The following is a 43,945-nucleotide window of genomic DNA, read 5'->3' as shown; positions in this document are numbered from 1 at the left end:
GGTTTGAAAGGTGCCTACATTCCTTCACCAATCTGTTTTGTATTGAAAGCGCTGTGATAGCTCTGAAACATGCATCTTGAGGTGGCACGGGTATAGCTATTGATTCAGTAAAGAAAATAAAATTTGTTTTACCATTTGAGGCTCAAATGGTTTATCGCAAATCGCATTAACCCCTGCCTGCTCAATATTAGCTAAGTGGGTATCATTAGCTTCTGAGCTAACCATTAAAACAGGAATATGCGACTGCTGACTTTGCTGACGGATAAATTCAGTCAGCTCACGTCCATCGACCTCAGGCATATTATAATCGGTCACGACAAGGTCAAACATCTGATCCGCTAAAATAGCTTTAGCCTGCGCACCATCTTGCGCTTCAGTAATTCGCTGTACGCCCAAATTAGTTAACACCCGTTTTATATGGTTACGCGCCAAACGGCTATCATCAACCACCAATACTCTAACATCCTGCACATCAAATAAATCCAAGTTGAGTTCATCTGCTGAGAGCAAATCTATAGTTGAATTAATTGCGGTCGCTAAATGATCTGAATCAAACGGTTTAGGTAAAATAGCGACCACTCCAGCTTGTTTAAATTCTTCAAGCTGGGTTTTGCGCCACTCGCTAGATACCAGCATAAAAGGCACATCGGCATAAGGCTCGGAGTAACGAATATGATGCAGTAAATCTAACCCTGTACCATCAGAAAAATGCAGAGCCGACACCACTAAATCAGGAATATGCTGTAAAATTTTAGCTCTGGCTGAGCTAATATCTTCTGCCTCTTCGATTTGGGTAATCGACTCTTGTTCTAAGTGTTTAATTATTACTTTACGCTGAACAGCTGATGGTTCTACCAATAAAATGGACAAATCACCGGGGGCTAACTGAGCCATATAACAAGTACCTTTTTTGTTATTATTGTTATACAAATAGGTTATTTATACCTTGCTTGAAATCGTCTTACCACCATTTTAGTGAGATAAATATCAATTTAAATAAAGTTAACTAAATATTATTTATTTCATCATTCACAAATATTTTCTAGCTGCTAAACTCAGATCTGCATTAGTAAACTTTTATATACAGGAAGCGTTTTTATGGGACTAACAAAAAACCTTTCGTCTGATGGCAATACTTTTACTATTCATATAGACGGAAAATTTGATTTTAATTTAGTGCAAGAATTTCGTGCGGCCTATCAGGATATTGGAAATAATAAGCCTAAAGTTGTGGTTGATTTAAGAAATACTGAATATATGGATTCATCAGCTTTGGGTATGTTACTTAATATGCAAAAAAACTTAGGTGATAAGGTATCTTCAATTTCGATTAGTAATTGCCGTCCACAAATCAAAAAAATATTGCAAATATCACGTTTCGATAAAAAATTTGATATTGATTAACCAAAGATTAGCAGGGAGGGCTATATATGCGTATTTTGGTAGTCGATGATCAAGAACTCAACCGAACTATGCTCAAGTACATGCTTGAGCTGGAAGGTTATCAGGTTTTTGAAGCCGAAAATGGTAAAGCAGCATTAGAAAACTTTGAGCAAACCCAACCTGATATCATTCTATTAGATATTATCATGCCAGAAATGGATGGATTTGAAGCCGCTCCAATTCTTAAAAAACTGTCGGGGGATTTACATTTACCAATTGTCTTTATCACTTCACTGGACGACCAAGAGTCTATGCTTAAAGGATTGGAAGTTGGCGGAGATGACTTTTTAACTAAACCTTTTGATAAAGTGCTTTTGTCTGCAAAAATAAAAGCTCATGCGCGTACTCGCGAGCTGTCTCAACGTTTGATAGAACAAAGAAACACATTAAAATACCACCAAAATCAGACCGAAAGAGAACATGCAATTGTTGAGCATATTTTCTCAAACGCCTTTTCCAATAATACTTACTTAAGTGAGATGGTCAGTTACCACCTATCACCAGCATCTATGTTTAACGGTGATTTATTTTTAGTAAATCGTAGTCCGTTAGGCGGAACCTATGTATTTTTAGGGGACTTTACCGGACATGGACTAGCTGCAGCCGTTGGGGCGCTACCGACTGCACAAACTTTTTTTAATGCGACTAATGAAGGGTTAATTGTTGGTGATATTGCCAGAGAAATGAATGCCCAATTGTTAAATTTATTACCTGATGACATGTTTTGTGCTGCAACCATTATTGAATTATCTAGTAGTGGAAAGGCAATCACAGTATGGAGTGGCGGTATGCCTGAGGTATTTATTGTTGACAATAACACTGGCCTACGTCATAAAATCCCTCCTCAACATATGGCACTTGGCATTTTAAACGATGATGAATTTGAATCAGAAATGCTCAATTTTGATGTTACGCCAAACGATAAGTTAGTCATGTATACTGATGGAGTCACTGATACTGAAGCCCCTAATGGTGAAATGTTTGGAGATTCCAGACTTATTGAGTTTTATCAAAAGAACCCAAAAGCAGAGCTAATCGATTTAATTGAACACCTTGAAAACTATCGGGGTGAAACTGCTCAGGCTGATGATATATCATTAGCTCAATTAAAGTGTATACCTGTAAAAGATACCGTTTCTCAAGCTCATGTTGAGATTCCTTTGTTACCTTGGCGAATTCAACTAAAACTTGTACCTGACGATATTAGAAATTCAGATCCAATAGCACAGATTGTAGATATGATTTCTGCATTTCAAGGCATGGAAAAACACAGATCAACACTCTTCTTATTATTAGCAGAAATGTATAATAACTCTGTAGATCATGGCTTACTTAAGTTGGATTCAAAATTAAAAGATGCTGATGATGGCTTTTTTGAATACTACATACAAAGACAAGAAGCATTAGAAAATTTGTCCGTAGGCTACTTAGAGTTAAATATTGCACACCTACCAGATCTTCAAAAGGTTCGTTTATCGATTACCGACAGTGGCGAAGGTTTTTGCACGGAAAAGCTAAATCAGATATTAAATCAAAAAGATCAACATGGTCGAGGGTTAAAGCTAATAGCCGAATTGGGAGAAAAACTTGAATACAAAGACGAAGGTAGAACGATTGAAGTTGACTATTTATTAAGTTGAACCTCTTAAAAATAAAACGGCATCTTGTAATTTAAGATGCCGTTTTTAATAAATTAATTCTATTTGTACTTATTTACCGGTTTTATAAACGTTTTGGTAAACGTAATTAGTTGCCTCAACAAAGCCTTCAACACTGCCACAATCAAAACGAGTACCTTTAAATTTATAACCAATTACTTTACCTTGTTTAGCTTGCGCCAATAAAGCATCAGTTAATTGGATTTCACCGTTTTTACCTGGTGGTGTATTGCGAATAATTTCAAAGATATCCGGCGTTAAAATATAACGACCAATAATTGCTAAATTAGAAGGTGCATCTTCAACCGCTGGTTTTTCAACCATATCACTGACTTGATAGCGACCATTGCCAATTTCTTCACCAGCAATCACACCATACTTTGAAATAGTTTCCTGAGGAACTTCCATTAAAGCAACCACTGAACAGCCAGTTTCTTCATGAATCTTAGCCATTTGAGACATAACACCTTCGCCACCAATTGTTTCAGGTAGACATAAATCATCAGCTAAAATAACCCCAAATGCATTATTACCAATTAGCGTTTCGCCACATAAAATTGCATGGCCCAAACCTTTCATTTCAGGTTGGCGAGTAAATGAAAAAACGCCATTATCCATAACATAACGAATAGACTCTAAAAATTTTTCTTTGCTGGTTCCTGAAATCTCATGCTCTAACTCATAAGAAATATCAAAGTGATCGGCAATTGCACGCTTAGTACGACCAGTTACAAAACCAATATATTTCATCCCAGCTTCTAGAGCTTCTTCAACACCATATTGAATAAGTGGCTTATTAACAATCGGCAGCATTTCTTTTGCTTGTGCTTTGGTTGCAGGTAAAAAGCGAGTGCCGTAACCTGCAGCTGGAAATAAACATTTTTGAACCATAGTTGTGTTCCCTTTTGTAATTAATTAACTGTCTCAGCAAACTACCTGATACTCAACTCAGTATAAACAAATTAAGTTTGTTTAAGCTAAGTATTATATTGCTTAACAAAGATAATGCATTGAGCTAATGTATATCTCAAGTGAGATCTTTCATTTTTTAACACTTTTTTGTTAAAACAAGAAGACAAGCACAAAAACGAACCATTCTAAACAATTTAAATTTAAACAATAAACCGTAAATAAACGATAAACAAAAAACTTATTAACAAAAAGGCAAGCTGCATATTATGAACAAACAAGATAAGCACCCCCCAATAATTCAATTAATACATTGGTTATCTGCCATCCTAATTATTGGTTTATTTGCGCTTGGTATCTGGATGGTTGAATTAAGTTATTATGACGAATGGTATCAACCCGCACCGAATATTCATAAAAGTTTAGGGATCTGTCTGTTTTTTATGACGCTGGTCAGAGTTCTTGCTAAAACCACTCAAGCCAAACCTGAGCCAATTCAAGGTATTGCAAAATGGCAGAATAAAATGGCAGATTTAACCCATCTATTTATGTATTTTTGCACTTTTGTGATTTTAATCAGCGGCTATTTAATCTCAACCGCCAGCGGTAAACCGGTTAGTGTATTTGACTGGTTTTCATTACCGGCAATATTCAGCTATGGTGATACTCAAGCGGATTCTGCCGGATTAATCCATCAGTACGCTGCGTATTTATTAATCGCGATAGTTGTTTTACATATCGCGGCATTTATTCAACATCAGTTTTTTTATAAAGACCAAATTATTAAACGTATTACCCCACTAAAATAAGGAAGCTTAATTATGCGTAATAAATTAACGAAAGTATTATTAGCTGGTTTAACTTACTCAGCGCTATCTGTATCAGCCTGGGCTGCAAACTATGTTATTGATGATGATCAAAAAGGTGCTCATGCATCAATCAACTTTAAAATCCAGCATTTAGGTTATAGCTGGTTAACTGGGCGTTTTAATCAATTTGATGGCTCATTTGAATATGATCCAAAACAAGTTGAGCAAGCCCAAATTACAGTCAATATTGATACAACCAGTGTCGATACAAACCATGCTGAACGAGATAAGCATTTAAGAAGCGACGACTTTTTAAATGTAGCTAAATTCCCTGCGGCAAAATTTGAAAGCACATCAATCAAAGAAGTAGCAGATGGCAAACTAGAAGTTAAAGGTAAGTTTACGTTAAATGGTGTAACCAATGATTTAACCATTATGGCGGAAAAAATCGGTGAAGGTAAAGATCCTTGGGGCGGCTACCGCGCTGGCTTTAGCGGCACAACCAAGTTTGCATTAAAAGATTATGGTATCGAGAAAAACTTAGGTCCGGCATCCACTCAAGTTTATTTAGATCTTCATATTGAAGGCGTCCGTAAATAAGCTACTCAGCAATTCCTAGCCCGGCTCTCTTGTCGGGCTTTTTAAAATCCTTTTTGATTCAAAGCAATATCCTCACCCAGTCAACCAAAGCAAAAATCTGCAATAATTTGTGAGATATCTCTCAATTAAGTGACCGTCATTTTACATTTAAAATAAACTCAACTAGCATTGATTCTCATAATCATTTGTTTTTGTTAAATATATTTTTATATGAACAAAACTCATTCGATTTAAATGACTTTTAATCGGTAGTTCCGATTTTAAAATCAGCTAATATTCATTTTGCAGGACGCACAAAAATAAGGAATTAAGGAAACATCAAGGAAATGGCAAGATGCCATGCTTTTCGGAAAAAAGCACAGGAAATGGACATGCTTGGAGCAAGCTTTAGTCGGAGACTAATTCCATGGATAAAAGCAGGATGCAAACATTAGGATGCAGCTAACCGTTCAAAAAAACGCCTCTTAGGAGGCGTTTTTTCATTTTAGCTATTTAAAAACCAAACTTTGCCCCTATTATATAGCCCATCATTAAATGCATCTATATTCCGCATGGTGGAAATAGTGCACCCGATAAAGTTAAACAAGCAATACAATTGGCGTAATTAACCATTAATAGCTATAAATTAATAATTGTTAATTTTTTAGATTGCTTACTCATAACGTTTTTGATATAGATAGCCGTCTAGCAATAAGCTGGCGAATGATTAGGAGAAGTGAGATGCCCGCTGGCACAAAAAATAAAACAACTGGCATAATAGCTCAAGCAGGTCTACAACCTTACCAGATTGAAGCTGGTGAGGAGTATATGAATGATAAGCAATTAGATCATTTCAAAAAAATACTGACCACATGGCGCAGCCAATTGCGTGCAGAAGTAGATAAAACTATGCACCACATGCAGGACGAAGCGGCTAATTTCCCGGATCCAGTTGACCGAGCGTCACAGGAAGAAGAATTTAGCTTAGAGTTAAGAACTCGTGACCGTGAGCGTAAACTGATTAAAAAAATCGAAAAAACGCTTCAATTAATCGAAAACGAAGATTTTGGTTACTGTGAAGAGTGTGGTGTTGAAATCGGCATTCGCCGTTTAGAAGCAAGACCAACAGCCGATTTATGTATTGACTGTAAAACACTTGCTGAGATTAAAGAAAAGCAAAACGCTGGTTTTTAATTTTACCATCACCAACTAAATGACCTTAAATCAGTTTAAGGTCATTTGGCTTTTTATCCTAAATAATTTTTACCCCAAATAAACTATCAAATGCGTTATATAGGCCGTTTTGCGCCCTCTCCTTCTGGTCCACTTCATTTAGGTTCATTAATTGCGGCGGTTGCCAGCTATTTAGATGCTAAAGCTAACCAAGGTATTTGGCTGGTGAGAATGGAAAACCTAGATCCGCCCAGAGAAATGACCGGAGCCGATCAGCTTATTTTAGAGCAACTGCAAGCATTTGACTTACAGTGGGATGGTTCTGTTTTATTTCAAAGCGAGCGCTTACAAGCTTATCAGCAAGTATTAGATAATTGGCTCACGAATAAAACGGCATACGCTTGCCGTTGTCCACGCAAACAAATCCGAGCATCTGGCGGTATATATAATGGCCATTGTCGACACTTAAACATTCCGGTAAAAGACAGTGCGGTACGATATTTAAACCTATACCCGCAGACTGAGTTTAAAGACAGAATTCATGGCAAAGTGATTATCGAATCGCAGCGTGCCAGCGAAGATTTTATTATTCGCCGACGGGATGGGTTATTTGCGTATCAACTGGCGGTTGTCCTCGATGATATTTATCAAAATGTGACTCATATTGTTCGCGGCCAAGATCTAATAGATACCACAGTTTGGCAAAATGCCTTATATAACAGTTTGCATAAAACACCGCCGCAATACGCTCATATTCCACTGATTATGGGGGAGGATGGCAGAAAACTTAGTAAACAAACAGGTGCGCCAGCGCTCGATTGCTCAAAGTCAACTAGCCTCTTGGTAGAAGTGCTTAACCGCTTAGGACAAAATCCACCTGCCGAGTTAAAGCTGGAAAGCAATAAAACAATTCTCGACTGGGGTATAAAAAACTGGCAACTGAACAAAGTACCAAACCACTAAATCAGCTTAATTATGTATAATTAGTAATAAATTCAGCCGAAAAAATTCTCATTTTTCTCTGGCTGTTATATCATTGCGCCAGTTTTAAAACTTTAAGGGCAAGGCTATTATCAATCGTATAATCGGTTTGTGTAAAAAAATAATGGGTAAAAATCAAGCGGCAACTAAACCAATCGGCCAGTTAAAAATCATCCCACGAAGCGAACACAACATTTCTCGCAAACACATTAGTAAAAATGCGTTAAAAGTGCTGTACCGACTAAAAGACTGTGGCTTTGATGCCTATTTAGTTGGCGGTGGTGTACGTGACATTTTATTAGGTTTGCAACCCAAAGATTTTGATATCGCCACCAATGCCACACCAGAACAAATTAAAAGTTTATTCAGTAATTGTCGGTTAATTGGCCGTCGCTTTCGACTGGCACATATAGTATTTGGCAGAGACATTATTGAGGTTGCGACTTTGCGTGGCCATCATGATGAAGAACAAGAAAACTTAGGCAAACAATCAGAACATGGGCAGTTATTGCGTGACAATGTGTATGGTACGATTGATGAAGACGCTGAGCGCCGTGACTTTTCAGCTAATGCATTATATTACAATATTGCCGACTACAGTATTTTAGATTATTGGGGTGGTGTTGAAGCCATCGCTAATAAACAAATTGATTTAATTGGCGATCCTGAAACTCGCTACCGTGAAGATCCAGTACGAATGTTAAGAGCGATCCGGTTTGCGGTTAAATTAGATATGCAGATAACAGACTCAACTGCCAAACCAATCAAAACACTTGCGCCTTTGCTGCAAAATATTCCCAAAGCTCGTTTGTTTGAAGAGTGTTTAAAATTATTTTTGGCCGGGCAAGGTTTAAACACCTTTAAATTTTTGGTCGAGTATCAATTATTTCAACAAATATTCCCAAATTTAGCCGAACAGGTTGCTGATACAAACAGTAAAACCTATGCATTAATTACACATGCTTTACATAATACAGATGACAGAGTAAACCGTAATTTGCGGATTACGCCAGCTTTTTTATTTGCAGCCTTTTTATGGTATGAAGTAGAGTCAGCTAAAGCGCATTATTTAAGCCAGCAAGTTCCAGAGCATGATGCTTTATTTATGGCGATCCACGCAGTTTTAGACTCAGGCCAATATAATGTTGTGATTCCAAAACGGTTCTCCAGCACTATTCGTGAAATCTGGTTATTACAACCAAGGCTCGAAAAACGCGCCGGAAAACGTAGTTTAAAAGTATTGGAAAATCCAAAATTTAGAGCTGCCTACGACTTTTTATTACTCAGAGCTCAAGTCGAACAAGGTGATTTAGCCGAACTCGCTAACTGGTGGACTGAACTGCAACAAAGCGATGAACTCATCCAAAAAGATTTAATTGCCCAAGTCAGCGATGATAAACCAAGACGTTCACGCCGCCGTAATCCTAAAAGAAGAAAAAAACCACAACAATGATCACTTGTTATATAGGCTTGGGCAGTAATTTAGCTGATCCGCTAAACCAAATCCTTAATGCAGTTGCAGCAATAAAATCACTTAACTTTGTGGCTGATATTAAAGTATCTTCGCTTTATGCCAGCAAACCTATGGGGCCGCAAGATCAGCCTGATTATGTTAACGCAGTTATCCAGCTAAACTGCCATGCTGGCGCGATTGAACTATTAGATTCACTGCAAAAAATAGAGTTAGAACATGGCCGAGAGCGTAAAGATGAACGCTGGGGGCCAAGAACATTAGATTTAGATATCATTTTATTTGGTGAACAAACTTTAAATACAGAGCGCTTAACTGTGCCACATTACGGCATGAAAACCCGCGAGTTTGTACTCTATCCATTAGCTGAGTTAAACCCAGAGTTAATCTTACCCTGTGGCACAACTTTGCAAACCTTACTGGCGAAAGTGCCTAAAAACGGTTTAACTGTTATTAAACCTGCAACTGCTTTTTAAGTTAATTACGTTAAGATCCAAAATGCAAACAATCGAGCAAATCTCAGTTTTAAGACAACAAATTTCTGACTGGAAAAAACAGGGCTATACCATAGGCTTTGTTCCCACAATGGGCAATCTTCACCAGGGCCATTTAAGTTTGGTAGAAGAAGCTAAAAAACATGCTGATAAAATTGTCGTCAGTATTTTTGTTAATCCGATGCAATTTGGCAAAAACGAAGATTTAGATAAATATCCCAGAACACTCGAAGCCGACAGCCAAGCCTTAATAGCTGCGCAAGTGGATTTATTATTTACCCCAACACCTCAGATTATTTACCCAAAAGGGCTAGATAACCAAACATGGGTTGAAGTACCACATTTATCAGAGCTATATTGTGGAGACTCCCGCCCCGGACACTTTAGAGGTGTCACAACCATAGTTAATAAATTATTTAATTTGGTTCAGCCTGACATTGCTTGCTTTGGCGAAAAAGATTTTCAACAACTCGCGTTAATCAAAACCATGGTTGAAGACTTATCCATACCAATCAAAATTATTGGTGTACCAACAGTCAGAGAAACATCCGGTTTAGCTAAATCAAGCAGAAATGGTTATTTAAGCGAAGCAGAAAAGCAGCAAGCCGCAGTTATTTATCAAAATTTAACCCAGTTAAAAAATCAATTGGAACAAGGCGATAAAAACTTCGCTCAGTTAATTGTAAAAACCAAACAAAACATTTATCAAGCCGGTTTAACAACCGATTATGTTTGGATTTTAGACAGCAAAACGTTACAACCTGCTGATAAAAATACCAACTCAATCGTGATTTTAATTGCCGCCTTTTTAGGCTCAACTAGGTTAATTGATAATATACAGGTAAAACTTAAATAAGCTTATTTTTAGCTTCTATCCACTGCGCCATATATTGAGTGCTTTTCATTGTATGGTGCATAAGCATAGCGCCGGTAAAATTGTCGGCTCTATGATGTGCTAAATTTTGTGCTAACTCATTTAGTTTTATCTTAAAACTTTCAAAAAATGGCTGAGTTAAATACTCACGGTTTAAAATATCCAACCCTAACTGCTGATATTGTTTAAAGTTGGCTTCATCTTCATAAACGTCGATTGCTGCCTGAGCCAGTTTTTCAGCCGAATCTTCCACTTTACCCGGCCAATTAAAATCACCACTCATTGCCTCGGCACCAATTGGTGTTGTAATGCTAGGTGTGCCGGCCAACATGGCTTCAAATAGTTTTCCTTTTAAACCCGCACCAAATCTCAATGGCGCTAAACAGACTTTAGCATTTTGCATGACTTGCATTGCATCTTTAGCCCAGCCTTTAACTAAAAAACCTTGTTTTGGATTATTCAATTGTGTGGCTTTTTTGGGTGGATAAGCGCCATAAATATGCAGCTCAGCTTGCTTTAACTCTTTACGAATTAACGGCCATATTTTCTCTTTTAGATATAATACGGCATCCCAATTTGGCTCATGCCTAAAATTACCAATACAAATAAAATGGTGTTTGTTGGTATAAGCTAATAAATCTTCAATGACTGGTGTAGAGTCAATTGTAAAAGGTAAATAAAATAATTTATTAGCCGGTAAGTTAAACTGTGTTTGTAATAAGGTCATTTCATATTTTGAAATCACAAAAGCCATATCGCAGCGCCAAATAGCTGCAATTTCTCTTAATCCAATATCAGACTGAAAATCATCAAACACCACTGTTCGCGCTTGCTTTAAAGCTTGCTGGCGGGCTTTACGTAAACTTTGTAGATCTTCTAAATCCAATAAACGTAAAGCATTTGGGCAATATTTTGCTACCCGCCAGCCAAATTGTTCTTCCATCATAAAGCGGTCGAACAAAACAACATTCGGTTGTAACTCACAAATGTATTGATCAAAACAGCTTGAGTTGAGTTTAATTTCAACTTTTTGAATACCTAATTGCTCAAATTCAAACCTATGTTCGCTTTCAGCAGCCGGGCTGGCAAAATGAATTTGATAATCCAGCGCTAAAAAAAAGTTGAGTAAATTAAGCATGTAGCGGCCAGCAGCCGAAGAGTTAGGTTCAGGCCATACATAGCCGATAACCAATAGTTTTTTCATGTGATTTATTAACAAAATACGCTTGGATTAATCTAACAGACTGATTAGACTTAACATCCGATTTAAGTTGTCAGGTTATGTGTATGAATCCATTTGAAAAAGCAGATCATCAATTAAATGCTCTCGGTCTATTATGTCCAGAGCCTGTTATGATGGTCAGGCAAGCTATCCGCAAAATGCCAACAGGTGAAACGTTATTGGTTACCGCAGATGACCCGTCAACCACCAGAGATATTCCTAGCTTTTGCCGCTTTATGGATCATGGGTTAATTGCAATGCAAACCGACAATAAACCCTACCAATATCTGATTAAAAAAGGCCTTGTGGAATAAATTTCCACAAATTTATTTGGATTTAATTGGCTGTGCTTTTAAACACTCAATCACGCCTTTTAATAACAGTTCTATTTCTGTTACACAGTTTTCAGCATCTGCTTGTTGCCAGTTTAAACCAACTAATAAATCATCGTTGGCAATGCCTGCAACCCACTTATCGCTAAAAGTATCCCACTCAATAGCCAAAGGTTTAAATGCCTGATAACCACTATTTTGGTTAATAAAGCTTAATGCTTTGTCTTCACTTGACCAAAATGGCATAACTTGCTCATCTTCAGCCCCTTTTGGTGTTGGGATACCTTGCTCATCAGCAATCGTAAAAATTTGGCGCTGAGCTGCTACTTCGCGATAAAAGCCAAGCTCGATTTGAATACTGGATTCTAGTTGTGACATGATAAATTCTCGGATGAAATTTGGTGTATTCTAACCTTTTAATAAAACAAATGTATCGATACTTGTTAAATTTTAAAGTTCATTGCACATCTAGTCAGAAAACTTTGGATATTCTCATCCAAATATAAATCGCCCTTACCTGGCTGGTTAGGAGCAAGCTTAGGGTAAACACCATATCCACTGAGTAAACAATGCCAAGAAGCAGCATTAAAATGGGTTTCTAGTTTTTGTCTTTCTATTTCTAACTCTAAATTGCCACGTCGATACCATACATCCAAAATATGCCTTAGAGAATCAGATAAATGTAAATTTTCTCGATTAGCCTGCCAATAATGACTATCGCTACGTGTATTTAACTTATAATGAGCAACTATATAATCCCTAACTCGCTCAAAACGTTCTGATATTTTTTCATTATAGCTTGTCTGAAATTCATTAGAAAACCCACCATCTTTAAAATATTGAATGAAAAGCTCGATAGAAACTTGAACTAAATGTAAAGCAGTAGCTTCCAGCGGTTCAATAAAGCCTTGTGATAACCCTAAGGCAAGGCAATTATTTTGCCAATGTTTTTTCAACTGGCCCACTTTCATTTTTAAATGTCGGATTTTCTGCTTATCACCACTTGAGCCTACTAACTTTATAAGTTCAAGTTCGGCTTTATCTTTAGAGAGAAAACTTGAACTATAAACATAGCCATTACCATACCTATTGGTTAATGGAATTTTCCAAGCCCAACCGTTAGATAATGCAGTTGATAAAGTTTCAACTGGCACTTTATCTGTGATCTGACTAGGCATAACCACAGCTGAATCATTAAATAAATTATCGTTAAATGACTTAAAAGGCACATTTAATGTTTTTTGCATTAAGACGCTAGCAAAGCCTGAGCAATCAATAAAAAAATCTGCTTCTAGATGCAGGCCAGAATCTAGTATTAGTTTTGTTATGTTGCCATTAGGAGACTGAACCACATCAACGACTTTTTGTTGATAGTGTTTTACTCCTTGAGTTTTTGCATACTCAGCTAAATAGTTTCCAAGTAGCTGAGAATCAAAATGGTAGCCGTATTCGACTGTAAAAGGAAAGTTTATACCGGCGATAGGTGACTTCTTTTGTTTTGCAAGTATACCATTTAGAAAAAAATCCTCTGGGTTGGTATGAACATTTAACCCTAGCCTGCGAGTTAAGCAATTCGTATAAAAAGCTTTTTTTGTAAATAGATCAACCTGGCTCATAAAGGGGTGGCTGTATTCAGTTATGCCGGATTGTGGACTCCACCCTGAGAAGCGAATATTCAGTTTATAGGTGGCATTACATTTAGGCATCCAGTCAGCTTCTTCAATTTCTAAATTTTCAAAAAAACGTTTTAGACTAGGAGTTGAGCCTTCACCAACCCCAACAATTCCAATTTCAGGAGATTCAATCAATATAATTTGAAAATGTTCCGATAAGTGTTTTGAAAATAAATTTGCAGCCATCCAACCAGCAGTTCCACCGCCTAAGATCACTAATTTTTTTTTATTTAAATTATCTATCATATTGACTGCATTAATGTATTTAAAAAATTATCATGGCTTGGCATCTGCTCAAGTGGCTTTAGCTTACTTAATCTTATATTTTCTAACATCGAAGATAACTCTTGTTGTTTGATGTTATTAGCAAGTGGATGATAACTTTGGGGAGTTATCCCCTGCCCTACCATCACTTGAAGCCAAGATGAATCTAGGAAAATGTCATATTGTTCTTGAACTAATACACCTTGTTTTTTAAATAGCTCCATTTTATGTTGTAAACGTTCAGGGAGCTCGACTTGCTGCATTTCATGCCAAAATTTATTGTTATTACGCTCGTTCTGAATATAGTGCAAAATAATAAAGTCTCTAATATGGCTATATTCTATTTCAGATTGCTGGTTATATTCATTTCTCTGTCGGTTATCGATCCCCTGATTAGGAAATAAGTTTAATAACCTAACAATAGCTGATTGAATTAGGTAAATACTGGTCGATTCCAGAGGCTCTAAAAAGCCACTAGATAGGCCAATTGCAATCACATTTCGATTCCACTGTTTACGAGTCCGTCCAGTCCGGAACTTGACAAGCTTAGGCTCGGATAAAGAATCAGACCCCAAGTTATTTAATAATAAATCAACAGCTTGTTCATCACTAATATGCCGACTCGAGTAAACCAAACCATTACCATTCCTATGCTGTAAGGGAATTTGCCATTGCCAACCAGCATAATGAGCAATTGAACGAGTATATAAAGCACTTTTTGAAAAACGTTCTGAAGCTACAGCAACAGCACGGTCACAGGGTAACCAATGACTCCAGTCTTCATAACCAGTATTTAAAGTTTGATGAATTAGTAAGCCTTTTGCACCAGAGCAATCGATAAAAAGATCGCCTGAGATTATATCTCCAGATTGAAGTTGAACACTTTCAATATAGCCTGATTCAGAGTTTTGAATCACATTGTCTATGATTCCTTCTGTTCTTTTAACTCCCCATGCTTCTGCATAAGAGCGTAAAAATTGTCCATATAAGGCGGCATCAAAATGATAAGCATACGGGATATCATAAAAAGGATTTTGAGTTTTTAGTTTATCGAATTGACCATTAATAGCGCATAAATAATTTAAGTCGTACTGCCAAATATCTTTTTTATTAATAGCCTGCTCTTTTAACCAAAAATGATGAAATGGACAAAAAGCCATACTTTTTCCTGGTGCACCAAAAGTATGAAAATAGCTTTCTCCTTCTGTCCGCCAATTTTCAAATTTAATTGCAAGCTTGATACTGGCTTTAGTTGCTTTTATAAATTCAGCTTCGTTAATTCCAAGTACATTATTAAAAAGGCGAATTGGTGGAATCGTTGCCTCACCAACCCCAATAATCCCAATTGCTTCAGATTCAACCAACTCAATATTTACAGCATTTGCGAGTATTTTTTTCAACATTGCCGCAGTCATCCAACCTGCAGTGCCACCACCCACGATCACTATTTTTTGTACTTGTGTTTGCATGTTCTCTCACAGTTATAGTCTTTTTATTAATAGCGACTAACCTTCAGAAAAATAGTTGAAGAAAATCAATAATAAAAAACCCTACTAATCATTTAAGCTTAGCAGGGTTTTATTATTAACCGCTAGTTGATTAATTCTGACTGAATTTAGAAATTAAAATTTATAATTCAGACCTAATAGGTAGTTCGCACCAAAAGTTTGATATTGAGTTATCTGGCGCGGATCTCCATTAGCAAACTGAACTGTATCTTCGTCAGTTAAGTTTTGGCCTTGTAATGAGATAGTTAACCCCTCAAGGCTTTCCACTCCTGCTTTACCAAAATCATAACTAATCTGGGCATCCCATAATTCAGAACCTGCATCCTCAGTTGGTGTCAAAGCTAAGCTGCCGCCGTAAGTCTCAGTTGTAAATGCACTACGTTTACGTCCAGAAACTCTAAATTCAAAACCACCTAATTCATAATAAGCTGTTAATTGGTAGCTTTCTTCCGATAACCCAGGAATGTTAGAACCATCACTTAATCCACCTTGAGTAAAAGCAGCGCTAGCAACCATCCCAAAACCATCTAATACATCTGCAACCATTCTCATTGGTAATGTCGCTTGCAATTCATACCCTCTGACATAACCCGTTAAACCGTCAGCCCGAGTAGATGATATACCATCAAATAAAGTAGGCTTCACTTGTGCGCCATCTTCAATTACAAAATGGTAATCTTCAATATAGTACTCAGTGAAATCTTCAACGACTTCAACATTTTTATGCCAGTTAGTAATATCTTTAAAGAAAAAAGCAGCTGACAAGAAGCCATCTTCAGCAAAGTACCAATCGTAGGCTAAGTCAAATTGATTAGCTTCAATTGGCCTTAATGTAGGGTTACCAGTTTTAGACTCCCACGGACCATTTTTAGGGTTAGTTGTTTCTTGAACATTATTAGCATTAAACTTGAATTTTTTCCCACTCCCAGGACGTAAATCATCCATCCGAGGACGGCTTAAGGTTTTCGATAGGGCAGTTCTCACAACCATATCATCTGTTAATTCAAAGTTTAACGTTAAGCTAGGGAGTACTTTGGTAAACTGAGCACCACCATTAACTTCTTCTAGTTTGACAAAACCTGGGTTTTCAGGATCGATATAAGAAATTTTACCTGTGCTGCTTTGGTCCGTATCAACCACTTGCACACCAAGATTACCTTTAACAAAAATATCGCCTAGTTCTGCCTCTAAATCTAATTTAGTAAATAAGGTGATTAAAGTTTCATCAATCGTATAGCTATCACCTTCACGGTCAGGCTCTGTTTCCGCTGCATCATATTTGGTATAAAAGCCATCGCTGTACATTCCAATACTATCGTAAGCGACAACAGATACATTACCAATAAAATCTAAGTCTGCAGCACCAACACGGTATTCTTCAGGTATTGCTATAGCTGTAGGCCAATTTGGCGCAGTTAAGAAATAACCACCATTATCTTTAGTTTTACTACGATCTGAGTAATGAGCACCAAAAGTAATTTGGTTGAAAATACCCCACTGAATATAACCTGTAGCATCTAAGCGGAGTGTTGTTAGCTCTTCATCAAATACAGGCTCATTCACAAAACCATCTTGTCCATCAAAATATGAATAATTATCGTCTGAAAAATCACTATCAGCATAAGGAGCTAATGAGCCGCCCCAACCTTGTGGGCCCGCCAGTTTGATAATATCAAAATTGCTTAGGTCAGGAGATCCAGCAACACTTTCAAAGCTAGCTCCTTTAGAAGTTAAATTGTATGAACGGATAGTTTCTGGTCTATTTGCTGTATTCGAGCGCCCGACACCAGAATAACTCTCAATATCAGTTAACGTTTTATCTGTTTCAGAACGAGCTAAATCTAACTTCAAATTCCAATCAGCATTTAGTTGGTAGTCAAAATTTGCAGCTAATGCTTTCAATTTAGCTTCTTTCACTCTAGCATCGTTACGAATAACTGAATGAAAGCCATCATTAAATGTAACAGAAGTAGCTACATTGCCATCTACAGCAGTAATTAAATAGTCATTACCTAATAACTCTTCTGTACCTCGTTTAACTTCTTCCTCTAAAAAGTCAATATATAATGCGTCAATCGAAATAGTTAGATCTTCGGTTGGAGCCCACTGAATAACACCAGCAAAAGTATCACGCTCTAATACAGCTGAACGAGTATAAGAGTCTTGTCCATTAAAAAACTTAACACTTTCTCCGCTAGGAACACTTACACCAGCAGCAATTTTATCCGGATCTGCATCATTATATCCCCATGCTCGAAACTGATCTTCCTGACTAGGAGAAGATGTTGATGCAATTGATAAAGCAATACCAACAGTATCATCAGCAAATTTATCTGAGAAACTCAATGCTAACCTATGGCCTTTATCATCAAAATCACTATTTGCTGATTTTTTACCATTCATTTCATAATTTAAATTTACAGCAACATAAGATTCAGAAGTTAATGGACGGGCAGTCTGTAAATCGACAGTACCACCAACACCTTGAGTAGTTAAAGTTGCATCCGGTGATTTATAAACTGTTACCCCACTCATAATTTCAGAAGGATATAAATCGTATTCTACACCTCGGTTATCACCAATACCTAAAACTTCACGTCCATTTAAAGTCGTACCTACATAATCTTCTTTAAAACCACGAACCGAAAGCCCGCTGGTACGACCGTTTCTTCTTTCGCCCGCTAAACCAGGTAATCGAGCAAGTGATTCTGCTATTGATGAGTCTGGTAGCTTACCTATATCTTCTGCAGAAATAACTTCAACGACGGAAGTACTATCCATTTTGACAGCCTGCGCGCGCATTAAGCTTCCGCGAATACCTCGAACCTGAATGACTTCTTCAACTTCAGTATTATTGGCACCATCACTTTCAGCTGCAACAGATTGATAAGAAAGCAAGCCAGTAGTAGCTAGAGCTAAAATTAATAAACTTGGTTTAAATTGTTTCATGTGTATCCCCTGCCGTATAGACAATTTGAATATAAAAATTGCTGCTTGATGAAATAACCGTCTTATCAAGCTTAGCGCTAATATTAGCGGTAGCAATCTATTAACAACAACAAGGTGCATACGTATTCATAAACAGCTCAGTTACATAATTAACATAAAAAAAACATTGAGAATTAAAAAAAAGAAATATTAATCTATTAAAATCATGAGTTTAGTAAGTTTAAAATTAACTTAAAAAACAATGTTAATAAATTTATTACCATAAAAATGCATACGTATGCATAAAGATTAGATTTAAAATTCTTACACAGAACTCAGTGTAAAAGTAATATAAATAGGATTTTCTTAAAGTTTACAAACTTTCAAAATTGCAATAAGTTACATAAATGAAACAAAAAGACTGAAAAAGATTAAAAAAGATCAAAAAAGATTGATCTTTTGTTATTTAACGACTTTACTCTTACTGCTTAATTTATATACAAATAAAAATTAAGCAGGCTAACAACCTGTAATAGTTAATTAAGAGGTTGTTTAGTTAGTCATGTTAACTAAACACAATGATGTGTTTTAAAGCTCATTTAAAACAAATACTGAGGAAAACTTTATTTAGTAAACCTAAGGGCACATCGGACAGCATCTAAAAACTATGGCAGGTAATTATTATAATTAAGAGAAGGTAAATTTATGTTGTTCTTAAAAACATTAAACCAAAAATATATAAAGTGGGGTTTATATATTTGGTCTTTTATTTGTTTCACCATATCGAATTCAGCTTTTGCTGCTTTTTCGTTAACTACTTCTACAGATTTTTATACTGTAGATACCAATGCAGGGGTCGTTTTTAGTATCAGACGAACTGATAATGGCTCCAGCACTCAATCACCAGGGGATCTTGCATCATTAAAAATTAATGGGGTGGAGTTTCAAAATCAGAGCAGAGGTTCTCAAATAAATTCTGGTTTTGACTGGTTATATAGTAGTACGTCTTCTGTATCAGTTAGTGCTCAAACTATTAACTCTGACTTTATTAAAATTACGGTGCAGGCTGGAGATTTAACCCATTATTATATGGCTCGAAATGGCTATCCTAATATTTATATGGGAACCTATTTCAGTAATGAACCTGATGTACATGGTCACGTTAGGTACATTTTACGTATGCAACGCTCTCAACTGCCTTATGGTCCTGAGCCTTCAGATATTTCCCAAACGGTTTCAACAGTTGAAGCCGGTGATATTTTTGCCCTCAATAATGGTGAGACACGCTCTAAACATTATTCAAACATGCGGGCAATAGATTGGAAATTTATTGGGGCAACCGGTAGCGCTGTGGGGCTATGGTTGGTTAAAGATAATCAAGAGGGTAGTTCCGGCGGGCCATTTTATCGTAGCCTGTTAAACCAAGGCAGCTCAACGGATCAAGAAATTACTTATATTGTTAATTATGCACAAGCACAAACCGAAGCTTACCGTACCGGAATTTTAAACCATTACACTTTAGTTGTAACCGATGGTTCTGAGCCATTAACTCCAGATACAAGCTGGTTTTCACAAATGGGATTATCCGGTTATTTAGCTGATTCTGGCCGTGGTCGAGTTGCTGGGGTTGGTATTAATAATATGGATTCCAATTTTGATTATACAATTGGTTTTGCTAATAGCACAGCACAATACTGGACGGGGGCAAATCCAAGCAGTGGTTATTTTAGTAGTAACAATATGCGCCCCGGTACCTACACTATGACCACCTACAAGGGAGAATTAGCGGTAGACACTAAAAGCGTATCGGTTCAGGCAGGCAATACCACTATTTTAAACTCATTTACGATTAACAATGATCCCAGTGATACGGCTGCGATTTGGCGAATTGGAGATTGGGATGGCTCACCACAAGAGTTTTTAAATGGTGATAAGTTAACCACCATGCATCCTTCTGATGTACGGATGAGTAGCTGGGATCCTGCTAATTATATTGTTGGCACAACCAGCGATTCCACCTTTCCAGCTTATATTTGGAAAGACATCAATAATGATCACAAAATTTATTTTAAATTGTCAGCTAGCCAATTAACCCAAGCGCATCAATTAAGAATTGGAATAACCTGTGCATTTGCTGGCGGTCGCCCGAACATTACCGTTAATAACTGGACATCTGCATTTCAATCAGCTTCCAGCCAACCTGGCACTCGAAATCTCACTACCGGTAGTTACAGGTGTAACAATACCACATTTACTTATGATATCCCTGCCAGTGCTTGGCAAACCAATTCAGCCGATTGGAATGAGTTAACTATCAGTGTAATTAGTGGTACCACCACGACTGGTTATTTATCACCTAGCATTAGTGTTGATGCGATAGATTTACTAGATTAATCCAAGCCATAACAAATAAAACGTTTAAATTATAAGAGAATATTAAAATGAAAATAACAACATCTAAAAATAAATCGTTATTAGTATCAGCGCTTGCTGGCCTGTTTACTTTATGTTTAACCAGTACTCACGCATTAGCGGCTGATACCAGCCAAATACCAGATGTACCGACCCAATCAATTTCATTATTAGATAATGAAACTTATGACTTTGGAGGTAGAACTATAGATGGCAGCAATATCACTAATGATGGTTTATTTCGTTGCATGAATCGTCGTGGGGTTACCATTAAAAATGTAACGGTAACGGGTAGTCCAAGATATGCCCTGTTTGCCCGAGGCTGTAGCAGTTTTACAATTGAAAATTTTACAATGGTGAACAATCCAAATAGTGTTGGCGGGATCCGTTTTGATCAAGGCACAGCTAATTTAAGTGTCACCATAAACAACATTACCGCTGATAATCAGGGTGGCCATGCTTTAGAGTTATGGGATGTAAATGGTTTTGAGATTGGCGAAGTATTTGCCCGCGATACTGGCGGGTGTGGTGTATTAGTTAATCGCAGCCGCAATGGTTCTATTTACCGAGTAACTGGCTATAACAATGATCAAAATGGTGGTTACGCCACTATGCGTTTTGCCAATAATGCTGGACCTAACCTATTTGTGGAAAAAGTATTTTCAAGAGACTCTGGCCGTGGCTTATTTACGGTATCCGGCAGCTATGGTATTGAAGTTAATACTGTGGATATTTATCGCGCCAATAAAGAAGGTATTTATATTCAGGATGGTAGCGATGTACAAGTAAACAAAGGCGTTTCGCGCGGCAGTACAAATTGCCGTATCCGCAATAGCCCTAACTCATCAATTAATGCAGTTGACTGTGGCGGTTCTGTCGCAAACTAAATCATTAATTGCGTAATAAGGCAAAGCCATTACCATAAAATCAAAAAAGGATATTAGTGCTGGCTAATATCCTTTTTGATTATTAACGCCTCATCGGTATCTCAAACTCTGGCCTTTGTTAGTTTGATATTCTACTCCCCAACACACTTCCCGTCAGAGGCAAGCTAGTGATAGCGCGCATTCCTGTTGTAGTCAAATCAATAGTAGAGTTAGATGGTAGACTAAACACTACAGGTTGGCTGATACTGCTGCCTGCACTAATTGATACACCACCATTTACCTGTGAAATCATATTTATTTGCCCATAGTCACTGCTATTTAAAGTCGTTTGAATTGTACCATCTCCATTAATGACTGTTGTACTTGGGCCATAAACTGAAACTTGCGTTGCTCCACCATTAGCTAAGAGGATATTTGTAGTGGTCGAATTAGAACCTTCAGATATAGTTTGAATATTTATTGAGGTGACATTATTACCTTCATCAAGACTATTGGATGAAATACTCGTTGTTGTTGAATTAGGTGTAATGTTGACTGCGGCCGATACATTAGCAATAACAGTTGACACTTCTCCACTTGAATTTTTGGTTGATGTTTGGGTTGTACCATTCTGATTAATAGAAACAGACTTAGTCCCATCTTTACTGACAAATGTTGCGCCACCAGATGCATTTGCAACCTTAACAACATTATCACCGTTCTTTGATATTTCTTGTTTTGTTTCTACACCATCTTTTACTGTGGTAACAACATACGAATTATCCGTTTCAGTAGTGTCTTTCAACTCTGTATTTGTATTAGCGTTTTGTGCAGACGTTATGGCATCTTGCGCATTGGAACCTGGTGAAGGCGCAACAGGATCTGGCTCTTTAGTCTTAAGTTTAACGGTATGGACATCACTTGAGAAAGCAATCCAACCGACTTGTTCGTTCCAAGCATAACCAGAAATCTCACCAGTAGCCTTATTCAGGTTTACTTGTGCGCCATCACTATTGAAATCAATCCAACCTATTTTTTCATTCCATCCGTAGCCTGAGAATTGTCCTGACGAGTCAATATTAATACCCCAATCTGAACTTGAAGTATTTAGATAAGTGTGGCTAATTTTTGCCTGATGCTGGCTGCCAAGTTCAATCCACCCAAGTACAGGAGACCATATATATCCTTCTAAATGATCAGGGTAAACCTCAAATGTTGTTTTAGAGCCTTGCAGATATATCCAGCCAAGTTGTTCATTCCACAGATACCCGTTGTCAGCCTCTGCAACTTGGATCACCGGTTCAAGTACTTCAATAGCAAAAGCCGGTAAAGTAGCACTTTTAGAACCATTATTTACTGTAATCGTTATACCTGTGTAATCACCTACTACTTTTGGTGTTCCACTTAATTTGCCAGTTGAACTATCAAACTCCAACCAATCAGGCTTATTGGTTATAGTAAAAGTATTTTCAGCTTCGTTGGCACTTTCACTAACCACTGGAACAAAACTATATTCTGTAAATTGGTATATAGTTAACAAAGGCTCACCACTTATTTCCAGAATTCGTTCGACAGCACTAATCTCTACTGAGATAACTTTGTCAACGATTGAGCCATTGCCATCGGAAAATTTTAAAGTAAAGCTATCTGAGCCATACTTGTTTAAAAAAGGTGTATATAAAACTTTTTGAGCTTCACGATCTATAACAAGGCTACCAAGCTCAGGGTTAATGGTTATGTCTATACTTATAACATCCTCATCTTTGTCTGTTATTTTGTAAGCTAACTCTACTGCTTCAGCATCAGTTGTTGTTGCTTCAACTACCGTTAAGCTGGTTTCTATTTCAACCACTAATTCATCGTTCACGGGATCAATCGTGACTTTAATTTCTTTTGTGATTTTAGCTCCATTTCCATCATCAAAAATCAGGCTAAAGCTATCAGTACCATTAACATTTTCTGCAGGAGTATAAGTCACTTCATTTGCAGTTGCATTTATACTTACAGTTCCTTCAGTGTTTTCTTTAAATGTGACTGAAACTGTGTCGCCATCTGGATCTGTCACACTATAGGTTAATGTAGCACTGGTATCTTCAAGAGTTTGTAGCGTCTCATCAATTGTAACTACTGGAGCTTTATTTACGGCGCCAATAACAACTTTGATAGTTTTTGTAACAATCCCACCATTGCCGTCATCAAACGTGACCATAAAGCTATCACTACCACTTTCCGTTGGCGTATATATAATTTCATTATTTACTTCGTCTAGGCTCACAGTTCCTATTGTAGCTTGAGTATAGTTTACTTTAACTGTATCCCCATTCGGATCAGATACACTGTATTTTAATGTCGCTGAAGTGTCTTCTGGAGTATGTAACGTTTCATTAATTATAACTACTGGGATTTTGTTGACTGCAGTCGTAATAACTTTGATAGTTTTTGTAACAACCCCACCATTACCATCATTAAAAGTTACCGTAAAGCTATCACTACCACTTTTAGTTGGTGTAAATGTTATCTCATGGGCTACTTCATTTAGGCTCACAGCTCCGATACTTGATTGCGTATAGGTTAGCTTCACCGTATCTCCATCCACATCAGACACACTATATTTTAATGTTGCTGGGGTATCTTCAGGAGTATTTAACTCCTCATCGATTGTAACTACAGGTGCATCGTTTACATTAATAACCTCAATGCTAAAGGGTTGCAGTGCAGTTGTTAAACTTGCTGAATCTGTCACCGAAATAACTATATTATCGTATTTACCCACTTCACTTTGACCAGGTGTACCTGATAATTCACCGTTAGTATCGTTAAAGACCAACCAAGTCGGTTTATTTGTGATACTAAATGTTTTTGTATCCCCCTGATCATTGTCCGTCACTACAGGAATAAAACTATATTTAGCTCCTTGATTGATTGTACCTTGAGGTATTCCTCCTATTTCAGGTGCATCATTTACAGCATGAACTTCAATATTAATAGTTTTTTTAACAATGCCGCCGTTACCATCATCAAACGTTAAAATAAAGCTATCCGTTCCATTTTTATTTTGATTTGGAGTATAGATAACGTCCTGATTTATAATGTTTACAACTCCATTAGCGGGTTTAGAGCTAGTAATAGTAATTAAATCGCCATCAACATCTGAAGCAGAATAGCTCAGTGTCACAGCTGTATCTTCTTCGGTAGTAAATGATGGTTCAATAGTAACAAGAGGTATATCATTTACATTAACAACCGTGATATTAAAAGCAGAGAGTGCCGCTTTTGCATTTTCAGAATCAGTCACAGAAATAATTATGCCACCGTGTGTGCCAACATCGCTTTGGCTAGGGGTTCCACTTAATTCACCAGTGGTTGTATTAAAGGTTAGCCAGCTTGGCTTATTTTCAATACTGAATATTTTGCTATCACCCGCATCGCTGTCTGTCACTGTAGGTATAAAATTATACGTAGTTCCTTGGTCAACTGAGCTTGATGCTCCCCCTGATATTACTGGTACATCATTAACTGGATTGATCGTAACTGTCACCGATTTTGTGACAATACCGCCATTGCCATCATCAAATGTTAAAGTAAAGCTGTCAGTCCCATTTTGGTTTTGATTCGGAGTGTAGCTAATTGGTTGAGTTTCGGTGTTAACTGTACCGAGAGCTGGTGAACTACTTGTTATAGTTATTAAATCATCATCCGCATCTGAAACTGTATAGTTTAGTCCTACTGATATATCTTCATCAGTAGTATAAGACTTGGCCATACTAACAACTGGTGCATCATTTACATTAACGACCGTGATATTAAAAGCTGAGAGTGACGCTTTTGCATTTTCAGAATCAGTCACTGAAACAATTATGCCGCTGTATGTGCCAATATCGCTTTGGCTAGGTGTGCCGCTTAATTCTCCAGTGGTTGTATTAAAAGTTAGCCAGCTTGGCTTATTTTCAATACTGAATATTTTGCTATCGCCCACATCACTGTCTGTCGCTGTAGGTACAAAATTATATGTAGCACCTTGATTAACTGAGGTTGATGGTGTTCCTGTTATTTTAGGCGCATCATTAACTGCATTCACTGTGACTAAAAAGTCTTTTGTCACTTGTTGATTAGCTTCATCGATCAACAATAAGGTAACTTTGCTGCTACCATATTGATCCGCTTTGGCAGTAACTGTTAAAACTAGCTCTTTATTCGAATAATCGTCTGCTTGTAGTGTTTGTGTATTCCATTTGGGTGTAAGCGTAAAAATTGAATTATCGTCTGCATTTACGGTTAACATTAAAGCGTCTTCATCAGCATGTGATATAGAAACCGATATATCAAACTCCGTAAAATCTTCGTCTAGGGTATAATCTTGTATATTTGAGTCTATTTGAGGGGTATTATTAGCAGCCGCGGTTACATTGATTGTAGTTAGCATTGGTACAGGATCTGACATGTCGTTATATAAAAACAACGCGATATAATCAAATTCATCACCCGAGCCACTATTTGGCATGTATTTTAACGAACCACTAGATACACTACTTAATAAGTTTCCATTGACACTCGCTTCATCGCCACCATCAAAAGTGTCATTACCATTTAAATCTCGATATAAAACCCCGTTGAAAGCGCTATAATTATAAGCAATTGCGGTTACAGCTAACGGATTACCACTGCTATCAAACAAGGTGAAATCACTCATCTGAAAAACATAATTAGTTTCGGCATCAATCGTTCGGGTAATATCAGTGCTTGTTAGTACATCTACCGGACCTCCACTATCTCCGCCATCTTCACTAGCTAAACATTCAGCTTCCGTCAGAAAAAGATCTCCAAAATCATTATACCAGTCACCAAAATCAATATCTTCATAACATGCTGCAGAGGCATTTAAACTTACTGTAGAGCATGATATGAGTATCAATGCGGCATGAATTTTAGAAAGTATGTTTTTCATTCTCGGCCTTTATTCTTTTTTATATCTAGAGTTAATGCAACGAATCAAAATTATTAAGTGGTTAATTTGAATATTTTTAGGCAGATTTTACTGACGTTGTAACATCTATTGTCTCAATCACTCTATTTAATATAATGTAGGGCTATCCAGCGATTATTTTGACGATAAATGAGCCTAGCACTCTCTGATGCTTAGCTATTCTTCAGTTTCAGGATTAGGGTTTTTGAGTATATAAGTGCGCTCAACTGGCACAAAACCTCTGTAAGATCCATTAATGCTATAAGATGCATAAACTATCGCATTTGGATTGTTTACAGTAATTTCAAAAGCAGCCCTTGAGCTCGTAAACCCATGTGCCTCTAATTCACTAAGAATTACAGGTGATAATTGTGTCACTGTACCGACACTTGCAGTACTAACCACTTCTAAATCAAATTTATTCCCTCGATCGTCAAATGCAATAACACTAATGTTAGCATCTGAACCATCAAATACGGTTACATAAATTATTTGGTATGCGACAGGGCTATAAGGCATATAAGGGATTTTATGTTTTGCTCCCCATATAGTCGGAGGGGCAGCCAATACCACACTGCTAAAACCTAATAAAGACACAACTAAACACACGGCTTTTATTTTATTAAATAAATTTATCATTGAAGCAACCTTAAGCTTTTATGTTATGTAAAAAACTTTGCTCAATTTATCTTAATTTTGACGAAACTCAAGCCTTTTAAGTAGAAACAAAAAGAAAACAAATAAGATTTAAAATAAAAACAAATAAAAACATTTATAAAACAAACTATTTTAAATACATCCCTTTATCTGGTTGAGGTATAGCTTTTAAAAATAACCCTTACCGACTGATTGATGGGCTGTTCTTTGAATTGAGATTTATTGAATGGTTAGTAGTATAAGAGCTGAACAATTGTTCAGCTCTTATATAATTCTTTTAGATTGTTAAACAGTGTATTGGTATGTTTTCTACACTAACCTGTCATAGTAACAAATTCTTCTGCACTGGTTGGATGGATCGCTACTGTGTTATCAAAATCGGCTTTAGTGGCTTCCATTTTTAGTGCAACTGCAAAGCCTTGAATCAATTCATCTGAGCCAAAACCAATTGAGTGAATCCCAACAATTTTTTCATTTTCACCTACACAAACTAATTTCATTTTAGTTGGTTGGCGATGTGAGGTCATTGCCTGATACAAAGCAGTAAATTGTGAAGTATAAACTTTAACCTTATCTTCACCATATTTTTCAATCGCTTCTGGTTCAGTTAAACCAACAGTTCCAATAGGTGGGTGGCTAAATACCACTGTGGCAATATCGTTATAATCCAATTTACTGTCAGGTTTATTATTAAATAAACGCTCACATAAACGTCGCCCGGCAGCCACAGCAACCGGCGTTAAAGCAGCACGCCCGGTATTATCGCCAACCGCATAAATACCTTTAACACTGGTATTTTGATATTCATCAGTTTTAATAAAGCCTTTCTCATCTAACTCAACCCCTGTTGACTGCAAATTAATTTGCTCTGTTGCCGGTTTTCGGCCAACAGCCCAAATGACTTTATCAACAGCAGGCAAAGCTTTACCGTTATCAAACTTAACCACTAAGCTACCATCTGCTTGCTTGCAAATTTCACTTGGATTAGAAAAAGTATGTAACTCTGGGCCTTCTGCTTTAATCACATCCACTAAAGTATCAGCCAAGATAGGATCAAAATCTCTTAGTGGCTTGTCTTTCCGGATCACTAAATGCGTTTCAGACCCTAATGCATGCATCACCCCGGCAAGTTCCACACCGATATAACCAGCACCAATAACCGCTACACGTTTTGGCTGCTCATGTAGTTCAAAAAAACCATCGGAGGTAATACCAAGTTCAGCCCCTGGAATTTGGGGAATAGCAGGATAACCCCCCGTGGCTATTACAATATGATCTGCGGTAATTTGCTGGCCATTAACTTCAACTGTATTTGCATTAACAAATTTGGCAAACCCATTAATTAAAGCAACCCCATTATTAGCAAAGCCACGGTTATAAGAAGCATGAATTCGCTCTATATATGCTTGGCGACTTTCAACCAGCTTTGCCCAGTTAAGTGAAGGATCTGAAAATGAAAAGCCATAATCTTTTGCGTATTTCATCGCATCGGCGATCTGTCCTGCGTACCACATTGCTTTTTTAGGTACACAACCAACATTCACACAAGTACCACCGACATACTTAGCTTCAATTACCGCAGCTTTTTTGCCTAATTTTGCTGCTCGGTTTGCACTTGCAATACCGCCGCTACCGCCACCAATTGCTAAAAAATCAAAATGTTGCGTCATATTCAGTTCCACTCTTTGGTTATTTTTAAAAATTCTGTCCTAAAACTTTTGTTATAGTAAACTAATTAACTCAGGTAGCTAAATCAAAATAATCGATTGAGTTAATCTGTACTCTAAATTTATACGCTAACCGCAAGGAGCTGATATGTCCAGCGATACCATTTTTACCAAAATCATTAACAAAGAAATTCCTGCTGATATTATTTATGAAGACGATCAAGCTTTAGCTTTTAAAGATATAAATCCACAAGCACCATTTCATTGTTTAATTATCCCGAAAAAACCAATTGCAACCATTAATGATATTACCGTTGAAGACAAATCATTAATCGGCCATTTATATATAGTTGCAGCTCAGCTTGCCAAAGAGCATGGTTTTGATGAACAAGGCTACCGAGTCGTAATGAATTGCAATTCAAATGGCGGTCAAACCGTTTATCATATTCACCTGCACATGTTGGCAGGCAAAGCGATGGGTTGGCCACCTTACACAGAAAAACTAAAAAACTAAAAAACTAAAAGTATAGAGGGCTTAATCGCTTGAACGGCTGTATGAGCCACTAATAAAAAAACCAGCAAAATGCTGGTTTTTTTATTCTAAATTTGAATCAGGATTATTTAATCACTTTTAAATGACTGCCTTTATTTGGCTTATCTGATTTTTTGTCGGCGGCTGTTTCATCCGTTCGCTGACCATCAACAGACTTTAACTCTGGTTCAGGTGTAACTTCTTCCATTTCCGGTTTAGGTTCAGGCGGAAACGGCATACCTTCACCATTTTCTTTTGCGTAAATAAATAATACCGCAGACATGGGCACAATTAAGTGCCTTGGCTCACCACCAAATCGAGCATTAAACTCAATTGCATCGTCCCCTAACATTAAGCCGCCGGTCGCACCCGATGATATATTAAGTACAATTTGTCCGTCTTTAACATATTCAAATGGAACCTGAACACCCGGAAACTCAGCATCAACCAATAAATAAGGTGTGCATTTGTTATCCATGATCCAGTCATAAATTGCGCGGACTAAATAAGGTTTGCAAGAGTTCATTTTCATCATAGTGGTTTATTGGTGTCTCATCTCTCGTTCTTCATCAGTTAATGAAGCTTGAAAAGATTCGCGTTCAAAAACACGTGCCATATATTCTTTAACTTCTTTACTGCCCTGACCAATCAGCTCAATACCTAATTTTGGTAAACGCCATAATAATGGGGCAAGCACACAATCAACCAAACTAAACTCTTCGCTCATAAAGTAAGGCGTTTCATTAAAAATAGGTGCAATAGCTAAAATACTCTCGCGTAATTCAGCGCGTGCAGCTACAGCTTCTTCGCTGCTACCATTTTCAATTTTTTCAACTAATTGATACCAATCGTTTTCTAAACGATACATCATTAAACGGCTAGAACCACGAGCAACTGGATAAACCGGCATTAATGGAGGATGAGGAAAACGCTCATCTAAATATTCCATAATGATATTTGATTGATATAAAACTAGCTCACGATCAATCAAAGTTGGAATAGAACCATAAGGATTTAATTCCCATAACTCTTCCGGTTTGTTATTTGGATCAAGCAATTTAATCTCGACACTAATTCCTTTTTCAGCCAAAACAATACGAACTTGATGGCTATGTAATGACGTCGCATCAGCGTAAAGAGTCATCACCGAACGTTTATTGGCAGCTACAGCCATGAAAATCCTCCAAAGTAACAAACGTGAGTTAACTGATATTAGTTAACTTTTTGACTAAGCATAACAGCTTTTAGATAAGTCGTCAGCGCTAAATTTAGCCAAGATTATAAACACAAAATGGGGGCATAAGCCCCCAAATATTATTTTTGATGAAATGCTCTAGGTTTAGTGAACATCTCGCCAGTATTCTTTTTTCAGTAAATAAGCAAATACAAAGAACACAGCTAAGAAAACTAGTACCCAAGTACCAATTTTATGGCTGTCTAATTTAGATGGCTCACCAACATACTCAAGGTAGTTAACTAAATCATTAACAGCTTGGTCATATTCTTCAACCGACATTGTACCCGGCTCTTTTTGAGTCAGTTTCATGCCAACTAACGTTTTTTCACCGTGAACTGTATCATATACCATTTCTGCTTCTTGCGTACCTTGAAGACCTTGAAGCACATGCGGCATACCAACGTCTTTAAATACCGCATTGTTTACTTTAAATGTTTTGTTTTCATCAACATAAAAAGTTTTTAAATAAGTATAAATCCAGTCTGGGCTACGCACACGAGCAACTAAAGTTAAATCAGGTGGTTGTTTACCAAACCATTTACCTGCATCTTTAGCTGGCATCGCATTTGTGATTTTTTCACCAATTTTTTGATCTGAAAAGATTAAGTTATCTTTTGCAATATCTAACGGAATACCTAAATCTTCAGCCGTACGCTGGTATCTTTGATATTGTGATTGGTGACAGCCTAAACAGTAGTTCATAAATAAAGCCGCACCGCGTTGCAATGATGCTTTATCTTCTAAATCAATTCGAGCTTTCTCTAATGGATAACTAAAGCCACCGCCAGCAGCTATCGCTAAACCAGGTAGTAAAGCAACTAAAGTAATTAATAATTTCTTCATTTTGATATTCTCGCTGGTACTGGCTTGGTTTTCTCATTTTTACTGTATAACCATAATAAACCGAAGAAGGCAAAATAAGTGAATGAGAAAATTTGAGACATCAATGTATAAGTTGGGGTTGCAGGTTTAATACCTAACCAACCTAAAATCACAAAGCTTACAACAAATAAAGCTAAGTTGAATTTATGCAAACCACAACGGTACTTAACTGAACGTACTTTACAACGATCTAACCAAGGTAATAATGCAAGCATAACAATTGCAGCAAACATTAAGATAACCCCGAATAATTTATCCGGTACCGCACGTAAAATCGCATAGAAAGGCGTAAAGTACCAAACTGGCGCAATATGCTCAGGCGTTTTTAACGGGTTTGCTGGTTCAAAGTTAGGTGGCTCAAGGAAAAAACCGCCCATTTCTGGGTTAAAGAACATCACATAAGCAAATGCTGCACAGAACACAGTAAATGCAACTAAGTCTTTTAATACAATATGCGGGAAGAAAGGCACCACATCATCGATAATATCGTACTTAGAGGTATAGTATTCATGGATTTTAAATTTAGTTTTTTCGTCTTCTTTTAATGAACCTTTAGGGTGTTTAATATTAATCCCCTGCGGGTTATTTGAGCCAACTTCGTGTAGCGCAACTATGTGTAAGAAAACTAAAATAACAATCACTAATGGTAAAGCGATAACGTGTAGTGCAAAGAAACGGTTTAACGTTGCTCCAGAAATGACGTAGTCACCACGGATCCATAAAGTTAAATCGTCACCAATAACAGGAATCGCACCAAATAACGAAATAATTACCTGAGCACCCCAGTACGACATTTGCCCCCAAGGTAATAAATACCCCATGAAAGCTTCAGCCATTAAGGCTAAATAAATGAACATACCAAACAACCAAAGTAACTCACGAGGTTTTTGATATGAACCATACATCATGCCGCGGAACATGTGCAGATAAACAACCACAAAAAATGCAGACGCGCCGGTTGAGTGCATATAACGCAAAACCCAGCCATAATCGACATCACGCATAATATATTCTACAGAGGCAAAAGCACCTTCAGCGCTTGGGTTGTAGTTCATGGTTAACCAAATACCAGTTACAATTTGGTTTACTAAAACAACCGTGGCAATAAAACCAAAAACATACCAAAAGTTCATGTTTTTAGGTGCAGGGTATTGAAGCGCATGCATATTTGCAACACGCATCATAGGAATGCGATATTCAACCCAATCTAATAAATTTTTCCACATAATTATGCTGCTCCCGAGTCATCGCCGACAAGAATTGTATTCTCATCTAAATATTTATGAGGCGGAATAACCAAGTTAGTCGGTGCAGGTACACTTTGGAATACGCGGCCAGCCATATCAAACTTAGAACCATGACATGGACACATAAAACCAGAAGGAACACCCACAACTTGCTCAGCAAAGGTTTCTGGCAAGTATTGCGGAGAACACCCTAAATGAGTGCAAATACCGACTGCAAGAAAGATTTCTGGCTTTATTGATCGGTATCTGTTTTGAGCATAAGTTGGTTGCTGCTCAACTTCAGAGTTAGCGTCACGTAATTTATCTTCGTGTTCGGCTAAACCACTTAACATATCCTCTGTACGCTTCACAACCCAAACAGGCTTGCCACGCCACTCAACACGTAGCATCTGGCCAGCTTCCAGTTTGCTAATGTTAACTTCCACTGGGGCACCAGCAGCTTTGGCTTTTGCACTTGGGTTCCAGGACGCGATGAAAGGTACAACTGCTCCGGCAGCACCCACCCCACCGACAACCGAAGTTGCGACGGTTAAGAAGCGACGGCGACCGTTATTAACAGGCGCATTACTCATTCAATCTTCTCCGAGACTAGATTCTAAAAAACTAATGACCCGACAGCAGTTTTTTCATTTTCACCGGAATTTTTAAGCAAAAAGCCGGTCAAAAAAACTAAAAAATTACCGCCAATCAGGTGCGAGGTAAAAAATATACCGAATGATAATAAAAAAACCTCATAACTGACAAGGAAATCACGGAAAAACAGTAAAAAAAGCTGCCTTTAGATTTGATCTAAATCATAATCCCTATTTTTTGCTGAAAAATACAGCAAATTTGGCTTCCGCATTTGTTTTGTTTCGTTGCCAATTGCTCAAATAGTCAATTAATTTATTACCAGATAAAGCACATAAAAAAACCCGGCATAACCGGGTTTTTGAATAAGCATAAAAACGTATTAACGTTTTGAGAACTGTGGACGCTTACGAGCTTTCTTAAGACCCACTTTCTTACGTTCAACACGACGCGCATCACGAGTAACATAACCCGCTTTACGAAGTGCCGGACGTAAAGTCTCATCAAATTCCATCAATGCACGAGTAATACCGTGACGGATTGCACCAGCTTGACCTGTGATACCACCACCAGCAACTGTTACATATAAATCGAATTTTTCAGCCATTTCAACTAACTCTAATGGTTGACGAACAACCATACGTGCAGTTTCACGACCGAAATAAGTTTCGATAGAACGTTTGTTAATTGTAATGTTACCTGTACCTGGTCTTAAAAAGACACGAGCCGTAGAGCTTTTACGACGGCCAGTACCATAGTATTGAGTTTCTGCCATAATAGTCTCTCCGAATTAGATGTCCAAGGTTTGTGGTTGTTGTGCCTGATGGTTATGCTCAGCACCTGCGTAAACTTTTAATTTACGGAACATTGCACGACCTAAAGGACCTTTCGGAAGCATACCTTTAACAGCGCTTTCGATGATCATCTCAGGTTTTTTCTCAATTAACTTGTCAAAAGTAATTGATTTAATGCCACCTGGAAAACCAGAGTGCGAATAATATGTTTTGTCGCTACGCTTAGCACCTGTAACAGCTACTTTCTCAGCATTGATAACGATGATGTAATCACCAGTATCTACGTGAGGAGTATACTCAGGCTTATGTTTACCGCGTAAGCGAGTTGCGATTTCAGTAGCTAAACGACCTAAAGTTTTACCGTCAGCGTCAACTACATACCAGTCGCGCTTAACAGATTCAGGCTTTGCAGAAAAAGTTGTCATTTCGAATTTAACCTAAATACTTAAAAATTCCACATTTGGAGACCTTATTGTCTCCCCTAGTTTATGCCAAAAACCCCTTCGAGAATTTGTCAAAGGCTAAAAATTAGCCTGCCAACCGGGTGGGAGGCGCGCATTATATATAAGAGAATTCAAAAGATCACGCAAAATTGAAGTTTTTTTGACCCTAGTTGGAATTTATTATTAACCTCTTTAGGGATTTGGGTAAGTAAAGCGCCGCAGGTAAACTCCACTGAGTTTAAGATAAGTCACAATTAAAAATAAAAAGGCAGATTAAACAACCTGCCTTTTTACAATACAGCTAATTAAGGGTTTATTGAACGACTTCAAGTTTATCAATTACATCCTTTACATCATCGGTGTTTTTGGCAATTGCAATCGCTAAATCATGCTCTGCACTTGAGTCGACGTCACCAGTTAAAGTTACAACGCCACCTTTAACATCAACATTAATATCTGTACCACTCACCTCAGACTCAAATAATAATCGGGTTTTTACGACAGTGGCAACTTTAGAATCTGTCAGTTTAGACATCATCTCACTTTTTTCATCGTCTTTTTGCTTAACCACTATTTGGTTATCAACGCTTTTAACACCTTCTAAAGTTTCAATTAATTCTTCAGCAAGTGCTTTATCCACATTACTGTCAACCGTACCCGTTAAGGTAACAACACCGGCTTTAACATCAGTATCAATTTTAAACGAGTTTAAGTTGGTATTAAGCAACAAGGTAGATTCTGCTTTACCATCTATCCATGCATCTTTAGCTTCTTTTTCCCAGCTATTATTGGCAGATACAGATAAAGTTGTCGCACTTAAAATAACAGCAGCTAACATAGAATGAGTTCGAGTGATTTTCATAACAATCTCCTTATATACCGGTTGATAGTCCGGTTTGTAAAAACTCATCTAAGCTATAGCTAACTTTATGCCATCTTGTTTAAGTCTTTATTTTTAAATTATTTTTTATAGCCCTATTACAATAACAATCCTATTCATAGTTAGGATTGTATGTTTTTTTTACCCACATCAACTGTAATTTTTTCATGCAACTTGATTTAATTCAGCCTAGGGCCTAGATATTTAACTGAGCCATTAAGCTAAATGTGCTAAAGCTAAATATTCTTTAGATTGCATTTCCTGCAAACGGCTAATGCAACGTTTAAATTCAAAATTTAAACGGCCTGTCGTATATAACTCGGTTAACTCGACTTCAGCAGATATAATTAATTTGACATGGCGTTCATAAAATTCATCTACCATAGCGATAAAACGGCGGGCAATATCATCATTTTTTTCACCCATTTGTTTTACGCCGCTTAACAATACGGTATTAAAACAGCGGCTTAACTCAATATAATCATTTTGGCTTCTAGGGCCATCACATAGCTGATAAAAATCAAACCAAACAACATCTTGCGCTAAATATCTTGTTTTAAGTGGGCGGTTTTCCACTGTCAGTGTTTCATTTTGCGATATATCACCAACCGCTAACTGTTTAAAATATTGCAATAAGTTATCTTCAGCCTGCTGATCAAGCGGAAAGTGGTAGATTTCAGCTTGAGTTAAGGTTCGCATCCGGTAATCAACACCATTATCTAAATTAAAAACCTGACAGTACTGTTTAATCAATTCGATTGCCGGTACAAACCGAGCTCTTTGTAAGCCATTCTTATATAATTCATCCGGTGGAATATTTGAGGTCGCAACAAATACCACATTATGTTTAAACAAAGCTTGCATCAAACCGGCCAGCAACATGGCATCAGTTATGTCTGAAACAAAAAATTCGTCAAAACAAATAATTTTATAAGATTGCGATAATTGTTCAGCAATAAGCTCTAAAGGATCACTTTGACCTTTTAATTTATCCAGTTGTTGATGCACATGCCGCATAAACCGATGAAAATGCACTCTATATTTTTCATCAAATGGTAAGCTGTTATAAAATAAATCCATTAAATAGGTTTTGCCACGGCCAACACCACCCCAAAAATAAAGTCCTTGCGGTGCTTGATTTTTTGGCTTGGAAAACAAATATTTAATTGAAGATAGCCAAGATTTATCTAAACTCCCTTGTAGATTTAAATCCTGATAGAGTTTTTCTAATAAATCAACGGCATAAGCCTGTGCAGGATCGGCAATAAGTTTACCTTTTGATAAATCTTGCTGGTATTGCTGTAGAGGTGTTGTCATAATTGGCTAAATATACAAATAATTATTTTTTATCTATTGATTACTAATGCTAATCTTTTTTTTGAGGTAATTCATCATGACATGGTTAACTGGCATAGTTATTTTTTTAATCGGTGGTTTAGCAGGCTTTGCCGCAGGACGCATTATTCCGGCGCTAACTGGCAAACAACAAAAACTACAAGCTGAGTTAGATAAACACATTCAGGCACAAGAAACATTTAAAACCGAAGTTAATCAGTATCTCACCTCGGTTAACAGCGCAATGCAAAGTATCGCAGAGCAAGCTCAGGTTGCCGCAGCAGAATCACAAAAGCAATTTAACCATTTAGCTGAAAAACAGGATAAAAATAAACAATATATTCCGTTTTTTACACCTGAGATCAGTGAACTGCTTAATAACAATGCTAAAAAAGAAAACCGCTCATCTATGGAATCGCCAATGAAGAGCATCCCCTTAGATTACTCTGAAAATAAAATGGGCTGGTTTGCCGCAGAAAATAAAAAGGAAGTTTGAACTTTTTTAACCTTCAACAAGTCTTTAAATGAGAATTAACCCTTTCAATTACTGTTTTATTGCTAGGAGAATTTACATTGAAAGCTAATCGTTTAAGTATTTTTAAAGTCTCAGTTTTAGCCGCAGCTTTAGCCATTAACCCGGTTGCAAATGCGGCATTACCTTGGTTCGGTGATAACGACAAACAAGAAACCCCGTCGTTAGCGCCTATGCTAGAAAAAGCCACACCGGCGGTCGTCAATATTTCCGCAACCGGAATGAAAGAAAACCGCCAGCAAATCCCTGAAATTTTTCGCCGTTTTTTTGGTCAGAATGCCCAACCTAGAGTGCAGGAACAGCCTTTCCAAACCGCTGGCTCAGGGGTTATTATCGATGCAAAAAAAGGTTATATCGTCACTAATAATCACGTAATTGCTGATACTGACAAAATCATGATTACGTTAAAAGATGGTCGTCAGTACGAGGCTAAAAAATTAGGCGCCGATGCTGAAACAGATATTGCCTTATTACAAATCGAAGCCGACGATTTAACTGATATCCCGTTAGCGGACTCAGATAAAATCAGAGTTGGTGATTTTGCTGTTGCAATTGGTAATCCGTTTGCAATTGGTCAAACCGTGACATCCGGTATAGTCAGTGCACTGGGGAGAAGTGGTTTAGGCATTGAAGGCTACGAAAACTTTATTCAGACCGATGCCGCGATTAACAGTGGTAATTCGGGTGGTGCTCTGGTCAGTTTAGACGGAAAATTAATCGGGATAAACACTGCGATTTTAGGCCCTCATGGTGGTAATGTCGGGATTGGTTTTGCGATTCCATCGAATATGATGAGTAATTTGGTTAAACAAATTGTTGAATTTGGCGAAGTAAAACGAGGCGTTTTAGGTATATCTGGTGAAAATATTGACGCGGGCATAGCTAAAGCATTTGGTTTATCCACTTCTCAAGGTGCTATTGTTAATCAGGTATTTGACGATACAGCCGCTGCCGAAGCGGGATTAAAGCCGGGTGATGCGATTATCAGTATTAATGGTAAGAATATTCAGTCATTTTTTGAGCTTAAAGCTAAAATAGGTACCATGGGAGCTGGTGCGACTGTGAAACTTGGTATTATCCGAGACGGCAAAAAAATGACGATTCCAGTCACGTTAAGAGAATCTAAAGGCGATAATATTAAAGCTTCAGTGATTCACCCTGCTTTGGAAGGTTCTGAGTTAACTAATGGTAAAACCGAATCTGGCGAAGCTGGGGTTAAAGTTAAAACGCTTGATAAGCGCAGTGCCGCCGCGGCCATAGGTTTACAAGAAAACGATGTAATTGTGGGCGTAAACCGCGAGCGGATTAATAACTTGGCTGATTTACGCGATAAGCTGGAGGGCTACGAGGGAATTATAGCCTTAAATGTTGTACGTGGTAGCAGTCAGCTTTATTTAGTAATCCGCTAGTATAAGCAACCATTAACAGGCTACAATCAAACTAACTGACTTTTGGACCCGGTTTTTACCGGGTCTTTTATCTAAAGATATAATAATAATGCCTCAAAAATTATCTAGCTCATTACAGTTCATTTTTAATACTTTAGCGATTGCTCTTGTTATTACCGTATTATTATTCGCTGTATTTCCTGAATTTCGGCAAAATAATATTATTTGGCAAAGCCTATTTGCTGATAGAGAACCTGACAGAAAACCAATTTCGTATGCTAAAGCAGTTGCAAAATCGGCTCCGGCGGTTGTCAATATTTACACTGAAGGCTTTGAGATAAATCAGCGGTTTTATAATAACAAACGGGCGATCCAGACTTTGGGGTCTGGCGTTATTGTTTCAGAAAATGGGTTTATTTTAACCGCCGAACACGTGGTAAAAAATGCAGAGTTAATTTGGGTGGCGCTACAAGATGGTCGCACTTTTGTTGCCCAACTTATTGGCAGTGATCCTTATACCGATTTAGCAGTACTTTATGTACAAAGTGATAATTTGCCAGTGGTACCAATAGATCCAAACCTTACCTCTCAAGCCGGTGATTTAGTATTAGCGATTGGTAATCCTTACAACTTAGGGCAAACCATTACTCAAGGGATTGTCAGCGCGACAGGCCGCGCCGGATTAAGCTCAAATTATGCAGACTTTATTCAAATGGATGCTGCCATTAATGATGGTAACTCTGGCGGAGCATTAGTAGATAGTGACGGTTATTTAGTTGGTATAAATTCTTTTAACTATGCATCAGCCAGACAAAATAATAAAGCTCAGGGAATATTTTTTGCTGTTCCGGCTAAGTTAGCACTGACAATTCTAAAAAAAATAGCAACAGATGGTCGTGTTGTGCGTGGTTATTTAGGTTTATCCGGTAAAGAAACTTATGTACAAACTAACGAAGATTTAATAACGCCGGTTGGAATTTTAGTTACCCAATTAGAGCCAAATGGACCGGCAGATAAAGCAGGCATTATCGCTAATGATATTATTCTGGAAATTGACGGACAGGCGATCCGCAGCCGAACCCAAACCTTGGATTTAATTGCAGAAACTAAACCGGGTACAGTGTTACCTGTCACGATTTTACGAAAAGGGGTAAGAATGCAGTTAAAAGTGACTATTTCTGAGCTGCCAAACTATACGCCGATGACAACTCAGTAAAACAAACAATTTAATTGAAAGGAAGTGGTAGCTTAATTACTCTCGACTTTGGGTAAAAACTCAAACTAAAAGCCTATAAATTTAAGGCCTTAGTTAGCTTCTTATCCAGAGTTGAAGTTGCCTATGTAGGATGATTTACCCAGCAACTCTTTTTACATTTGCACCCAGCTCAGATAACTTAACCTCAAGCTGCTCATATCCACGATCTAAATGATAAATTCGAGCTACCGTAGTTTCATCCTGCGCAAATAAACCAGCAATCACCAAACAGGCAGACGCTCTTAAATCTGTCGCCATTACTTCTGCGCCAGTTAACGCTTTAACCCCTTTAACAATAGCCGTATTGCTTTCTAGTTCAATGTTAGCGCCCATACGGTGTAGTTCTGGAACATGCATAAACCGGTTTTCAAAAATGGTTTCGTGAATGCTAGCGCTACCCTCAGCCACACAGTTCAGCACAGTAAACTGGGCCTGCATATCCGTTGGGAAAGCCGGATGCGGAGCTGTTTTAATATTAACGGCTTTTAATGTTCTACCCGTCATATCTAAAGTGATAGAATCTGCCGTGGTAGATACATTTGCACCAGCTTCTTTTAATTTAGCAATAACGGCTTCTAATAATTTTGGATCAGTATGAGTGCACCTCACTTTACCGCCGGTTACCGCTGCCGCGACTAAAAATGTGCCGGTTTCAATACGATCTGGTAAAACTGAATGCTTACAAGCATGAAGCCTTTCAACGCCATTAATCACTATTTTATCACTTCCGGCACCTTGAATATCTGCGCCCATAGCGATTAAACAGTTTGCTAAATCGACAACCTCAGGCTCACGTGCAGCATTTTCTAGAATGGTTTGCCCTTCTGCTAACACAGCAGCCATTAATAAGTTTTCAGTGCCGGTAACTGTGACTGTATCAAAGAAAATATCAGCACCTTGCAAGCGTTTACCATGTGTTGTGGCAACAATATAACCATGCTCGACTTTAACCTCTGCTCCCATTTTTTGCAGACCACTAATATGTAAATTAACCGGCCTTGCACCTATTGCGCAGCCACCGGGTAATGACACTTTTGCCTCTCCACAACGAGCAACCAAAGGACCAAGCGCTAAAATCGAAGCTCGCATAGTTCGAACTAAGTCATAAGGTGCGGTTGTTGAACTAATTGAACTGGCATCAAATACAACTGAATCTTGCTCAGCTTCATATTGAATACCCAATTCATTTAATAACTGTAAGGTGGTTTTAATATCTTTAAGCAGTGGAACATTTGAAAGTTTGACCTGCTCAGGATTTAAAATAGTAGAAAATAAAATCGGTAAAGCAGCATTTTTTGCCCCCGATATTCTAACGTCACCATTTAGCGGTACACCGCCCGTTACAACAAACTTATCCATTTTACAAGGTTACCTTTGCCGATTAAAAATTCAATTTTTTATGTAAGCGCCATTCTTTAGGAGTCATGGCTTTTATTTTTACGGCGTGAATAGAACCATCCGCAATAAATTCATTAATTGGCTGGTAAACCATTTGTTGACGTTTTACTGGGCGTAATCCATCAAAAGTATTAGAAACAATCGTAATAGTAAGATAGTAGTTATCTTCGTGACCAATCACTAACTCTTCATGTTCTATCGCGTCTGCGATCAATGGTGTAATTTTTTCAATAATTTCGTCTAAATTCATCTTAATCAATTCCCAGGAGTGACTCTACTCCGTATAAACCAGCTAATTTTTTAATATTGTCATTCGCTTGAAAGTAACGAATATTAATGCCCTTTTCTGCTAGTTTAACTTTTAGTTTAATCAAATATGCCAATCCGGCAGTATCTACTTTGCTGACATCAGCTAAACTGACATCTACATCATTTTGATCTGGGCAAGGTAACTCTGGAAAACCAGCTAGATTAGAAAAGCGAGTAAGCTCACCATCTAATTGCCAAAAATGATGATTATTTTGCTTTTCAGCTAGCTTAATCATTGTTTGACTCTGTAGCATTTAATTTTAATTTTTGATCAGCCTTATCACGTAAATCAGCAATGATTCCTTTAATACCAACACGATCAATCGCAGATCCTATCTCTTTACGTTTGGTATTTAGCATTGAAATCCCTTCGGCTTCCATGTCAAACGCGCCCCATTTATCGCTGCGATAAATTAACTTAAAAATAACGCTAATGTCTGGTCGCCCCGGCTCAACAATGCGGGTTTTAACAACGACAATTTTATCGCCGCTTAATGAGTTTGATTTTTCAACTTCAATATTTTGAGTATCACGATATTGGGTAAAAAGTTGAGCATAAACAGTCACAATATAATCTTTAAATGTATCGACAAACGCTTGTCGGTCTGCACTGTTAATTTCTCTTACGTATTTGCCCAACACTTTAAAAGCAGCATATTCGTAATCAACATAAGGCATTAGCTCTTCACGAATAATTTGCTTTAGCAATTCAGGGTTTTGCTGAACTTGTGGCCACTCTTTTTTAAATCGAGCAAACGCTTTTTGAGTAACCTTATCAAATAAAATATAAGGATCTTGCTCTGTCTGTTCTACCGAGGCGGCATGAGAGCTAAAACTAACTGTGATAGGTGCTGAGATTAAACTGAATGTAAGCAAACATGCTTTAACAATTTTTTTCATAAATTTACCTATTAATCTTCGTTATTTTGTCCAAATAAGAACTGGCCGATTAATTCTTCAAGTACCAAAGCCGATTTTGTATCTTGGATATAATCTTCATTTTTGAGGATTTCAATTTCCATGCCTTCCATTGTAAAGCCTGGCTCTAACCCCAAATATTGCTCACCTAATAAACCTGCCGTTAAAATGCTCAGCGAGCTGGTTTCTGGAAAATGATAATCTTGCGATATTTCCATTGAAACAACCGGTACTAAATTTTCCAGTTGAATACTAGATACACGGCCAACCACAACCCCGCCTACTTTTACTGGTGAGCGCACTTTTAAACCACCAATATTGTCAAATTTAGCTTTTAAAATATAAGTTTCGCCATTTGCCATTGCCCCTGTATTGGCAACTTGTAAAGCTAAAAATAATAGTGCAATTAACCCTGCACTGATAAATAAACCAACCCCTATCTCTGTTTTACGGTTGTTCATCTTATTAATCTCCAAACATTAAAGCGGTTAATACAAAATCAAGACCTAATACGGCAAGTGAGGCATGTACAACGGTTTGAGTTGTTGCCTGACTAATCCCTTCCGATGTAGGTACACAGTCATAGCCGCGGAAAATAGCTATCCAAGTCACTACAACAGCAAATACAAAACTTTTAATAAATCCATTTAAAATATCACGGTTAAAGTCTACCGATGCCTGCATCACACTCCAAAAGCTGCCATCATCAACCCCTAACCATTGCACCCCCACTAAATAACCGCCCCAAATACCAACGGCACTAAATAAAAACGCGAGTAGTGGCATGCTATAAACACCAGCCCAAAATCTTGGGGCAATTACGCGTCGTAATGGGTCAACAGCCATTAATTCCATACTCGATAATTGCTCGGTGGCTTTCATTAATCCAATTTCAGCGGTGAGCGCAGAACCAGCCCGACCAGCAAATAACAGTGCAGTCACGACAGGCCCTAACTCACGCAGAAGTGATAACGCAACCATTGGCCCCAAACTATTTTCAGCACCGTACCCAACTAAAATGGTATAACCTTGTAGTCCAATTACCATGCCGATAAATAAACCACTCACCACAATAATTGCAAATGATTGCACACCCACAACATAAAGCTGACGAACAAGTAAGGGAAAATTTTGAGCCAGTTTAGGCATAGCCCATAAAGCATTAATTAACATAATGCCGGCGCGCCCCACAGTTGCAAAAAGCTCTATTCCTTTACGGCCTATACCAGCAAAAAAATCTAAAATCATTTAAATACCTCAGACAACTGCTGTTCGATAGGTTCACCCGGAAAATGAAATGGTACAGGACCATCTGATTCACCAGCCATAAACTGATGAACTA

At 37.6% G+C, this 43,945-nt stretch carries 42 protein-coding genes (1 of these 42 running past the window's edge); 16 read left to right on the top strand and 26 right to left on the bottom strand.

Features of this window, described 5'->3' with window-relative positions:
* Nucleotides 1–96 precede the first annotated feature (96 nt).
* Nucleotides 97–894: a response regulator gene (locus N7931_RS07650; RefSeq protein ID WP_262793119.1), complete on the bottom strand. Its 798-nt coding sequence runs from the start codon at nucleotides 892–894 to the stop codon at nucleotides 97–99.
* Between the two features lie 204 nt (nucleotides 895–1,098).
* On the opposite strand from N7931_RS07650, the gene N7931_RS07645 reads away from it, so the two are divergent.
* Complete coding sequence (locus N7931_RS07645; protein ID WP_262793117.1) at nucleotides 1,099–1,404, top strand: STAS domain-containing protein; 306 nt, start codon at nucleotides 1,099–1,101, stop codon at nucleotides 1,402–1,404.
* Between the two features lie 26 nt (nucleotides 1,405–1,430).
* Complete coding sequence (locus N7931_RS07640) at nucleotides 1,431–3,083, top strand: fused response regulator/phosphatase (protein ID WP_262793116.1); 1,653 nt, start codon at nucleotides 1,431–1,433, stop codon at nucleotides 3,081–3,083.
* Between the two features lie 69 nt (nucleotides 3,084–3,152).
* Here N7931_RS07640 and galU read toward each other — a convergent pair whose 3' ends face one another.
* The gene (gene galU, locus N7931_RS07635) at nucleotides 3,153–3,992 is read right to left on the bottom strand and encodes a UTP--glucose-1-phosphate uridylyltransferase GalU (protein ID WP_262793115.1); all 840 of its coding nucleotides are present in this window, start codon (nucleotides 3,990–3,992) and stop codon (nucleotides 3,153–3,155) included.
* A 287-nt stretch (nucleotides 3,993–4,279) separates the two neighbouring features.
* Between galU and N7931_RS07630 the strand changes: the two genes are divergently transcribed.
* From N7931_RS07630 to panC, 7 genes are all read left to right on the top strand, one after another.
* The gene (locus N7931_RS07630) at nucleotides 4,280–4,819 is read left to right on the top strand and encodes a cytochrome b (RefSeq protein ID WP_262793114.1); all 540 of its coding nucleotides are present in this window, start codon (nucleotides 4,280–4,282) and stop codon (nucleotides 4,817–4,819) included.
* A 12-nt stretch (nucleotides 4,820–4,831) separates the two neighbouring features.
* Nucleotides 4,832–5,419, top strand: coding sequence for a YceI family protein (locus N7931_RS07625; protein WP_262793112.1), 588 nt, complete (start codon nucleotides 4,832–4,834; stop codon nucleotides 5,417–5,419).
* 720 nt (nucleotides 5,420–6,139) lie between these two features.
* The gene (gene dksA, locus N7931_RS07620) at nucleotides 6,140–6,592 is read left to right on the top strand and encodes an RNA polymerase-binding protein DksA (protein ID WP_262793109.1); all 453 of its coding nucleotides are present in this window, start codon (nucleotides 6,140–6,142) and stop codon (nucleotides 6,590–6,592) included.
* Nucleotides 6,593–6,682: 90 nt separating this feature from the next.
* Entirely contained in the window at nucleotides 6,683–7,534 is an 852-nt protein-coding gene (gene gluQRS / locus N7931_RS07615) for a tRNA glutamyl-Q(34) synthetase GluQRS (protein ID WP_262793107.1), read from the top strand.
* Nucleotides 7,535–7,676: 142 nt separating this feature from the next.
* Complete coding sequence (gene pcnB, locus N7931_RS07610) at nucleotides 7,677–9,005, top strand: polynucleotide adenylyltransferase PcnB (RefSeq protein WP_410369341.1); 1,329 nt, start codon at nucleotides 7,677–7,679, stop codon at nucleotides 9,003–9,005.
* Nucleotides 9,002–9,499 (top strand): 2-amino-4-hydroxy-6-hydroxymethyldihydropteridine diphosphokinase, encoded by a 498-nt coding sequence (gene folK / locus N7931_RS07605; RefSeq protein ID WP_262793105.1) that lies wholly within the window; start codon nucleotides 9,002–9,004, stop codon nucleotides 9,497–9,499. The genes pcnB and folK overlap by 4 nt, the downstream gene beginning before the upstream one ends.
* 22 nt (nucleotides 9,500–9,521) lie before the next feature.
* On the top strand, nucleotides 9,522–10,373 hold the full coding sequence (gene panC / locus N7931_RS07600) for a pantoate--beta-alanine ligase (protein WP_262793103.1): 852 nt from the start codon (nucleotides 9,522–9,524) through the stop codon (nucleotides 10,371–10,373).
* Here the strand turns inward: panC and N7931_RS07595 are convergent.
* Entirely contained in the window at nucleotides 10,366–11,595 is a 1,230-nt protein-coding gene (locus N7931_RS07595; protein ID WP_262793101.1) for a glycosyltransferase, read from the bottom strand. The genes panC and N7931_RS07595 overlap by 8 nt on opposite strands.
* 83 nt (nucleotides 11,596–11,678) lie before the next feature.
* Between N7931_RS07595 and tusA the strand changes: the two genes are divergently transcribed.
* Complete coding sequence (tusA, locus tag N7931_RS07590; protein ID WP_262793099.1) at nucleotides 11,679–11,927, top strand: sulfurtransferase TusA; 249 nt, start codon at nucleotides 11,679–11,681, stop codon at nucleotides 11,925–11,927.
* Between the two features lie 12 nt (nucleotides 11,928–11,939).
* Here the strand turns inward: tusA and N7931_RS07585 are convergent, their stop codons facing one another.
* From N7931_RS07585 to N7931_RS07570, 4 genes are all read right to left on the bottom strand, one after another.
* The gene (locus N7931_RS07585; RefSeq protein WP_262793097.1) at nucleotides 11,940–12,323 is read right to left on the bottom strand and encodes a DUF2750 domain-containing protein; all 384 of its coding nucleotides are present in this window, start codon (nucleotides 12,321–12,323) and stop codon (nucleotides 11,940–11,942) included.
* Nucleotides 12,324–12,388: 65 nt separating this feature from the next.
* Nucleotides 12,389–13,864 (bottom strand): tryptophan halogenase family protein, encoded by a 1,476-nt coding sequence (locus N7931_RS07580; RefSeq protein ID WP_262793095.1) that lies wholly within the window; start codon nucleotides 13,862–13,864, stop codon nucleotides 12,389–12,391.
* Nucleotides 13,861–15,351 (bottom strand): tryptophan halogenase family protein, encoded by a 1,491-nt coding sequence (locus tag N7931_RS07575; RefSeq protein WP_262793093.1) that lies wholly within the window; start codon nucleotides 15,349–15,351, stop codon nucleotides 13,861–13,863. Before N7931_RS07575 ends, N7931_RS07580 begins: the two co-directional genes overlap by 4 nt.
* Before the next feature lie 153 nt (nucleotides 15,352–15,504).
* Entirely contained in the window at nucleotides 15,505–18,339 is a 2,835-nt protein-coding gene (locus N7931_RS07570; RefSeq protein WP_262793091.1) for a TonB-dependent receptor, read from the bottom strand.
* Between the two features lie 684 nt (nucleotides 18,340–19,023).
* Here N7931_RS07570 and N7931_RS07565 point away from each other — a divergent pair.
* Together N7931_RS07565 and N7931_RS07560 are read left to right on the top strand one after the other, a co-directional pair.
* The gene (locus tag N7931_RS07565; RefSeq protein ID WP_262793090.1) at nucleotides 19,024–20,712 is read left to right on the top strand and encodes a rhamnogalacturonan lyase B N-terminal domain-containing protein; all 1,689 of its coding nucleotides are present in this window, start codon (nucleotides 19,024–19,026) and stop codon (nucleotides 20,710–20,712) included.
* A gap of 47 nt (nucleotides 20,713–20,759) precedes the next feature.
* Nucleotides 20,760–21,617 carry a right-handed parallel beta-helix repeat-containing protein gene (locus N7931_RS07560; protein ID WP_262793089.1) on the top strand — a complete coding sequence of 286 codons (858 nt, stop codon included), beginning with the start codon at nucleotides 20,760–20,762 and terminating at the stop codon, nucleotides 21,615–21,617.
* A gap of 118 nt (nucleotides 21,618–21,735) precedes the next feature.
* Here the strand turns inward: N7931_RS07560 and N7931_RS07555 are convergent, their stop codons facing one another.
* From N7931_RS07555 to gorA, 3 genes are all read right to left on the bottom strand, one after another.
* A complete protein-coding gene (locus N7931_RS07555; RefSeq protein WP_262793087.1) occupies nucleotides 21,736–26,541 on the bottom strand; it encodes a tandem-95 repeat protein in 4,806 nt (1,601 codons plus the stop codon).
* A gap of 195 nt (nucleotides 26,542–26,736) precedes the next feature.
* Nucleotides 26,737–27,198: a hypothetical protein gene (locus N7931_RS07550; RefSeq protein WP_262793086.1), complete on the bottom strand. Its 462-nt coding sequence runs from the start codon at nucleotides 27,196–27,198 to the stop codon at nucleotides 26,737–26,739.
* A gap of 332 nt (nucleotides 27,199–27,530) precedes the next feature.
* Nucleotides 27,531–28,886, bottom strand: coding sequence for a glutathione-disulfide reductase (gene gorA / locus N7931_RS07545; protein WP_262793085.1), 1,356 nt, complete (start codon nucleotides 28,884–28,886; stop codon nucleotides 27,531–27,533).
* A 145-nt stretch (nucleotides 28,887–29,031) separates the two neighbouring features.
* On the opposite strand from gorA, the gene N7931_RS07540 reads away from it, so the two are divergent.
* Nucleotides 29,032–29,397 (top strand): histidine triad nucleotide-binding protein, encoded by a 366-nt coding sequence (locus N7931_RS07540; RefSeq protein ID WP_262793084.1) that lies wholly within the window; start codon nucleotides 29,032–29,034, stop codon nucleotides 29,395–29,397.
* Nucleotides 29,398–29,500: 103 nt separating this feature from the next.
* Here N7931_RS07540 and N7931_RS07535 read toward each other — a convergent pair whose 3' ends face one another.
* From N7931_RS07535 to zapE, 9 genes are all read right to left on the bottom strand, one after another.
* Entirely contained in the window at nucleotides 29,501–29,941 is a 441-nt protein-coding gene (locus N7931_RS07535; protein WP_410369340.1) for a ClpXP protease specificity-enhancing factor, read from the bottom strand.
* A gap of 15 nt (nucleotides 29,942–29,956) precedes the next feature.
* Nucleotides 29,957–30,589: a stringent starvation protein SspA gene (sspA, locus tag N7931_RS07530; protein ID WP_262793082.1), complete on the bottom strand. Its 633-nt coding sequence runs from the start codon at nucleotides 30,587–30,589 to the stop codon at nucleotides 29,957–29,959.
* A 165-nt stretch (nucleotides 30,590–30,754) separates the two neighbouring features.
* Nucleotides 30,755–31,495, bottom strand: coding sequence for a cytochrome c1 (locus tag N7931_RS07525; protein WP_262793080.1), 741 nt, complete (start codon nucleotides 31,493–31,495; stop codon nucleotides 30,755–30,757).
* On the bottom strand, nucleotides 31,492–32,760 hold the full coding sequence (locus tag N7931_RS07520; RefSeq protein ID WP_262793079.1) for a cytochrome b: 1,269 nt from the start codon (nucleotides 32,758–32,760) through the stop codon (nucleotides 31,492–31,494). The genes N7931_RS07525 and N7931_RS07520 overlap by 4 nt, the downstream gene beginning before the upstream one ends.
* Nucleotides 32,761–32,762: 2 nt before the next feature.
* Nucleotides 32,763–33,353: a ubiquinol-cytochrome c reductase iron-sulfur subunit gene (petA, locus tag N7931_RS07515; protein ID WP_262793077.1), complete on the bottom strand. Its 591-nt coding sequence runs from the start codon at nucleotides 33,351–33,353 to the stop codon at nucleotides 32,763–32,765.
* Between the two features lie 380 nt (nucleotides 33,354–33,733).
* Nucleotides 33,734–34,126, bottom strand: coding sequence for a 30S ribosomal protein S9 (gene rpsI / locus N7931_RS07510; RefSeq protein ID WP_262793076.1), 393 nt, complete (start codon nucleotides 34,124–34,126; stop codon nucleotides 33,734–33,736).
* A gap of 15 nt (nucleotides 34,127–34,141) precedes the next feature.
* Nucleotides 34,142–34,570, bottom strand: coding sequence for a 50S ribosomal protein L13 (gene rplM, locus N7931_RS07505; protein ID WP_262793074.1), 429 nt, complete (start codon nucleotides 34,568–34,570; stop codon nucleotides 34,142–34,144).
* 331 nt (nucleotides 34,571–34,901) lie between these two features.
* Nucleotides 34,902–35,450, bottom strand: coding sequence for a BON domain-containing protein (locus tag N7931_RS07500; protein ID WP_262793073.1), 549 nt, complete (start codon nucleotides 35,448–35,450; stop codon nucleotides 34,902–34,904).
* Nucleotides 35,451–35,684: 234 nt separating this feature from the next.
* Nucleotides 35,685–36,785, bottom strand: a complete 1,101-nt coding sequence (zapE, locus tag N7931_RS07495; protein WP_262793072.1) for a cell division protein ZapE — start codon at nucleotides 36,783–36,785, stop codon at nucleotides 35,685–35,687.
* 76 nt (nucleotides 36,786–36,861) lie between these two features.
* On the opposite strand from zapE, the gene N7931_RS07490 reads away from it, so the two are divergent.
* The 3 genes from N7931_RS07490 to N7931_RS07480 all read left to right on the top strand — a co-directional run bounded on the left by N7931_RS07490 (nucleotide 36,862) and on the right by N7931_RS07480 (nucleotide 39,939).
* A complete protein-coding gene (locus tag N7931_RS07490; RefSeq protein ID WP_262793071.1) occupies nucleotides 36,862–37,299 on the top strand; it encodes a YhcB family protein in 438 nt (145 codons plus the stop codon).
* Nucleotides 37,300–37,376: 77 nt separating this feature from the next.
* The gene (locus N7931_RS07485) at nucleotides 37,377–38,744 is read left to right on the top strand and encodes a Do family serine endopeptidase (protein WP_262793070.1); all 1,368 of its coding nucleotides are present in this window, start codon (nucleotides 37,377–37,379) and stop codon (nucleotides 38,742–38,744) included.
* A gap of 88 nt (nucleotides 38,745–38,832) precedes the next feature.
* Entirely contained in the window at nucleotides 38,833–39,939 is a 1,107-nt protein-coding gene (locus N7931_RS07480) for a trypsin-like peptidase domain-containing protein (RefSeq protein ID WP_262793069.1), read from the top strand.
* 135 nt (nucleotides 39,940–40,074) lie between these two features.
* On the opposite strand, the gene murA is transcribed toward N7931_RS07480, so the two are convergent.
* The 7 genes in view from murA to N7931_RS07445 are tightly spaced (at most 22 nt apart) and all read right to left on the bottom strand, a layout consistent with a single transcriptional unit that may run on beyond the window.
* Entirely contained in the window at nucleotides 40,075–41,337 is a 1,263-nt protein-coding gene (gene murA, locus N7931_RS07475) for a UDP-N-acetylglucosamine 1-carboxyvinyltransferase (protein ID WP_262793067.1), read from the bottom strand.
* Nucleotides 41,338–41,359: 22 nt separating this feature from the next.
* Nucleotides 41,360–41,626: a BolA family protein gene (locus N7931_RS07470; RefSeq protein WP_262793066.1), complete on the bottom strand. Its 267-nt coding sequence runs from the start codon at nucleotides 41,624–41,626 to the stop codon at nucleotides 41,360–41,362.
* A 1-nt stretch (nucleotide 41,627) separates the two neighbouring features.
* Nucleotides 41,628–41,921: a lipid asymmetry maintenance protein MlaB gene (locus tag N7931_RS07465; RefSeq protein ID WP_262793065.1), complete on the bottom strand. Its 294-nt coding sequence runs from the start codon at nucleotides 41,919–41,921 to the stop codon at nucleotides 41,628–41,630.
* Nucleotides 41,914–42,585 (bottom strand): phospholipid-binding protein MlaC, encoded by a 672-nt coding sequence (locus N7931_RS07460; RefSeq protein ID WP_262793064.1) that lies wholly within the window; start codon nucleotides 42,583–42,585, stop codon nucleotides 41,914–41,916. The genes N7931_RS07465 and N7931_RS07460 overlap by 8 nt, the downstream gene beginning before the upstream one ends.
* 11 nt (nucleotides 42,586–42,596) lie before the next feature.
* Nucleotides 42,597–43,064, bottom strand: a complete 468-nt coding sequence (gene mlaD, locus N7931_RS07455; protein ID WP_262793062.1) for an outer membrane lipid asymmetry maintenance protein MlaD — start codon at nucleotides 43,062–43,064, stop codon at nucleotides 42,597–42,599.
* Nucleotides 43,065–43,068: 4 nt separating this feature from the next.
* Nucleotides 43,069–43,848: a lipid asymmetry maintenance ABC transporter permease subunit MlaE gene (gene mlaE / locus N7931_RS07450; RefSeq protein WP_410369343.1), complete on the bottom strand. Its 780-nt coding sequence runs from the start codon at nucleotides 43,846–43,848 to the stop codon at nucleotides 43,069–43,071.
* On the bottom strand, nucleotides 43,848–43,945 hold the end of the coding sequence (locus tag N7931_RS07445; RefSeq protein WP_262793059.1) for an ATP-binding cassette domain-containing protein. It continues 709 nt past the right edge of the window; the window shows 98 of its 807 coding nt (coding positions 710–807); its start codon lies off the right edge, out of view — the gene reads right to left on this strand; the stop codon is at nucleotides 43,848–43,850. The genes mlaE and N7931_RS07445 overlap by 1 nt, the downstream gene beginning before the upstream one ends.

Origin of the sequence: Catenovulum sp. 2E275 (assembly GCF_025515275.1) — a bacterium.
Lineage (GTDB): Bacteria > Pseudomonadota > Gammaproteobacteria > Enterobacterales > Alteromonadaceae > Catenovulum.
The sequence above is the reverse complement of the archived record's forward strand: the minus strand, read 5'-3'. Positions and strand labels throughout refer to the sequence as shown.

Excerpts from the sequence above, each read along its gene's own strand:
- N7931_RS07650 (WP_262793119.1), bottom strand. The coding sequence starts at position 894 with ATGGCTCAGTTAGCCCCCGGTGATTTGTCCATTTTATTGGTAGAACCA.
- N7931_RS07645 (WP_262793117.1), top strand. The coding sequence starts at position 1,099 with ATGGGACTAACAAAAAACCTTTCGTCTGATGGCAATACTTTTACTATT.
- N7931_RS07640 (WP_262793116.1), top strand. The coding sequence starts at position 1,431 with ATGCGTATTTTGGTAGTCGATGATCAAGAACTCAACCGAACTATGCTC.
- galU (WP_262793115.1), bottom strand. The coding sequence starts at position 3,992 with ATGGTTCAAAAATGTTTATTTCCAGCTGCAGGTTACGGCACTCGCTTT.
- N7931_RS07630 (WP_262793114.1), top strand. The coding sequence starts at position 4,280 with ATGAACAAACAAGATAAGCACCCCCCAATAATTCAATTAATACATTGG.
- N7931_RS07625 (WP_262793112.1), top strand. The coding sequence starts at position 4,832 with ATGCGTAATAAATTAACGAAAGTATTATTAGCTGGTTTAACTTACTCA.
- dksA (WP_262793109.1), top strand. The coding sequence starts at position 6,140 with ATGCCCGCTGGCACAAAAAATAAAACAACTGGCATAATAGCTCAAGCA.
- gluQRS (WP_262793107.1), top strand. The coding sequence starts at position 6,683 with ATGCGTTATATAGGCCGTTTTGCGCCCTCTCCTTCTGGTCCACTTCAT.
- pcnB (WP_410369341.1), top strand. The coding sequence starts at position 7,677 with ATGGGTAAAAATCAAGCGGCAACTAAACCAATCGGCCAGTTAAAAATC.
- folK (WP_262793105.1), top strand. The coding sequence starts at position 9,002 with ATGATCACTTGTTATATAGGCTTGGGCAGTAATTTAGCTGATCCGCTA.
- panC (WP_262793103.1), top strand. The coding sequence starts at position 9,522 with ATGCAAACAATCGAGCAAATCTCAGTTTTAAGACAACAAATTTCTGAC.
- N7931_RS07595 (WP_262793101.1), bottom strand. The coding sequence starts at position 11,595 with ATGAAAAAACTATTGGTTATCGGCTATGTATGGCCTGAACCTAACTCT.
- tusA (WP_262793099.1), top strand. The coding sequence starts at position 11,679 with ATGAATCCATTTGAAAAAGCAGATCATCAATTAAATGCTCTCGGTCTA.
- N7931_RS07585 (WP_262793097.1), bottom strand. The coding sequence starts at position 12,323 with ATGTCACAACTAGAATCCAGTATTCAAATCGAGCTTGGCTTTTATCGC.
- N7931_RS07580 (WP_262793095.1), bottom strand. The coding sequence starts at position 13,864 with ATGATAGATAATTTAAATAAAAAAAAATTAGTGATCTTAGGCGGTGGA.
- N7931_RS07575 (WP_262793093.1), bottom strand. The coding sequence starts at position 15,351 with ATGCAAACACAAGTACAAAAAATAGTGATCGTGGGTGGTGGCACTGCA.
- N7931_RS07570 (WP_262793091.1), bottom strand. The coding sequence starts at position 18,339 with ATGAAACAATTTAAACCAAGTTTATTAATTTTAGCTCTAGCTACTACT.
- N7931_RS07565 (WP_262793090.1), top strand. The coding sequence starts at position 19,024 with ATGTTGTTCTTAAAAACATTAAACCAAAAATATATAAAGTGGGGTTTA.
- N7931_RS07560 (WP_262793089.1), top strand. The coding sequence starts at position 20,760 with ATGAAAATAACAACATCTAAAAATAAATCGTTATTAGTATCAGCGCTT.
- N7931_RS07555 (WP_262793087.1), bottom strand. The coding sequence starts at position 26,541 with ATGAAAAACATACTTTCTAAAATTCATGCCGCATTGATACTCATATCA.
- N7931_RS07550 (WP_262793086.1), bottom strand. The coding sequence starts at position 27,198 with ATGATAAATTTATTTAATAAAATAAAAGCCGTGTGTTTAGTTGTGTCT.
- gorA (WP_262793085.1), bottom strand. The coding sequence starts at position 28,886 with ATGACGCAACATTTTGATTTTTTAGCAATTGGTGGCGGTAGCGGCGGT.
- N7931_RS07540 (WP_262793084.1), top strand. The coding sequence starts at position 29,032 with ATGTCCAGCGATACCATTTTTACCAAAATCATTAACAAAGAAATTCCT.
- N7931_RS07535 (WP_410369340.1), bottom strand. The coding sequence starts at position 29,941 with ATGAACTCTTGCAAACCTTATTTAGTCCGCGCAATTTATGACTGGATC.
- sspA (WP_262793082.1), bottom strand. The coding sequence starts at position 30,589 with ATGGCTGTAGCTGCCAATAAACGTTCGGTGATGACTCTTTACGCTGAT.
- N7931_RS07525 (WP_262793080.1), bottom strand. The coding sequence starts at position 31,495 with ATGAAGAAATTATTAATTACTTTAGTTGCTTTACTACCTGGTTTAGCG.
- N7931_RS07520 (WP_262793079.1), bottom strand. The coding sequence starts at position 32,760 with ATGTGGAAAAATTTATTAGATTGGGTTGAATATCGCATTCCTATGATG.
- petA (WP_262793077.1), bottom strand. The coding sequence starts at position 33,353 with ATGAGTAATGCGCCTGTTAATAACGGTCGCCGTCGCTTCTTAACCGTC.
- rpsI (WP_262793076.1), bottom strand. The coding sequence starts at position 34,126 with ATGGCAGAAACTCAATACTATGGTACTGGCCGTCGTAAAAGCTCTACG.
- rplM (WP_262793074.1), bottom strand. The coding sequence starts at position 34,570 with ATGACAACTTTTTCTGCAAAGCCTGAATCTGTTAAGCGCGACTGGTAT.
- N7931_RS07500 (WP_262793073.1), bottom strand. The coding sequence starts at position 35,450 with ATGAAAATCACTCGAACTCATTCTATGTTAGCTGCTGTTATTTTAAGT.
- zapE (WP_262793072.1), bottom strand. The coding sequence starts at position 36,785 with ATGACAACACCTCTACAGCAATACCAGCAAGATTTATCAAAAGGTAAA.
- N7931_RS07490 (WP_262793071.1), top strand. The coding sequence starts at position 36,862 with ATGACATGGTTAACTGGCATAGTTATTTTTTTAATCGGTGGTTTAGCA.
- N7931_RS07480 (WP_262793069.1), top strand. The coding sequence starts at position 38,833 with ATGCCTCAAAAATTATCTAGCTCATTACAGTTCATTTTTAATACTTTA.
- murA (WP_262793067.1), bottom strand. The coding sequence starts at position 41,337 with ATGGATAAGTTTGTTGTAACGGGCGGTGTACCGCTAAATGGTGACGTT.
- N7931_RS07470 (WP_262793066.1), bottom strand. The coding sequence starts at position 41,626 with ATGAATTTAGACGAAATTATTGAAAAAATTACACCATTGATCGCAGAC.
- N7931_RS07465 (WP_262793065.1), bottom strand. The coding sequence starts at position 41,921 with ATGATTAAGCTAGCTGAAAAGCAAAATAATCATCATTTTTGGCAATTA.
- N7931_RS07460 (WP_262793064.1), bottom strand. The coding sequence starts at position 42,585 with ATGAAAAAAATTGTTAAAGCATGTTTGCTTACATTCAGTTTAATCTCA.
- mlaD (WP_262793062.1), bottom strand. The coding sequence starts at position 43,064 with ATGAACAACCGTAAAACAGAGATAGGGGTTGGTTTATTTATCAGTGCA.